The organism is uncultured Clostridium sp. (genome assembly GCF_947072515.1).
In the GTDB taxonomy this organism is placed as follows: domain Bacteria; phylum Bacillota; class Clostridia; order Clostridiales; family Clostridiaceae; genus Clostridium.
Genome location: NZ_CAMTIG010000001.1, coordinates 115343 through 173013, shown reverse-complemented (window position 1 = coordinate 173013; position 57671 = coordinate 115343). Strand labels below are relative to the sequence as shown.

Below are 57671 nucleotides of genomic sequence, written 5' to 3'. Positions count from 1 at the left end.
TAAATTTTAAAGCAGAAGAAATAAGAACTGGTGATGAAATAGAAGAACTTTCTAAAACTATTAATACAATGAGTAAAAGTTTAGAAAAAGCACATATGGAACTAGAGAAGAAGAATGAGGATTTAAAAATACTATTATCTAGTATATCTCATGAAGTAAAAACACCATTATCTTTAATTAAAGCTTATGCAATAGCTATAAATGATGGATTAGATGATGGAAGTTTTAGTGACATAATAATCGAGCAAGTTGATAATACAACAAAATTAGTGGAGAATATATTAGATTTATCTAGAGTACAAAGAAGTGTAAGTAATAAAGAAAATTTTGATTTTGAAAATCTTTTAGAGAAGGTTTTGCTAAAGTTTGAGATACAATTGAAAAATAAAAAGATAAAAATAATAAAAGAACCTAAAGGATATATGGATATATATGCAGATAAAGAAAGTATAGAAATTGTCCTAAATAATTTTATTAGTAATGGAATAAAATACAATACTTCAAATTATATTAAAATCTCTTATGGAAATGGAATTTTTTCAATAGAAAATAAACAAAATGGTTTAGATGAAGAAAAACTTAAAAATATATGGAAGCCTTTTTATGTAGGAGAGAAGTCTAGAAGTAAGGAGCTTTCAGGAACAGGGATTGGACTTTCTATAGTAGAAGAAATATTAAAACGAGAAAAAATTATGTATGGAGTGACATTAAAAGAAGATAAAATTAAATTTTATATGATGTATAAAAGAAAAATGTGATATTAATGTAATAAAACAAAGCTATTATAATCTGGAGATAAAAAAAGGACTAAATTTTAATTATTAAACATAATTATGAAGGAAGTTTAATTGGAGTTGTGAGAAGATGAAAAAGATAATTATAATAGCTTTAAGTATAATATTAGCTATAAGTACAATTAGTTTAGGAAAAAAAGTATGGAGAGAATATAGGTTAAAAACTTATCCATATGAATACAAAAGTTTAGTAAATGAATATGCAAAAGAATATAATTTAAATCCTTTATTTGTATTGTCAGTAATAAAGATTGAAAGTAATTTCAATCCAAATGCATTATCGGATGCTAATGCAAGAGGATTAATGCAAATTACAGTGTCAACTGGAACAGATATAGCAAATTCTTTAGGAATGAATAATTTTAAAGATGAGGATTTATATAACCCAGAAATAAATATAAAAATGGGTTGTTATTACTTAAGAAATTTATATAATGAATTTGGAAATTGGGATTTAGTTATAGCAGCTTATAATGGTGGGAGAGGAAATGTCCAAAAATGGCTTAAAAGTAATGAATATTCAAAAGATGGGCAGTTAATTAATATACCTTTTCCAGAAACAAAAAATTATGTAGTTAAAGTAAATAAGGCATATAAAAATTATGGTGAGATTTACGATAAATAAAATTAAAAGAGAAGCGTTGTTTAAGAATATAAAACTTAAACAACGCTTTTTTTTATAGAATTAAAAGGAATAAAATTTGTGATACTGATGTAACAAAAGAAAGATAGTATATCTTTGAGGTGACGGAAGTGAAAAGAAAATTAATAATAGGAATAGTTGTTGCGCTAATAGTAACAATAGGTGGAGCAACATGCTTTAAGGAATTTAGTGGGAAGGTTAAGCCTGTAATAAATAAAAATCAGATAGAAAAAGTAAATGATTATAATTTTACATATACAGTAAATCCAGAAACTTTTGAAATAACTACAGATTATAATGGAGTTAAAACTATTGCATCAAATCCATTACCAAGTATGAAAGTAACAGATTTTAAGCAAGATGGAAAAAATACGACATGGACTTATCCAGATAAGGGAATAAAGGTTCAATTAGTAAAAGAGGATAATTATTTAAATGTAAATATAACATCAACTAAAACAGGCGAAAATACATTTGAGTTTCCAGTGGTAAAAGCTAATAGCTATACTTTACCTATAGGAGAAGGAAAATATGTTCCAAGTGATAATAAAGAGTGGAAAGAATATCTAAATGATTATACGGATACAACATTAGAAATGTTTTCTATGCCATTTTTTGCATTAAATGAAAAAGACAGTTCAATTCTTTATGTAATGACAAATCCATATAATAATAATATTTCATTTAATACAAAAAATAATATCGAGTTTAACATAAATCATGATTTTACATCTATAAATAAAAATAAGACTTATGGATTTAGAATTTATGTAACAGGAAATAATCCAGTAGATATAGCAAAAACATATAAAAATTATGTTGTGGAAAAAGGTGATTTTAAAACATTAGAAGAGAAACAAAAAGAAAATCCAAATCTAGAGAAACTTATTGGAGCACCGGAAATATATCTTTGGAATGATAGAGTTATCCAGCCTAATAATATAAACTGGGGAGAATTTATAAAGGAAATGACACCAGGAATAAAAAATCAGATAGTACAAATTTTAAATAAAGAAGGCGGAGAAGAGGCTCAGATTGGAGCAATAGAAAGTGTTGGAACAGCTGATTATGTAGATGATTATGATAAGAATTTAATAACATCAGGGATAACTAGTGCATGTATGTCTAAAGATTTTTATAATAAAAATGCTTTTAAAGATACTAATGGAGAGATAAATTCTTTATTAAAAAAAGGTATTGGAAATCTTAATGAAGTGGATACTATAAAATTAAATGAAATGTTATTAAAAGAAAATATGCCTAATGCTTTTGCACCTGTAAATGAATGGGCAAATTCAGCAACTACAGGAATAATCAATGATTTAAAATCATCAGGAATAAATAAAGCTTGGATAGGATTAAATAACTGGACACAAGCATATATGAAACCACAAATGGTACAAGATGCAGTTAAAGATGGATATTTAATGGCACCATATGATTCATATACATCAATTCAGGATCCAGGAAGTGCAGCTTGGGATACAGCAGACTTTAAAGATAAAGCATTATATAATAATGCAACTATAAAAGACAAAGAAGGAAAGTATATAGAAGGATTTAAAAATAAGGGAAGAACTTTAAATCCAACTCTTGCAATGCCAAGTGTAAAAGAAAGAGTAAGTACAATATTAAATAATATACCAGACTTTAATTCATGGTTTGTTGATTGTGATGCAGCAGGACAAGTTTTTACTGATTATAGTAAAAATCATCCAACAACAAAACGAGAAAATATAGATGCAAGATTAAAAAGATTAGGATATATAGCAAATGATAAGCATATGATAGTTGGGTCAGAAGGTGGAGATGACTATGCAAGTGAAGTATTAGATTATGCACAAGGGATAGATTCTAAGCCATTTTCATGGATGGATAAAGATGCAATGCAAAATAAACAAAGTCCATACTATACTGGTGCCTATTATTCAAAAACAGGAGGCGTTCCACCTAAGTTTGGAGAGATTGTACCTGTAAAAGAAGAATATAAAGTAGCATTAATGGATCCAGCATATACAATTCCATTATATAAATTAGTATATAATAACTCTATAGTAAATACGTATCATTGGTTATGGGGAACATTGAAGGCTCAAGGAGAAATACAAAATAATCTTTTGCATAATATTCTGTATAATGTACCAGGCTTATACCATTTAGATTCAACAGCATGGAATAAAGAAAAAAATATTATTGTAGATAATACAAAAATATTCCAACCATTTAGTGATATAGCAAGTTATGAAGAGATGACTAACTTCCAAGTATTATCAAAGGATAGATTGGTTCAAATGACTGAATATGGTAATAATTTAAAGGTTATAAGCAATTTTTCAAATGAGGAAACGACAGCGTTAGGATATAAAATACCGGCAAAATCTCTAATTATATTAGAAGGGGGAGCATCACCAAAAGTTATTAGATATTCACCACAAAACTTAGAAAATTAAGAAATAGGAAGGCATTTATATGTCTTCCTATTTTTAGTTATAGAGAAAATATTAAATATAATTTAATATTACATCAATAAAAAAAATGGAAATATAATGTATAATATATAGAGAAAACAAAGATTGACTATTAAAGTAAAAGGTTAATAGTCAAAAAATTAATAAATTAGGCACGCATATAATTTTCTATAATAAATAAAACTATTAATTATAGAAAGTTATATAGAGATGTAAAAACTAAGGATTAAAGCTTAACTGGAGCAAGAAAGGATGAAGTAAAATGGGAAATGGATTATTTATAACAATGATGGGACATGGACATGTAAATCCTACACTAGGATTAGTAAAGGAACTTATGGCTAGAGGTGAAAAAATAACTTATATAGCAGGCTTTGAGTTTGAGGATAAGATTAAAAAAATTGGAGCTGAATTTGTAGGTTATGAAAATAAGATGAATTTATCTAATTTTCTAAGTGGTGGAAAGAAATTATCTAATTTACAAGCTTCAAATATAAAAAAAGAGCATGTTGAAAAAATTGGAGAAATGATGGGTGCTCAATTTACTGAGATGGTAGAAAAAGTATTTGGATTAAAAGAAAAATTTGATTATTTAGTTTATGATTCATCATTTATTATAGGAGAAGAAGTAGCAAAGACCCTAAAAGTTCCAGCAATTTCATCCACAACAATATTTTTATTAAATAAAGCAATATTAGAAGAGAGACCAGAGGCTAGCTTTATGAAGTTAGGAAGATATGTAAGATCAGGTATAAACTATGATTCGGAGAACTTCACTAATATAAGCAGAAAATATGGAGTGAGTTTTGAAAGTTTAAAAGATAAAAATAGAAAAATGGCAAATGGAGATTTAAAGATAGTATATACATCAAGATACTTACAACCGAGAAGTGAAGATTTTGATGAAAGTCATTTATTTATTGGAGCATCTGTGGGAGATAGAAATGAAGGTTTAGATTTTTCAATTGATAAAAATAAAAAAACAATATATATTTCATTAGGAACATTATTTAATAAATCGGTAGAGTTTTATAAAGAATGTATAGAAGCATTTAAAGATATGGATTTAAATATAATATTATCAGTTGGTAAAAGTATTAATATCCAAGAGACATTTAAAGATATTCCAAAAAACTTTATTATTAAAAATTATGTTTCACAATTAGATGTTTTAAAGGAAACGGATATATTTATAACTCATGGAGGAATGAATAGTACAAATGAAGGATTATATTTTGATATTCCACTTATTTTTATTCCTCAATCTGTAGACCAACCTTTTGTAGCAAACAGAGTAAAAGAATTAGGCGCAGGATTAGTTATAAACAAGGATGAAATCTCAAAAGAAAAGTTAAAAGAAAGTGTAAATATAATTTTAGAAAACAAAGAGTTTAGAGAAAACAGTAAGAAGATAGGGAAATCTCTTAGAGATGCAGGTGGATATAAAAAAGGTGTAGATGAAATCTTAAAATTAAGAGATTCGTATAAATAAAAAATAAAAAAGGCTTTAAGGAAATTTTTCCTTAAAGCTTTTCTTTATATAAGAAAAAGTATAGAATTTTATTAATGTAATGTAGTGAATTTAAAGTCTTGATAACGTGAATTCTACGTGAAAAAAGGATTAATTTAAAAGTTTAATGATAAAATATATACAAGAGAGGATGAATTTTAGATGAAAAAAATTTTAGTTGTAGAAGATGATATAAAGATAAGAGAGCTTATAATAGAGTTTTTAAGTGCAGAAGAATATACAGTAAAAGGGGCAAAAGACGGACTCGAAGGATATTCAATGTTTAGAGAAGAAACATTTGATTTAATTATTACAGATATAATGATGCCTAGAATGGATGGGTATGCATTAACTAATTTAATTAGAGAAGAATCAGAGATTCCAATAATAATGCTTACTGCCTTAAATGATGAGCAGGATCAAATAAAAGCATTCGATGAAAAAGTAGATGATTTTATTTCAAAGCCTTTTTCATTTATATTACTTATAAAAAGAGTTGAGGCAGTATTAAGAAGATGTGGAGAATCACACAAAAAAGAAGAAAAATTAGAATTTGAAAATATAGTTTTAAATAAGGATACATATAAAGCTTTTGTAGATGGTGATGATATAGAGTTAACATTAAAAGAGTTTAATATTTTAAGCCTTTTAATTGCTAATTATCCAACAGTTTTAAAAAGAGAAATATTAATGGATAAAGTATGGGGCTATGATTATTATGGAGACATGAGAATTATAGATGCACATATGAAGAATCTTAGAAAAAAAATAAAATATGATTATATAAAGACTGTTAAAGGTGTAGGATATGTGCTTGAAAAAAAGAATGAATAAAATAAAAAGTGAAAATTGGAATAAGATAGGGATAAAGAAAAAACTGTTTATTATATCTACAGGAATTGTTTGTATAACAGCATTAATAATATATTTCACCTTATTTAGTTTATTTCCACAAATTTATGTAGATTCTAAAATTTCAAATATACAGAGTCAAACGCAGACTCTTGCAAGTAAAATGGAAAAGGATCCTAATTTTAATTTAGAAGAAGGAATAAACAAATATTGCTATGAGAATGGTGCTATGGCAGCATTAATAGATAGAAATGCAAATATTATATATATGCCAATACCAAGTAAATTTGAATTAAATAAAATATCGCCACCTAACAATAGAATGAGTAAAGGTTATGTTGATGATGGAGGAAAAGATTATCAAATATCAATTAATGTGTATGTAAAAAGTTTAAATCAAGAATGTATTTTAAAGGTTAATATGCCTATAAAATTTAAAGCAGAAATTAAAAAAATAATAATAGTTTTATTTCCTTTAGTGCTATTAGTAACTTTAGGATTAGGGATATTATCTGTATTTGTATATGGAAAAATTATAAGTAATCCATTATTAGAAATTAATAGTGTTGCAAGAGATATAGCTAATTTAAACTTCTCTAAAGAATTAGAGATAAAAGGGAAAGATGAGTTTGCAGAGTTATCTAATAGCATTAACCTTATAAGTAAAAATTTAGAGGGAAATATAAATATGCTTGAGGAAGCAAATTCAAAATTAAAAGAGGATATAGAGAAAGAAAAAAGAATTGATAGAAGACGACGAGATTTTATAAATGCAATATCACATGAATTAAAGACACCTATTACTGTAATTAGCGGGCAAGTAGAAGGTATGATTTACAATATAGGTCAATATAAAAATCGAGATAAGTATTTAAAGGAAACATTAGAAAGTGTGCATGAGCTTAACAGTTTAGTACATGAAATAATAAGTTTAGCTAAATATGAAGAAAGTATAGGCGTTCAGTTACATGAAATATCAGTAAATGATTTAGTTAAAGATATATTAGGAAGTTATGAGTATTTTATAGAATCAGAAAATAAAAAAGTATCTTTATTAGAAAAAAATATTATAAATAAAAAAATTGATGTAAATATAGTGAAGAAAATAATATCTAATATAATAGGAAATGGGATTAAATATAGTAAGGATACTATAGAAATAATATTAGAAGAAGATAGCTTAATAGTTAAAAATAATACTTTAGAAGAAATGGATGAAAAAGATTTAGAAGAAATTTTTGCACCTTTTTATAGAGGAGATAAATCAAGAAATAAAAGTAAACCAGGAACGGGACTTGGACTATATATTGTAAAATCATTAATACAAGTTCATGGAAATATTAGCTATGATGTAGAATTTAAAAATAATATGTTTATTTTTAAATTACAATTTAAGAGTGAAGATTAAAAAGAAGAGGTGTTACCTCTTCTTTTTCATTTTAAATTCAGATTATATTCATTTAAAAAATAGGAAATATTCAATTAGAGCACAGAGAAGTTTATTAATATAAATATGTAAATTAAAAGTATGGAAGGGGAATAAGAATGAATTTCTTAGGGAGAGCTTTTTTAAGCACAAAAGAAAATAAAGGGAAAACTATTCTTTTATTTTTAGTAATGACAACAATTTGCGTATTTATATTATCAGGAATATCAATACAACAAGCAACAACACAAGCAAGTAATTTTGCTAGAGAGAAACTAGGAGCGACAGTAACATTGCAAGCGAATATGCAAAAGATGAGAGAAGATATGATGAAAGAGGGAAATGGTTCTAAATTTCAAGTGAAAAGTGTATCAATTCCTATGAGTGATGTAGATAAAATATTAAAATTAAATAATATATCATCATATAACTTAACAACTACAACATCAGGAATAGCGCAAGGGTTTAATCCAATAACCAGTTCAGAAAGTTCAACAAATACACAACAAAATAATTTCCCTTTTAAGGGAAATGAACAGCAACAACAAGGCAATATAAAAATTAATGGAGTTTTAGATCAAGGTTTATTACAAGATGCGAAAAATGGGACAATAAAGCTAGTAGAAGGAGAAGGAATAACTAAAGAAAATGGAAATCAAAATGTAGCAGTTATATCAGAAGCGTTAGCAAATAATAATGATTTAAAAGTTGGAGATACAATAAAAATTCAATCACCAACAACAGACGACGTATACTCAGTAAAAATTCAAGGGATATATGAAACAAGTGGAGAAGTAAATGAAATGGAAGCAAGAAATGAAGCTATGAATCCGTACAATGCTATTTATGTGCCATATACCTTAGCAAACACTATGAAAGGTAGTGACTATAAAGATACAGTTGATCAAGCAACATTTTATTTAAATGATCCATTAAATGTAGATTCATTTGTAAAAGAAGCTGAAAAGCTTGATATTGATTATAATACATTTATGTTAAATGCAAATAATAAAGAATATGAAACAATGATAGGACCAATAAATAATGTAAGTTCATTTGCTAAAATTACAGTTGTTGGAGCAAGTGTAGCTGGAGCAATAATATTAGCATTAATTATAATACTTACCATAAAAAATAGAAGAAATGAGATAGATATCTTATTATCATTAGGAGAGAAAAAAGGAAAAATAATAGCACAATTTACTGCAGAAATGCTTATTGTCTTAGTAATAGCGTTAGGAGTTTCAGCAGGAGTTGGAAGTGTAGTTAGTAATAAACTTGGAAATACATTAGTACAAAAAGAAGTGGCTGTAACTGCACAGAGTCAAGAACAAAGTGGTTTTGGAGGCTTTAATGGTGGAGGCTTCAACAGTGGTGGATTTAGAGGTGGATTAGGGCCTGGAAGCAACCATGAACAGGTTCAAGCTATAAGTTCAATAAATGTTAGTGTAAGTGGAGAGGATTTTGCTGAAATGGCAGGTATAGCAATACTTATAATGATAATTGGAATAGGAATACCAAGTGTTGGTATAATGAGACTTCAACCAAAGGAGATATTGAGTAGACATGATTAATGAGAATAAAATTTTAGAACTGAAAAATTTAAAATATTACTATGAAAAAGATAAAAATATATTAGAAGATATAAATATAAGTTTTGAAAAAGGAAAGTTTTATACTATATTTGGACCATCAGGAAGTGGGAAAACGACATTTTTATCATTAATTTGTGGATTAGATAAAATAAAAGAAGGAGAAATAATTTATGATGGAAAAAGTATTGAAAAAATAGGCATTAGTAAATATAGAAGAGATTATGTATCTATAATATTTCAAGGATATAATTTAATCAATTATATGACAGCACTTCAAAATGTAATATTGGGGATTAGCGTAAAAGGAGTGCAGGTAGATAATAAAAAAGAGTATGCATTGAATATGTTGAAGCGAGTTGGACTTACAGAAGAGCAAGCAAATCAAAAAGTACTAACTTTGAGTGGAGGACAACAGCAAAGAGTAGCTATAGCAAGAGCGTTAGTAAGCAAAACACATATAATAATAGCTGATGAGCCAACAGGTAATTTAGATGAGGATACATCTAAAGATATTATAACTATATTTAAGAAATTAGTAGAAGAGGAAAATAAATGTGTTATTATGGTAACTCATAATAATGAAATTTCAAAAGAAGCTGATAAAATTTATGTGCTAAAAAATAAAAGTTTAAATGAAGTAGTTAGAATTTCAGATTAAATTCACATAGGGTTCAAATTAGATACAGATGAGTAAAGTAATATAATACTTGTAGATACTAATACCACTTAAAAATAATTTTTCTTCAAAATGCTTCTTACTCTATAGATCAAAATTCCGTTAGTAGAAGAATTATTTAAAAATAAGAAGTACAAAAAGAAACAGTAGAGATACTGTTTCTTTTTTGTTGTTTTACAATAAAAAACAGTTGGATTTTTGATGGATTTCTATTATAATAGGGCTTCAAAGAAGTTTTATGTAAAAAATAATAGCATTTATTAAAAAAAACTAAGGAGAAGAATACATACATATATAACTAAAAACCTATTATTAATATAAAATAATAGTATTTTACTTATATAGATAATTATTATATTATAATGGTGTAAGGTAATTAAAACGCAGGAGGAAAAGATGATGGAAGTAAAGAAACAATTAAATAAACTAGAAAATTACCCAATAGGAATATGCGGCACAGTTCTTGCATTTATGACAATCAGTAATGCATGGAAGGGCTTTGGAATAGATTTTTTAAAACCAATATCAGTTATCATAGCAATAGGAGCTTTAACATTAATGTTAGTAAGAGCAATAATGTTTCCTAAAAGGGTAGCTGAAGAAATTAAAAATCCTGTCTTAGGAAGTTTTTATCCTACAATTGATATGGCACTATTTTTAATAGCTTCAACTATAGTAAGTTTTGTACCACACTTAGCAAAAGGAATTTGGCTTTTTGCAGTAGCATTTCACTTTATAATATTTTTAGTATTTTTCTTTATAAGAATTAAAGAACATAATTTTAAAGATATGGTTCCAAGTTGGTTTGTAGTTTGGATAGGAATGGTAGTAGGAACAGTAGCAAGTCCAGGAATGGGATTTGATGGAATAGCAAAATTCCTTTGTTACTTTGGAATATTCTTTTATGTAGTAACTTGGCCAGTAATGGGTTATAGAATGTTTTGGCACAGAGAAAAAGTTGAAGATCATAAAATGCCAACTATAGGAATTATGGCAGCTCCAGCAAGCCTTTGTATCGCTGGATATTTAACAATAACACATACACCAAATATGATACTTTTAAGCTTTTTAGCAGTAACATCACTATTTAACTTAGGATTAGTTTATACATATATTATAGGATTCATTAAAAAAGGTTTTGCACCAACATATGCAGCTTTAACATTCCCACTTGCAATCAGTGTGGTAGCTAGTTTGAAAATGAGCAAATTATTTGTTGGACATATGCTTTTAAGCAATGGATTTAGAATTCTAGGGGATGTAGAAATATTTATAGCAACAGGAGTAATATTTTATGTACTATTTAACTTCTTAAATCTTTTTGTAAAAGCTATAAATCCAAAATTAGAGGAAGAGATATTAGTTGTAGAAGAAGGTATGGGAACTGTAAACAAAGAGTTTTAATATTAGGTTGTTGCAAATTTAAAAGTTAAAATAAATTTGCAACAATTTTTTTTTATTGTATAATAAAGTTTTAATCAAGAAATAAAATTTTAATTTAAAAGTTTTGAATTGACTGAAGGAGGAAATATGGGATATATAGAAGTAATAAGAAATTATGAACCAATTAACGAGCAAGAAGTTAATGATAAGGCATTATTTAAACAATGTATAAATAATTTTGAGGATACTTTAACTAGACAAAATTATGTTTGTCACTTTACTGCTTCAGCCTTTGTTTTTAATAAGGAAAGAACGAAGACACTTATGATTTATCATAATATTTATAATACATGGGCATGGACAGGTGGTCATATGGATGGAGATGAAGACTTCTTTAAAGTTGCTAAAAAAGAACTTATGGAAGAAACAGGTGTTAAAAATCCTAAGGCTATTACAGATGAAATAATGGCATTAGATGTTATTACAGTAAATGGACACATGAAAAATGGTGCATATGTATCATCACATCTTCATTTAAATATAGCTTATATTTTTGAATGTAGTGAAGATGAGAAGCTTATAGCGAAATTAGATGAGAATAGCGGTGTGAAATGGATCAATATAGATGAAATTTCGAAATATGTCATAGGAGAACCACATATTCTTAAAATCTATGAAAAAATAATAAATAAAACAAAAGAATTAGAGTTAAATAAAACTAATATTTTAAAATAAAATTCAGATAAAGTAAAAGGTGCAGATAAGATAGCACCTTTTATTTTGCTTAAATATATTTTATAAAAGATTAAAGGGATATGATAAAATGATTATATTAAGTAAAAGTGGAAAAGCTTTAAAATAAAAAGGAGTGTTTTTTTGGATAATATAAATGAAATTTTAAGTAAGTATTATGGATATAAAGAATTTAGAAAAGGTCAAAAAGAAATAATAGACAATATTATAAGTGGAAAAGATGTTTTAGCTATAATGCCTACAGGTGGAGGAAAATCGATATGTTACCAAGTTCCTGCTATTGCAATGGAAGGACTTTCTATAGTTATCTCACCTTTAATTTCGCTTATGAAAGACCAAGTAGATGCATTAAATTCATTAGGAATAGAAAGTGCATATATCAATTCAAGTCTTTCTAATATAGAGATTCAAGAGGTCTACTTTAGAATAAGAACGGGAGAAATAAAAATTCTTTATGTAGCACCAGAACGACTAGAAGGCAATGAATTTTTAAATATAATAAAAGAAATAAAGGTAAGTCAAATTGCAATAGATGAAGCTCACTGTGTTTCACAATGGGGACATGACTTTAGAAGTAGTTATAAGAGAATAAGTAACTTTATAGATGCATTACCTAAAAGACCAGTAATAACAGCATTCACAGCAACAGCAACAAAGGAAGTTAGAGATGACATCTTAGTTAGTCTTAATTTACAAGAGCCTAAAATATTTATTTCAGGTTTTGATAGAGAAAATTTAAAATTAACTATAGAAAGAGGCGTAAGCAAAAATCTTTATATATTAGATTATATAGAAGCAAATAAAGGTGAAAGTGGAATAATATATTGTTCTACAAGAAAAGATGTTGATAAATTATGTGAGTTATTAAATAAAAATAATATAAAAGCATTAAGCTATCATGCTGGGCTTTCAGATATGGATAGAAAACAAAATCAAGAAGATTTTATATATGATAGAGCAGAGGTAATGATTGCAACAAATGCATTTGGAATGGGAATAGATAAACCTAATATAAGATATGTAATTCATTATAATATGCCTAAAAATATAGAAGGATACTATCAAGAGATAGGTAGAGCAGGAAGAGACGGAGAAAAGTCAGAATGTATTTTATTATTTTCTCCAGGAGATGTACAAACACAAAAATATATTATAGAAGCAGGAACTACGAATCCTTTTAGAAAGAGAAATGAACTTGAAAAACTTCAAAATATGATAGATTTAGTTTATTCAAATGACTGTTATAAAAAATATATATTAAATTATTTTGGAGAAGAAAGAGAAGAAGATTGTGAAAATTGTAGTAACTGTCTTTTTGAAGGAGAACTTTTAGATAAGACTGTAGATGCTCAAAAAGTTATTTCTTGTGTATATAGAATGAAGAGACCTTTTGGAATAGGTGTAATTGTAGAAGTTTTAAGAGGATCAAAAAATAAAAAGCTTGTGGAACAAGGTTTAAATGAATTAACAACATACGGAATAGTAAAAGATTATACAAAAGATGAATTAAAAGATTTTATAAATACATTAATATCTCATGGATATATAAATTATGGGGGAGAATTCCCAGTAGTAACACCAAATAAAAATTCACTAAAAGTAATTAAAGGTGAAGAAAAAGTATTATTTAAAGAGGCTAGAAAGGCTAAGAAACTTAAAGCTGATAATGATTTATTCTCTATTTTAAGAGGATTTAGAGCATACTTAGCAAATGAGGAGGGAGTTCCACCATACTTAGTATTTGGGGATAGCACATTAAAAGAATTTAGTACTAGAATGCCACAAACTAAAGAACAATTCTTAGATATTAGTGGTGTAGGTGAGAAGAAAGCTTTAAAATATGGAGATAAATTTATTGAGAAGATAAAAGAATATATAGAAGAAAAAAATCTTAATGTAGAATTTGCATTTGAATCAAATAAGAGAGCTACGGGAACAAAAGAAAAAAAAGGCACTAAAAGCAAGAGTACAAAAGAAAAATCATATCAAATTTCAATAAATATGCTAAGAGACGGTCAAACTTTAAAAGAAGTCTCTATAGAAAGAGGAAGTACTGTAGGAACGATAGTGGGACATATAGAAACATTTATTTCAGAAGATGAATTAGACTTTGAGATAGATTTTGAAGGATTGTTTACAGAGGAAGAAGAAAAAACTATTCTAGAAGCTTGTGAGAAAGTTGGATATTCTAAGTTAACACCAATAAAAAATGAGGTATCTAATGATATAGGTTATGATAAGATAAGACTAGTTTTACTTAAAAATAGTTTAAAGAATAAATAGAAAAGCTTTTTGTCCACAAGGATTAAAAAGTTTGTTATAATTTAAATAAAAACAAGAAAGAGGAACAAGTTAAAATGATGAACGAAAGCATGTATAAAGACTATTTACAAATATTAAAAGAAGAGTTAGTTCCAGCTATGGGATGTACAGAACCAATTGCAATAGCCTTAGGAAGTGCTAAAGCGAGAGAAATTTTAGGACAAATGCCACATAGAATAGAAGTTTTATGTAGTGGAAATATAATCAAAAATGCAAAATGTGTAACAGTTCCGAATACTGGAAATCTTATAGGGATAAAGGCTAGTGCAGTCATAGGAGCACTTGCAGGAAGAGCAGAAAAGGGATTAGAAGTAATAAATGAAGTTGATAAAGACAGTATAGAAAAAGCAAAAGAACTTGTTAATGGTGATTATTGTATAGTAAATCTTTTAGATACAGATGTACAATTACATTTAATAGTTAAAGCTTTTTTAGATAATGGAGATTCTAGTGAAGTAGAAATAAAATATGCTCATAACAACATAGTTAGAGAAACTAGAAAGGGAGAAGATTTATTTAAGGCTGTTGAGGACAAAGATAAATACTTAGGTGTCTTTATAGATAGAGGAATTTTAAGCGTAGAAAAAATTTATGAGTATGCAAACACAGTTCCACTTGAAGATATTAAAGAACTTCTAGATACTCAAATAGATTATAATATAACAATTGCAGAAGAAGGACTTAAAGGGGCTTATGGAATAGGTATAGGAAAGGTTATTTTAGAAAGTTATCCAAATACTATAGAAACTAAACTTAAAGCATATGCAGCAGCAGCTTCAGAAGCAAGAATGAGTGGAAGTTCTCTTCCTGTTATGACAAACTCAGGTTCAGGAAATCAAGGAATGACATCATCAATTCCAGTTATAGTTTATTGTAAAGAAAATCATTTATCAGAAGAACAATTATATAGAGGATTAGTTTTTGCAAATTTAATGACTATACATCAAAAAACAGGAATAGGAAGATTATCAGCCTTTTGTGGAGCTGTAAGTGCAGGGTGTGCAAGTGGAGCAGCTATAACATATTTAAAGGATGGTACTTTAGAACAAATAAATAAAACGGTAACTAATACTCTTGCAAATATATCAGGAATAGTTTGTGATGGAGCAAAAGCTTCTTGTGCAGCTAAAATAGCGACAAGCCTTGATGCTGCTTTAATGAGTCATCACTTAGCAATGGCAAATCAAGCTTATGATCCATTAACAGGAATCGTTAAAGATACAATAGAAGAAACTATTGGAGCCGTAGGAAGATTGGGAAAAGATGGAATGAAAGAAACTGATAAAGAAATATTAGAAATAATGTTAGAAGAATAATATAAAACATTTTAAAAGAGAGTGATATCACTCTCTTTTTTATAAGAAAATTTAATTTAATATTGAAACAGCAGTTCCATAAGCAACTATTTCAGCACCACCTTGAATGATAGCAGATGATCCAAGTTCAAAACCAATAATTGCATTAGCACCAAGTTTTTCTGCTTCAGCAATCATTCGATCTATAGCAATTTTTCTAGATTCATCAAGCATTTCTTTATAGGCTACCATTTCTCCACCAACAAGGTTTTTAAAGGCAGAACCAATATCACGACCAACATTTTTACATTGAATAGTACTTCCAACAACAAGTCCTTTAACTTCTAAAATTTCTTTTCCAGGATAGTTTGGTGTAGTTAAAATAATCATAAAATTTCCCCTTCTTTCTTAAATGAATTATAATATTTATTATAACATAAAGAGTTTTTAAAAACTACTTATTTTTCAAGAAAAAGGAAAATAATAAGGCTGGTTTTTAAAATGTAAAAAGGATAAAATATAGTAATACTATATAAATATATAGGGGGAGTGAAATGATTAAAGATTTAATTTATGGAGAATTCCAGATAGAAGATGTATTAAGTGATATTATAGATACAAGAGAAGTTCAGAGATTAAAAAGAATACATCAAGGTGGAGCAAGTTACTTAGTAAATTCTAAATGGAATGGGACAAGATATGATCATTCTATTGGAGTAATGCTATTAATAAGAAAGTTAGGCGGTTCTATAGAAGAACAAATAGCAGGACTTTTACATGATGTGTCTCATACAGCTTTTTCACATATGATAGATTATGTTTTGGAAAATAAAGAGGAAGATTATCATGAAAAAATATATGATGGAATTATAGAGAAATCAGAAATTCCAAAGATAATAGAAAGTTACGGATATGATTTTAGAGATATTCTATTTAATGAAGAAAAGTGGACGATATTAGAAAAATCTTTACCTAAACTTTGTGCAGATAGAGTTGATTACACATTAAGAGATATGATTACATATGAGCATATAACTATTGATGAAGCAAAAGGCTTTGTAGATGATTTAATTGTAATAGATGGAGAAATAGTTATAAAAGATATATGTTATGCAGAATGGTTTGTAGAAGTATATTGTAAACTTGTAATGGACTGCTTCGCACACCCATTAAATATTTATGCAAATGATATATTAAAAAAAGCGTTGAAAATTTCTCTAGAACTTAAGGAGATAAAATTAATAGATTTTTTAGAAGATGATGAATTTATATATAATAAGCTTAAAAATTCAAAATCAAAAGAAGTATTAGAGCTAATAAATTCCTTAGAAAATGAAGTTGAATTAGAAAAAAATAATATAGAATATAATATTTATCAGAAACAAAAAATAAGAGTTGTAAATCCAACTGTTATTATAGATAATAAAAAATTTAGCTCATCAGAGAAATCAAATAAGATTGAAAAGTTAAACGAAGATGCCTATAGAATAGGAAATGAAGGAATTTATATAAAAATACTAAAAAAATAAGCAAAAGAGAAAAGAGATATATAAAATTAGCTTAAAAAGTAAAATTTTATATGAAAAATTTGCAAGTTTCCTAATAGAGTATTATTATAGTTATAAAGAGACACTATAAATATGTAGGATTTTGTCCTTATATATGATGTCTCTATTTGTTTGTAAAAAATAAGAGTTAATAAGAATATGCTTATTATGAAGGAGATTAAATGTTATTTAAAGATTTAAATATAATAGAGCCAATTGAAAAGGCTATAAAAGAAGTTGGATATGAAAAACCAACACCAATACAAGGGGAAGCAATACCACATTTATTAAAAGGAAAAGATTTATTAGGATGTGCACAAACAGGAACAGGAAAGACAGCTTCATTTGCAATACCTGTATTACAAAATATGATTAAAGAAGATAAAGAGAAAAAAATCATAAAGGCATTAGTACTGGCACCTACAAGAGAACTTGCAATTCAAATAAATGAAAACTTTGAATTATATAGTAAATACGTAGATATAAAAACTACAGTTATATTTGGTGGAGTATCACAAAAGCCACAAACAAGAAAGTTAAAATCAGGAGTAGATATACTTATTGCAACTCCAGGAAGATTATTAGATTTAATAAATCAAAAATTTGTAGATTTAAGTAATGTAGATTACTTAGTATTAGATGAAGCAGATCGTATGTTTGATATGGGAATGGTTCATGATGTAAAAAAAATAATAAGTAAACTACCAAGGAAGAGACAAAATATTTTATTCTCAGCAACAATGCCAAAATCAGTAATGAAGCTTGTAAATGAAATACTTGTAAAACCTGTAAAAGTAGAAATTACACCAGAATCATCAACTGTAGATACTGTTACTCAAGGATTATATTTTGTAGATAAAAAAGATAAAAAACATCTTTTAGCACATATTATAAAAAATGAAGATATAAGATCACTTTTAGTATTTACTAAAACAAAACATAGAGCAAATACTGTAGTTAAAGATTTAGATAAAATAGGAATAGAATCAGCAGCAATTCATGGTAATAAATCTCAAAATGCTAGACAACTTGCATTAAGTAACTTTAAAGAAGGTAAAATTAAAGTTTTAGTTGCGACAGATATAGCAGCAAGAGGAATAGATGTAGAAGAATTATCACATGTAATAAATTATGATTTACCAGATATTCCAGAAACTTATGTACATAGAATTGGAAGAACAGGAAGAGCAGGAAATAGTGGAGTTTCATTATCTTTTTGTGATGTAGAAGAAAGAAATGAATTAAGAGACATAGAAAAAACTATAGGTAAGAAAATCCCTGTTATAGAAGGAACTGAATTTGACAGACCAGAACCAGTGGTAGAGAAAAAGGTAGAAGAAAAGAAATCTAATAATGGAAGAAGATATCCAAATAGAAATAATCAAGGGAAATCTACTAGAAACTCAAAAGGAAATGGATATAAAAAATCAAATCCTAATGGGGAAAAGAAAACAAAAGTAGCCGTAGAGAAGACAAAAGGAACTACAGAAAAGAAAGCAAAGTCTAATACAGAAAAAAATACAAGAGTAAATGAAAATAAGAAGCCTAAATTTAATGGCGAAAAAAGATTTAAAAAATTTTAATTGAAAAAATTAAAAATAAATAGAGAATAGGAAGTTCATCTTACTAAGTAGACATTATTCAAAAATGAATATAAAATTTACTTAGTAAGGTGAATTTTATTATTTTGTATTAAGTAATTAAAAAGACTTAATATGGGAAGGGTGTTTATGATAAATGAAAATTAATGATGTAAGTAAAATGTATGAAATATCACAAGATACACTTAGATATTATGAAAAAATAGGTTTAATACCTCCAGTAAATAGAAGTAAAAATGGGATTAGAGATTACAATGAAGAAGATTGCAGATGGGTTGAGTACATAAAATGTATGAGAGGTGCAGGGCTTCCTATTGAAACTTTAATTGAATATGTAGATTTATCAAAAAAGGGAGATAAAACTGTAGATCAAAGAAAAGAAATTCTTCAAGGGCAAAGAAAAGATTTGATAAATAAAATAGCGGAGTTACAGGAAACTTTAAAAAGGTTAGATTTTAAAATTGAGCGTTATGAAAAAATGGTAGAAAAAGAGAAAACATTAAAGGGAAATTAAATGAAGAGAAGCCATCCTAAAGAAATTTTAGGATGCTTTTTTTGAAGAATTTTTAAGTTGTAAAAAAATAGGCTATATGAAATAATCTATATGAGAGGTGGAGATTATATGAAATTGGTTTTAAGGGGAATTAGTAAAAGTTTTGGAGGGAAAAGAATATTAAAGGATGTAGATTTTACTTTTGAAAAAGGAAAAATTTATGGGTTACTTGGGCGAAATGGGGCAGGAAAAACTACACTTTTTAATTGTATAGCAGAGGAAGTAAATATTGATACAGGAGAAGTAAGTTTAATAGATGAAAATGAAGTGCTTGAAAAAGCTGACTCAAGTAAGATTGGATATGTTTATTCAGACCCAGTACTTCCAGAATTTTTAACAGGATTTGAGTTTATAAAGTTTTATGTAGATGTAAATAAGAAGAGAATAAAAGGTTTAAAATCTGTTGATGAATATTTAGATTTTATAAAAATTGAAGAAGAGGATAAGCATAAGTTAATAAAGTCCTATTCTTTTGGGATGAAAAATAAAGTGCAAATGTTATGTTACTTAATTACTAAACCAAATGTTATTTTATTAGATGAGCCATTAACATCATTTGATATTATAGTAGCATTGGAAATAAAAAGTTTACTTAAGGAAATAAAGAAAGATCATATTTTAATTTTTTCAACACACATACTTCAACTTGCAACAGATTTATGTGATGAACTAGTTGTTTTAAAAGATGGAAAGTTAGAGCTAATAGATAATAATATTTTAAAAGAGCCTGATTTCCAAGATAGGATAATGGATATTTTAAAGGAGGAAACTAATGTTTAGGACCTTCTTTAAAACTTCAGAAATACAGCTTTATGAAAAAATGAATATGTGGATTTATTATATTTCTAAAATACCTATAATAGGAGATATATCTGAAAACTGGTATAGCAAAATAAGATTTAAAAAGTGGCTAAGCTATTTTGTAAGAATAGTAAGTTTTGCATTTGGAATTATATCGAAATTTTTATATATATTTTTCATAGTTATATTGCCAGCTATTTTTATTCAAGAGAAAACAGGAATAAGTGCAGCACTTATAGAATTTCAGATATTTTTCTTTTTAAGTTTTATAGTGGGGCCTATTATAGATAATAATGTTGGAATGGAATTGCAAAAAGATTTCTATATGATAAATTTAATGAGATTTAATGCAAGTGAATACTATAAAAGCAAAATAATATATGAGTACACAGAGTATTTAATCTATTTTATAATACCAATAACATTTTTAGATGTTTCATTAAAAGGAGCAGTTCTAATAACTATATTGCTTATATTGGTTAGAGCAATAGGACAATATATGCATTTAATAATTATGGAGAAGGTTAACTTTAAATTATTAAATAAATCGCCAAAAGTAATGGTTGGAATACTTGGAATTTGGATAATTACATTTGGAACACCATTTATAGGAGTAGTATTCAATTTTAGGGAGATATTATTATCTAAAAAAGTTATATTAATAATTACAGTATTAGGAGTAATTTCATTAATACAAATTTTTAGATATAAAAAATATAATATTTTAGCTAAAGTTATTTTAAGTAAAAGTGATATGGAAAAGATAAATGATGGTGTAAAAGATGCTGCATTTATGGATGTTAAAATAAATGAAAAGAAAATAAACACTAAAGATTTGATAAATGATAAATATAGAGATAAAGAAGGTATTGATTATTTAAACTTTAAATTTATGGAACGACATAAAAGAATAATATTTAATCCAATAAAAAGAAGAGCTATCCTTTTTATTGGGATTTTTCTTATAGGTTTAATAGGAACAATATTTTTCGTAGAGAATAAGGAATCAGTCCAGAAAATAATATTAAGTTCTTCAGGATTTTTAGTTTTTGTAGTATATGCAAGTTCTATTGGAGAAAAGATTACAAAAGCTTTTTTCTTTAACTGTGACAACAGTTTACTTAGACATAAGTTTTATACTGAACCGAAAGTTATATTAGATAATTTTAAAAGTAGATTAAAAATATGTATAGTACTAGAGCTTATTCCAGTATCTATATTAGGAATAGGGCTAGGAACAATTTTTATAGCATCAGGTGGAAGTATAATAGAATACACTCCAATATTTATAAGTATTATAACTCTTGGGATTTTCTTTGCAGTTCATTATTTATTTTTATATTATATAGCTCAACCATATACAGCACAATTAAAAGTGAAAAGTCCTATTTATACTTTTGGAACTATGGTAATTAGTATATTTGCATATATATGTCTTCAAGTTAGAGAAACAACAATAATTTTTACTATAATAATTATTGTACTAACAGTAATATATATTTTAACAGCTATAACTTTAGTTTATAAATATTCTTATAAAACATTTAAATTAAAGTAGTATAATAAAAGGTATAAATTTAAATGTTGAGGTGAAAAAATGATAAAAACGAATAAAGAAAAAGTTGTTAAATGGTCTGTAATGGGAAAAGTTCATCATCCGATAGGTGGTGGGTATAGAATAACTCATGAAGGAGTTCCTATGATTTTACCAGCAACAGGCGGAATTTCTTATAATGTTAAAGTTGGAGACTCTGCTTTTGGATGGGCAGGAGATCATGTTGAACCAGGAGTATCAGTTAGAAATGAAATTAAGGAAGAGAATGCAGCATTAATGACATTTGCATGTGTTGGAAATGAGGCTAAGATTATTACAGGTGATGCTAAAGGAGAAAAAGGATATGTTACAGGAATGCATGGTGGAATAAATCATGTTTTAATATATTTTAATGAAGAAATTTTAGAAAAATTATCTATTGATGACAAAATAATGATTAAAGCTTACGGACAAGGATTGAAAATAGAAAATCATGAAGATGTTCATGTGATGAGTATAGATCCAGAATTATTTGAAAAATTAGGAATTGAAGAAGTAGCAGGAAAAATTAAAGTTCCAGTTGTTGCAAAAGTTCCACCATATTTAATGGGTTCAGGAATGGGTTCAGGAAATGGATATAGTGGAGACTATGATATTATGACTGGTGATATGGAAGAAATAAAGAGATTAGGTTTAGATAAATTAAAGTTTGGAGACATAGTTTTATTAGAGGACTGTGATAATAGCTTTGGAAGAGGATACTTGAAAGGAGCTATTAGCATTGGTGTAATAGTTCATAGTGACTGTGTAAAGGCAGGACATGGACCTGGAGTTACAACAATTTTAACTTGTAAAAAGGGTGAAATTGAAGGATGTATTAATGAAAAAGCAAATATAAGTGAATATATGAAAAAATAAGATATGGCAGTAAAGTAAATAGCTTTACTGCCATATTTATTAGTTTAAATAAACAGTTAAATTTAATAAAAGGAGAAAAGTCCATAAAAAAAGGTTTATAATTAAAGTAAGAATCATTATGCGTAAAGAAAGAGTAAATTTTATAATTAGAAAAAGTTTATGTTAAAGAAGGTGTTAGTTTGAGACAAAGAGCTGTAATGATAGGAATATGCATAATAGGAGTAATTATAGTACTTAGTATTAGTATAGTGATGATCTTTAATAAACCAGATTTGAAAATACAGAAAAACAATAATAAATTAACAGTACAGTTAGGAAATGAAAAGCAGATTAACATTAACATGAAAGATGTAGAGAATGTTGAATATTTAAAAAAATATAACTTAAGTAATGAAGATAATATAGATAAAAGCAAAGAAAAAAATGAGATTTTTAAATTATATAATAAAAATATTAAAGTAATATCCATGAGTAATGAAGGAAGTGGAATATATATAGAAACTCCAAATGAAAATTATTTAATTTCAACAAATGATTCAAATGAAACTCATGAATTATATAGAAAAATAGAAGATGGAGAAAACATAGATATAAAATATATAGGGGATTTGTAGATGAGGACTAATAAGTCCTTATTTTTTTTGTGGAAAATCCTTATAAAATCCTTATAAAGTTTTTTTATACTATCAATATAAAAAAGAAAGGATGATTTAAATGGAATATATTATAAAAACAAAAGGGTTAACTAAAAGATATGGGAAAGAGAAAGTGAATGATGGGATAGAAATTAATATTCCAGAGAGTTGTATTTATGGATTACTTGGACCAAATGGAGCAGGCAAATCAACATTACTTAAAATATTAACAGGAATGATTAATAAGACAGAAGGAAAAGTCTTTTATAAAGGTAGAGAGTGGATACGCAAAGATTTATTAGAAATTGGAGCATTAATAGAGGAAGCACCTATTTATGAAAAATTAACTGCAAGGGAGAATTTGAAAGTAAGAACTCTATTATATGATTTATCAGAAGAAAGAATAGATGAAGTTTTGAAAATAGTAGGGCTTCAAGAAACTGGAAAAAAGAAAGCGGGAAAATTCTCTATGGGAATGAAGCAGAGGCTTGGAATTGCATTAGCTTTATTAAATAATCCTAAATTACTTATTTTAGATGAGCCTACAAATGGATTAGATCCAATAGGCATAAATGAACTTAGAGAATTGATTTTATCATTTCCGGAAAAGGGGATTACTGTAATAGTTTCTAGTCATATATTATCTGAAATTGAACATATAGCAGATTATATAGGAATTATCGCAAAAGGAAAATTAGGATATGAGGGGAAAATAGATAAAAGTAAAGATTTAGAAAGTTTATTTATGGAAGTTGTAAGAAAGGCGGGGGCATAAAATGAAGGGGTTAATTAGATCAGAATGGCTAAAGGAAAAAAGAAGTTTTCAAAAAAAGCTTATATTAATAGCACCAATAATAAATATTTTATTAGCATTTGCACTTATGGCAGGAAAATATTTTCAAAACTTTACTTATAATAATTGGTATATCTTATTACTACCAGCAAGCTTAACTATTATATCTACAGCAATAGTTTCAAAGGATAAAAAAAGAAATTTTCATGGCTTGTTTGGTGTAATAGAAAATAAAGAAAAGCTTTGGATAAGTAAAGTTATTTTAGGTGTTATTTACTTAGGAATTATGAATATAATTCTTTTTTTAGGATGTGGGTTAGTAGGAGCTTTATATGGACAAACAATATCTATTTTAAATGAATTTCTAGCAAGTTTAGTATTATTTATAACATTTGCATGGCAAATTCCATTATGGATGTTTATAGGAAGTAAAATGAACAGTGGATTAGTTTTAATTCTGAGTTTAATTTGTAATTTTGGATGTAGTATATTTGTAGCAATAAAATGGTTTTGGTGGATTCCTTTTTCTATTCCAGCAAGGTTAATGTGTGCAACAATTAGTGTATTACCAAATGGATTATCAGTAGAAGAAGGAAGCAAACTTTTAAATAGGAATGTTATAGGAATTGGTGTTTTAATAACAATAATATTATTTATTATAGTTACATATGTAACGGCTAAACTTTTTAAAAATCAGGAGGTATAATATGTTTTTTAAATATTTGAAAATGGATTTTTATAAAATGATTCATAGTAAAAATTTTATGCTTCATATTTTGACTCCAATAATTACTATAGTAGTGTTTATAGTCTATTTTAGAGTATATTCTAGTAACGAGTTATTATCAGAGAATATAAATAAGCTTTCAATATGTGCAGAAGTTATAGGAATGGGATTACCAATAATTATTGCATTAGTAATGCAATTTATGTGTGAACAGGAAGAAGGGGGGAACTTCCAAAATTTTTTAACAAGTCCAGGAAATAAGTGTATTCCGTATATAAGTAAATTAGTAGTTATTTTTTTATTTGGAATTGTAGCAATTATTATTACTTTTTTAGGATTAAGTATTTTTTTCTCTAATGGAGTTCCCTTAGAACTTTACTTTAAATTAATAATTATAATGATTTTGAGTAGTATAATTTTATATATAGTACAATTTTTGGTAGTTTTATTTTGGGGAAAAGGAGTTAATATAGGAGTAGGGATAATTGGAATTTTAATTTATGGATTAATGCAAACTGGGCTTGGTGATAATATATGGACATATATACCTTGGGCATATGCGGGAAGAATATCTAACTATATTATATTAGGAGCAAATAGGGAGATGTTTTCAGAGAAGCTATGGCTAACTGTAATAACATATATATCTGTTTTGATATTATTTGGAGCTATCTTTATAAAAAAATGGGAAGGAAGAAAATGGGATGATTAAAGGGAGAATTTTAGTTGTTGATGATGAAGAAGAAATATGTAATTTGATAAAAAGAGCATTAACAAAAGAAGGCTATGAAATTCATATAAGAACTAATCCGAAAAATATAGAAAAAGAAAAATTGAAAGATTTTAACTTAATTCTTTTAGATGTTATGATGCCAGAAATAGATGGCTTTTCCCTATGTAAAGAAATTCGGAATTTAGTAGACTGCCCAATAATTTTTATTACAGCAAAAGGAATGGAGAAAGATATTGTAGAAGGTTTTTCTATTGGTGGAGATGATTATATAAAAAAGCCTTTTAGTATCATAGAGCTTCGTGCAAGAGTTAAGGCTCATATTCGTAGAGAACAGAGAGAACATAGTAATGGGTTGTGTATAGATGAATTTTTATTTGATTTAAAAGCCAAGGAATTGTATTTAAATGATGAAAAAATAAAATTAACTAAAGGTGAATATAGTATTTGTGAGTATTTAGCTAAAAATAAAGGACAAGTATTTTCTTTAGAGCAGATTTTTGTACAAGTTTATGGTTATGATAAAGAAAGTGATAATAGTGCTATAAGAGAGCACATAAAAAATATAAGAGCAAAATTAAAAAAGAAAGAAAAAAATCCAATAGAGACAGTATGGGGGATTGGCTATAAGTGGGAGTAAGAAAAAGAGAAAATACACTATATTTAATATTTTTAAAGTATTTAATTAAGTTAGTTTTATTATTACTAATATTGTTTGGAATTCTAGGAACTATACTTTGGAGAAGCTTTGAAACAGGATTTATCTTGCCTGCAAATTATGCACAAAATGAAGTTTTAAAATTACAAAATAAATCATTTGAAAATATTGAATTTAATGAAGATATTATACCTTATCCTTGTGGATTTTTATTTTTTTATAATGATGGAAAAGTAAATGGAAGTGTACAAGGTAAAATTAAAGATAATGCAATACTATATAAAGAGGGAAAATATATTCAAAAACAAAGACTATTTGGAGGAGAGCAGTATGCTAAGTTAAATTTTAAAAATGGAGAATGTGTAGTTGCTTATGGAATAGAAGTAAAGTTTGGTAATCCTAAATTAAATAAATTTATTAATCCTAATATTATAGGAAATATTTTAATTATAGCAATAATAATAGGATCAACATTATTTATAGCTATTAGATTTGGTAAGATGTTAAAAAGAGAAATGTATCCTTTATTAGATGCAACTGAAAAAATTAAAAATAAAGATTTAGAATTTGAAATATTAAAAGGTAAAGTAAAAGAATTTAATAATATTTTAGATTCTGTTGATGATATGAAAATTGCATTGAAGAAATCACTTAAAGAGCAATGGATACTAGAGAAGGAAAAAGAAGATGGAATAAATGCATTAGCACATGATATAAAAACACCTTTAACAATTATAAAAGGAAATTCAGAGTTATTGTTAGAATCTGATTTAAACACAGAAGATATAGAAACTATAGAACATATTTTAAAAAATTCTAATAAGATAGAGCGATATATGGAAAGACTTATGGAAATATCTAAGTCAGAAAAAGAAATAGATTTTAAAAAGGAATTCATAAGTAAAGAAGAATTTTTAAAAGAGATAGAAAATGAAATAAAGATGATTTGCATAAGAAAAAATATTGAATATAAAATAGATGATAATATTAAAGAAAAAGAAATTTATGGAAATAAAGATTGTTTAATTAGAGCAATTTTAAATGTTGTAGCTAATGGGGTAGATTATTCTAAAGAAAATTCAGAGATAAGTTTAAATATAGAAGAAGAAGATGAAAATATTATATTCACTATAAGAGATAGCGGAAAAGGATTTATGGTAGAAGAAATAAAAAATGCTACTAATAAATTTTTTATGGGAAGAAAAGAAAGAGAAGTAGGAAAACATCATGGACTAGGGTTATATATAGTAGATTCTATAGCTAAAAAGCATGATGGATATGTAATTATAAAAAATAGAGAAGATAAAAAAGGTGGAGAAATAAAAATAGTAATAAAGAAATTTAAAATTTAGAAAGTAGGGGACATGATGGAAGAAAAATGGTTAACATGGGTAAAAGAACTTCAGAGTATAGCACAAGCAGGAATAACTTATTCTAAGGATAAATTTGATATAGAAAGATTTAATAGAATAAGAGAATTGTCAGCAGAGATAATGTGTAGTTATACGGAAGTAGAAAATAAAGTTATAAAAGATTTATTTTGTAATGAGGAAGGATATCAAACACCGAAAGTAGATGTTAGAGGAGTCGTATTTAAAGAAGGTAAAATCTTGTTAGTGAAAGAAAAAATTGATGGAAAGTGGGCTCTTCCAGGAGGATGGGCGGAGTTTAATTTATCAATTAAAGAAAATGTAGAAAAAGAAATATTAGAAGAAGCCGGAATAGTAGCTAAAGCTAAAAGGATATTAGCAGTACATGATAGAAAAAAACATATAGATAGACCGTGTCCTTATGGAATATATAAGTTTTTTGTACTATGTGATGAAATAGAAGGTGGTTTTGTAGAAAATATAGAGACAGAAGAAATGAATTATTTTTTATTAGAAAAATTACCAGAATTATCAGAAGGAAGAAATACTTATGAGCAGATAAAAAGGTGCTTTGAGATAGCTAAAGAAAATATATTAGAAGCAGAATTTGATTGATTTAATTTAGAAAAGAAAGAGAAAATTTTTAATTTTCTCTTTTTTTTTTGCATAATGGACAAAAGTTTCGGGGAAGTTATTAGGGAATTAAACTTGCATGGCAATATATTCAAAAAAACAAGCCAAAAAATGTATTTTGGGTTAAAAAGTTAGGAGGAATAGACTTTGAGAATTACAATGCGTGAACAAGAAAAACTAATGATTGTTGTTGCAGCAGAGGTAGCAAGAAAGAGAATGAAAAAAGGTTTAAAACTTAACTATCCTGAATCTGTAGCATTAATAACTGATGACATTATGGAGGGTGCTAGAGAGGGGAAATCTGTTACTGACTTAATGGATGAAGGAAGAACAATATTAAAAAGGGATCAAGTAATGGAAGGAATTCCAGAAATGTTACATACAGTGCAAGTTGAAGTAACATTTCCAGATGGAACTAAATTAGTTACAGTACATGATCCAATTCAATAATAAAAGGAGGGTTTAGATATGATACCAGGTGAAATCAAATTAGCCGAAGGCACTATAGAATATAACAAAGGAAAAGAAGCTATAAAGATAACAGTTAAAAATGAAGCTGATAGACCAGTTCAAGTAGGATCACACTTTCATTTTTTTGAAGTAAACTGTGGATTAAAGTTTGATAGAGAAAAATCATATGGAAAAAGATTGGATATTCCAGCTGGTACAGCAGTAAGATTTGAGCCAGGAGATGAGAAAGAAGTGGCATTAATAGATATTGCTGGTGTAAGAAGGGTATTTGGATTAAATAATAAAGTTGATGGATATTTAGATGAGGGGGTTTGTAAATAATGAGCTTGGAATTAGATAGAAAACGTTATTCTGATCTTTTTGGACCAACTAAAGGTGACAAAATAAGATTAGGAGATACGGATTTATTTTTAGAAATTGAAGATGATAAAACAGTTTATGGAGATGAATGTAAGTTTGGTGGAGGAAAATCTCTTAGAGATGGTATGGGTCAGAACTCTATTGAAACTAGAAAAAATCCTAAAGTTGTTGATTTAATTATAACAGGAGTAACTATTCTTGATTATAACGGAATTTATAAAGCTGATATTGGAATCAAAGATGGAAAGATCCATACAATAGGAAAAGGTGGAAATCCATTAGGAATGGATGATATAGATTTTATTGTTGGAGTTAGTACTGAAGCATTAGCTGGAGAAGGATTAATTTTAACTGCTGGAGGAATAGATACTCACGTACATTATATTAATCCAGATTTAGTAAGAGTTGCTATAGAAGGTGGAATCACTACTATCATTGGTGGAGGAACTGGACCAAATGATGGAACTAATGCAACTACATGTACACCAGGAGCTTGGAATATTGAAAAAATGATTGAAGCTGCTGAAGGACTTCCAATAAACATGGGATTCTTAGGAAAAGGAAGCGGAGCTAATTTAGAAGTTAATGGAGAGCAAATAGAAGCGGGAGCTTGTGGATTAAAAATTCATGAAGACTGGGGAGCTACAAAATCAGCTATAGAATATTCTCTTCAAGCTGCAGATCAATATGATGTTCAGGTATCAATTCATACAGATACATTAAATGAAGGTGGATTCGTTGAGCATACTATTGATGCTATAAAGGGAAGATGTATTCATACATTCCATACAGAAGGAGCAGGTGGAGGACACGCGCCAGATATATTAAAAATGGCAGCTTATCCAAATGTATTACCTGCATCTACAAACCCAACAAAACCATATACAAAAAATACAATAGCAGAACATTTAGATATGTTAATGGTATGTCACCATTTAGATTCTAAAGTTGCTGAGGATATAGCTTTTGCTGATTCAAGAATCAGAAAACAAACTATAGCTGCTGAGGATATACTTCATGATATGGGAGTTTTCAGTATGATGAGTTCAGATACAATGGCTATGGGAAGAATCGGAGAAGTTATTACAAGAACTTGGCAAACAGCTAGTAAAATGAAAGTTCAAAGAGGAGTTATGGAAGGGGATAAAGAGGATTCAGATAACAACAGAATTAAAAGATATGTTGCTAAATATACTATAAATCCAGCTATAGCTCAAGGAATAGATGAATATGTAGGTTCAGTTGAAGAAGGAAAAGTTGCTGATTTAGTTCTTTATGAACCAGCATTCTTTGGAGTAAAACCTAAGATAATAATCAAAGGTGGAATGGTTAGCAATGCTATAAATGGAGAAGGAAATGCATCTATACCAACTTGTCAACCAGAAATTCCAAGAAATATGTTTGGATACTATGGAAAAGCAATGTCTAGAACTTGTATAACTTTCGTTTCTCAATATGCATATGAACATGGAATTAAAGAAAAATTAGGTTTAGAAAAATGTGTTCTTCCAGTTAAAGGAATTAGAAATTTAACTAAAAAAGATATGAAACTTAATGGAGAAATGCCTAAATTAGAAGTGGATCCACAAACTTATGATGTAAAGATTAATGGAGAACTTGCTACTTGTGAACCAGCTGAAACATTACCATTAACTCAAAGATATTTCTTATTCTAAATTAATTAACTTTTAAGGAGAGGCGATAAAATGATATTAGAGAAAGTGTTAGGGAATTTAGAAAACACTAACTTAGAAGGGTGTCACGTAGAAAAAATTTACTTAGACAATGAAGATATGTTAAAGCGAATAATAAGAGTTCAATCTGATCATGGAAAAGACTATGGAATTTCACTTACAGATGGAAGCAAGTTAAAAGACGGAGATATATTATTTAATGATGGACATAATGCAGTAGTTGTAAAAATTAATAGTGAAGATGTTCTAGTTATAAAACCAAAAGATATGACAGAGATGGGAAAAATAGCACATGAAATTGGAAATAAGCATTTACCAGCACAATTTATAAATGGAGAAATGATAATTCAATATGACTCTGTTGTAGAAACGGGATTAAAACATGATGGAATAAAATATGTTAGGGAAAATTTACACTTAAAAGAGGCATTTAGACATGTTGATTTCATGCATAGACATTAAAGAAAATCTTAAAATACTAGAAATTATGCAAATTTGTGATTCAAACTTTCCAATAGGTTCATTTAATCACTCTTATGGAATGGAAACATATTTAAGAGATGATAGGATAAAAAATACAGATACTTGCAGAGAGTGGATACAGGCGTTTTTTAAGAATCAATTTATATATAGTGAAGGTTATTCTATAAAACTTTTATATGGATATTTAGAAGAAGAAAATTATGAGAAAGTTTTAGAACTTGATAGAAGAATAACTGTACAGTGTATGGCGGCTGAAACTAGAAATGGAAATAAGTTGGTAGCTAGAAGAATGGCTGAATTATTTTTAGATCTTTATGAATCAAAAAGACTTGAAAAATATTTAGCTGATATGAAGACCAAAAAGGCCTTTGGAAATCCAGCGATAGTATTTGGAATATTATTATTTGAACTTGGAATTAATTATAAAAATGCAATTCAGTATTACATGTATAGTACTGCATCTACATTAATCCAAAATGCTGTTAGAACAATTCCGTTAGGACAAAAGGATGGGCAGATTCTTTTAAAAGAATGTGCAGAGAGTTTTTGTGAGCTAAGTGAAATTATAGAAGGATTTGATGAAGATATGTTTGGAGCTAATGTTCCAGGGATAGAACTTGCACAAATTCAACATGAAACTTTAATATTTAGATTATTTATGTCATAAGAAATTTTAATAATGAGGTGATTTATATGAGACCAGTAGTTATAGGTGTTGGTGGCCCAGTTGGAAGTGGTAAAACACTTTTAATTGAAAGAGTTACAAGACAAATAAATAAAGATTATAAATGTGCGGTTATAACAAATGATATTTATACAAAAGAAGATGCTAAGTTTATGGTTAAAAATTCTGTATTACCAGAAGATAGGGTAATTGGAGTAGAAACTGGAGGATGTCCACATACAGCAATAAGAGAAGACGCATCAATGAATTTTTCAGCAATTGAAGAATTGAAAAATAGATTTGATGATTTAGATATTATTTTCTTAGAAAGTGGAGGAGATAATTTAGCAGCTACATTTAGTCCGGATTTAGTGGATTTCTCAATTTATATAATTGATGTTGCCCAAGGTGAAAAAATTCCAAGAAAAGCAGGGCAAGGAATGATAAAGAGTGATCTTTTTATCATAAATAAAATAGATTTAGCACCATATGTTGGTGCTGATTTAGACATAATGAAAAAAGATACTCTAAACTTTAGAAAAGAAAACACGTTTATTTTCACTAATTTAAAAACTGATGAAGGAATAAATACAGTTATTGATTGGATAAAGAAACATTGTCTATTAGAGGGTATATAGATGTTAAATGCAGCTGATAGAAAGAATGAATTTGATGGATATATTCATTTGGTTTTAGAGAAAAGTGGAGATAAAACTATTACAACTAAGAGAGCTTTTGATGGAGTAATGAGAGTTTCTCCAACTATCCATCTAGACAGAGAAGAAATTTCTACATATTTTTTAGTGCAAATAGGTGGTGGATATGTAGAAGGAGAAAAATTTTTAAATACTATTGAATTAAAAGAAAATGCTAGAGCTATAATAACATCTCAAGCATCTACTAAGATATATAAATGTGAAAATGATTTAGAAACATATCAAGAAACACATATTAAATTAGAAGATAATAGTATTTTAGAATTTATTACCGATCCTGTGATATTGTTTAAAGATGCAAAATATAAGCAAGTAAATAATGTATATATGACTGAAGAAAGTAGTTTGATTTATACAGACGGTATAACAGCAGGATGGTCTCCAGATGGAGAAAACTTTAAATATAAAAGTGGAAAACTAAAAACTAATGTATACCTTAATGATAAGCTAGTAGCATTAGATAATTTAGTTTTAGAGCCAAGTAAGTATGATATAAATAGAATCGGTTATTTAGAAGGATATTTAAATTTTGGAACGCTCTTAGTTATAGATAAAAGAATAACGAAAGAATTTATAGAAAACATAAGAAAAGAATTAGAAGATATAGATTTAAATTTAAGCTTTGGAATAAGTAGCTTAGAGATAAATGGATTTATACTTAGAGTTATAGGAAATATGACGGGAGAAATTGAAAGTGTCATAACAAAATGTCATAACTATGTAAGAAGAGAATTATTTAATTCTCTTCCTATAACTATACGTAAGTATTAAGCGGAGGTGAAATTATGCTAGAAGGTGTAGTACACGGAAACGTGGCCTTTATGATACTATCAACAGTATTAGTTTTTGTAATGACTCCAGGGCTTGCATTTTTTTATGGTGGATTAGTTGAAAAGAAAAATTCACTAACAATTATGTTACAAGTATTTATTTCTATAGGGGTAGTAACATTAATGTGGGTATTTGGAGGATTTAGCCTTGTATTTGGGAAAGATTTAGGTGGTATTATAGGTGATCCATCACAGTTTTTTGCCTTTAGAAATATAGATTTTGTTGTTAATCCAAGTTATGGATTAACAATACCATTTATAATGTTCTTTATGTATCAATTAATGTTCGCAATTATAACATTGCCATTAATGACAGGAGCTATAGCAAATCGAATGAGAATAAGAGGGTGGATAACACTTCTTATAATATGGATGATAGTTGTATATTTTCCAGTAGCACATTGGATTTGGGGTGGTGGATTTTTAGCTAAGATGGGATTTGTAGACTTTGCAGGAGGAACTGTAATTCATGTAAGTTCAGGATTCTCAGGGCTCGCAGCAATTTATGTCTTAGGAAGAAGAGCGGTACCAAATGAAAAAGGACCTTTCAATTTAGGGTTAGTATCAATAGGAGCAGCATTACTTTTATTTGGTTGGTTTGGATTTAATGCAGGTGGAACTTTAGCAGCTGCAGATACAGCTGCCATTGTATTTACAAATACAGGAATGGCAGGAGCGGCAGGAATGATTGTTTGGACTATAATGCATTATATAGAAGAAAAAAAGTTCTCGTTTTTAGAGCCTTTAATTGGAGCGGTAGCAGGTCTTGCAACAGTTACACCGGCTTCAGGGTATGTAACACCGCTATCAGCAACATTAATTGGAGCAGTAGCAGGAATATTTTGTTTTCTATGTGTTAAATTTGCTAAAAAAAGAGGTTGGGATGATGCGCTAGATGTTTGGGGAGTTCACGGAATGGGTGGATTTTTAGGGACAGTTTTAATTGGCGTTTTGGCAAATAAACTTGTAAATGGTGTAAGCGCAGGAGGAAGGCAATTTTTAGTTCAATTATTTGGAGCGGTATTGGTGGCTATTTATTCAGTAATAGTAACATTTATAATAATGAAAATAATTGATAGAAAAGGCTTTATTAGAGTAACAAAAGAAGAACAAGAAAAGGGATTAGACGAAGTATTATTAGAAGAAAGATACGATACAGATTAAAAAAGGAGGAACTAAATTTATGTTAGGAGCAGTTCTTTTATATGTAGGATTTGTACTTATGATAAATGGAATAGGAAATCTTACTAAGATACCACCTAAGTCAACAGCAATAATGAATCTTTTTACAGGAACTTTATCTATAGTTGTTAACTTTGGAACACTTTTAGTTGAGCAAGTTCAAACACCAGCAAACTCAACAGCATTCTATGCAGCTGGAACAGGTCTTTTATTTGGATTTACATATTTGTTTATTGGTATAAATTCAATATTTAATTTAGATACAAGAACTTTTGCATGGTATTCATTATTTGTTGCTATAACAACAATACCAGCAGGTATTCTTCAATGGCAAGAAGGTGGTATTTGGAATTATTTAATGGCACTTATATGGTGGGCATGGGGTGTTCTATGGGTAACAGCACCAATTGAAACGCTTTGGAAAAAACCCCTTGGGAATTTTACTCCATGGCTTAGTATATTTGAGGGAGTATTTACAGCATGGATTCCAGGATTTTTAATATTAATGGGATTATGGACTTAATAGAATATAAGAAAAAATAAGAATGAGAATAAAAAATTCTCATTCTTATTTTTTTCCTAAGCTTGTATAGTAGGATCTACAAAAACTCTTTTTGCAAGTTCATCATCTAGCATATACATACCAGTTGGGTTTCCTTCAAGTCTTCTAACTTTCTTTAAAATAGTTTGGAAGTTATTTTCTTCTTCAACTTGTTCATCGATAAACCATTTTAAAAGACTGATAGTAGCATGCTCTCTTTCAGCCGTTGCAATATCAGTTAAGTGATAAATTTTACTTGTAACTAATTGTTCATGTTCAAAGCCAGTTTCAAAAACTTCAATTATATTATTATAACCTGCCTTTGGCGCTTCAATAGCATCTAAGGTTACAGTACCACCTTTTTGGAAAATATAATCATAAAATTTCATGGCATGAGCTAGTTCTTCTTTAGCTTGAACTCTAAAGAAATTAGCAACCCCACTTAGGTCAACTGATTCAGCATAGCTAGCCATAGCTAAATAAGTATATGAAGAATAAAACTCAAAATTAACTTGTTCATTTAAAGCATCTAGTAAAGTTTGACTTAACATAAAAATTCCTCCTTTGTATTTTCTTAATACTTAAATTTTAATACGTATTACAAAAAAATTCAAATAGCGACAAAAAAATAAAGAGAAATAATGAGTAAATATATATTTTTTATGTGGAAAGTGATAGAATTAAATTTCAATACAAAAAGAGGAGGATTGAAAATGAGTTTCATTTCGATAATATTAATAGGTATAGCGTTAGCAATGGATGCCTTTGCAGTTACATTATCAAGAAGTATATGTTATAGAAAATTTAAGATAAGTAGAACTGTTTATTTAGGGCTTACATTTGGAGTTTTTCAAGGTGTAATGATATTGATAGGAAGATTTATAGGTGGATATTTTTCTACGTTAATTGATAAATATAATTCAATTATTGTATTTATAATATTTGTGGGACTTGGGGTCAAACTTTTGATAGATGCCATAAAAAATGAAAAAGAAGAAGAAGTCATGAATGAGATTAAGTTTAAAACATTAATGGTGTTAGGATTTGCAACAAGTATTGATGCATTAGCTGTAGGTGTAACTTTTGTAGGAAATAAAGGGAATATAATATGGGCACCTTTAATTATTGGTGTAGTAACATTTATTCTTACAGCTATTGCATCAGTTTTAGGGTGTTCAATTGGAAATAAAGTTGAGAAAAGAATTGGTGAATTTATTGGGGCAGTAATTTTAATTGGACTAGGATTAAAAGTATTATTTTAAAATAAACATAATAATAAATATCTTTATAGTAATATGGACCACAAATAAATTTTTTGCATATTTTATTAATGAAAGGAATATTTGAGGAGGTATTAATATGAAGATAGCAATACGTGCAGGTCATACCTTTAGTGTATTAGGAGCAAGAGGAATATTAGATGAGACTACTGAAAATAGAAAAGTTAAAGATGCAGTAGTTAAATATTTAAAATTAACTAATCATTCAGTATTAGATGTAACACCTAATGATAGTTATAACACTGTGAGTAAGGAGATAAGTTACGGGGTTAGTAAAGCAAATGAGTGGGGAGCAGATATATTTTTAAGTATTCATTTTAATAAAGCATATACAAGTTATAATGGAGTATTAGGAACAGAGGTTTTAGTTTATAATGGGAATGCTACTAATAAGGAAGCAAAAGAAGTTTTAAAAAGTATAACTGATTTAGGATTTAAAAATCGAGGAATAAAGGAACGAAAAGATTTAGGTGAACTTAGGTTAACTGATATGAAATCTATGATAGTTGAAATATGTTTTATAGAAGCTGTAAAAGATGTGGAGCTATATAAGAACATTGGATTTGATAAAATTGGACGTCAAATCGCAGAAGCATTGGTTGGAAAAATAGAAGCTGAAAAACCAGTGAAACCGGTAATACCAGAAACAATAAAGCCAAAAGAAAATTGGATAATAGATTTACAAAAAGAATTAAATAAAAATTATAATGGAAATCTTATTGTAGATGGAATAGCAGGAGTAAAAACTTTAAAGGTATGTCCTGTGATGAAAAGTGGAAACAAAGGAAATCTTGTGAAAATTTTACAAAACAGATTAATAAAATTAGGATTTTCTTGTGGAAGTAGTGGCACAGATGGAGCTTTTGGTCAAGGGACAAAGAAAGCTGTTATAGAATATCAAAAAGCTAATAAGCTTGAAGCAGATGGGGTTATAGGAAATTTAACTTGGAAAAAGCTTTTAAATTTATAGAATAAAAAGTGGTGTTGCCTTTTTGACAACACCATTTTTATTAATCAACAGATTTTCCTAAAGCTGCTTGAAGAATTAAATACCAATCTTCATGAGATAAATTTATATCTAATGCAGAAATTGCAGTTTTAACTCTTAGAATCTTACTACTTCCTACAATAGGCATTATTTTAGCTGGATGCTTTAAAATCCATGCATATGCTAATTGATCAATTGATTTTGCACTATATTTTTCTTTTAAATCATTAAGACATGCACGAACTCTCATAGCTTGTTCGCAATCATCTTTGAATAATTTTCCACCAGCTAATGGAGACCAAGCCATTATAGGCATGTCCTTTAATAGTGATTGATCTAAAGAACCATCACTTAGTGGAGTGGTATGAAGAGTTGAGAACTCTATTTGATTTGTAACTAATTTCCCATCATAAAAAGAATCTAATAGATTGACTTGTGAAGGAGTAAAGTTTGAAACACCAAATTCTCTAACTTTTCCTTGCTTTTTGATAGTATTAAAAGCATCGGCAACTTCAACTGGATCCATTAAAAAATCAGGTCTATGAATTAAAGCTACATCTATATAATCTACACCTAATCGAATTAAGGAATTATCTATAGAATTTACGATATGCTCTTTTGTAGAATTATAATGTGGAGTTGTAACATCTTTAAAAAGTGATTCTATAGGTGGCTTTATACCACATTTAGTTACAATTTCTATTTGGTTACGAATAGTTTTATCTAAATTCATAGCTTCTCTTTGATATGTTTCTGAAAGATAAATATCAGCAGTATCAAAAGTAGTTATACCCATATCTATACAACTTTTCATAAAGTTTAAAGTCTCTTCAGGAGTTTGATTCCAATGGCCAAGTCTCCAAAATCCTTGAATTATTTTAGAGAAAGAAAGCTCATCAGTTAGTTTTACTCTTTCCATATTATACACCTCTTTAAATTATACTTACCTATATTTTACACTTTAATGTATACATTTTCAAATAATAACTTTTAAAACTTTGTACAGATTAGCAGATTAATATATAATAAAAGTTAATGTTAAAAGAAAAGGAAGTAAGAAAACACATGAGTAATAGAAATGAAAAATATTTATATATAGTAAATTATCCTAAGTTTGAAGAAGAATTATGTATGATGGAAATGCGGGAAGTATTTAATAAAAAACCGGAAAATAAAGTTTTTACTTCAAATATAGAATTTAATCAATCTAGCAGTCCATTTATAAAAAATAGATTAGATATTATTTATGAGGAAGATAGTTTAGAAAGTATCTTAGAGAATATAAAAAGGGAAAAATTATCCTTCGAAAAGTTTAAGGTTGAATATTTAAAATTAGAAGAAGGAAATGTACCTTATAATGAAAGACTTCATGCAGTAAGAGAAATTGGATTTGTTATAACAGGATTTCCAGATATACATAACCCAGAGATAAGTATTGGGGTAACTAGATATAATGGAAAATGGTTACTTGGAATAAATAAAAGAAATGATTATGAATGGCATATGCATGATAAAAAACCTTGTTCATATTCAAATTCATTAAGTACTAGAGTTGCAAAATCTATAGTTAATATTGCAAATAAAGGAGATTTAGATGTAAAAATTATAGATCCATGTTGTGGAGTTGGGACTACTTTAATAGAAGGATTAAGTATTGGAGCAGATATATGTGGATGTGAAATAAATCCACAAATTGCATGTAATGCAAAGAGAAATTTAGAGTTCTTTGGATTAGAACAAAGAGTAACTAAGGGAAGCATGCATGACTTAAAAGAAAAGTTTCAAGTTTCAATTATTGATATTCCGTATGGATTATTTACTAAAACTACTGAACAAGAGCAAAGTGATATTATAAAAACAGCAAGAAGAATAAGTGATAAAATGATAATAATAACATTTGAAGATATGAGCAAAATGATAGATGAGGCTGGATTTAAAATTATAGATACATGTAAAGTTTGCAAGGGACAATTCATTAGATATGTATCTATATGTATATAGAAATAGAAAATAATAAAAAGTAGTTAGCTTAATTAAGCTAACTACTTTTATTATTCTTTATTTAAGCTTAGAAACGCTCTTTTAAGAGGTTTTAATAAGAAAAGTACTCCTAAAAATGTACAAAGGGTAGATCCAATATCAGTTTCAAATCCAAGTATTAATCTTACCATTAAAGCATGACCGCCTAAACCGCTAGAGATTATAAATGGTAAATCAATAAGTGTTCCACAGATAAATGTTAAAAATGCGCCTACAAAGGCTAATACATATTCAGATTTACACCTTTTATATAAAGAATTATAAATTAATATATATTGAGGGAATAGAATAAAGTACATTATTACCCACATTCCAAAACCGTACATTAATATAACCACAAAGCACCAGATAATAACTGCAAAATAAGCTGTTTTTTTAGGAACATATACTCCATAGAGTAGTAAAACAAAGTTTGTGATACTAACATACATTAAAGTCGAACCAAAATAATAAACAACTATTAAAATAGCAGCTAATATGGCCGTGCGAGTTATTTCCTTAGCTGACACTTCTCTTACCCTGCATTATTAGTGAAAACAAATTGGACACTATCACCATTTGCTAAATTTATTTTATCAGCAGCAGGAGCAGCACCTACACCAAGGTTTAATTTTTGTGATGGTGAGTCATAAGAATACATCCACCATGGACCTTTATCCATATTAGTTGAATTAACACCCATTAATCCAGTAATAAAAGGGCCCCATTTAGTTTGTTCAAACTTAACATTAAGTTCTGATTGATTATCTTTTAAGAAATCAGCTAGAGTTTTAGCATTAGTTTCGAACTTTTTATCTTTTAATAGATATTTGTGATCAAGAGAGTTTTCTATTGTTATAGTAATAGTTTTTTCTCCTTTTTGACCTGCAATTAAATTTTTCCCCGCAAAAACTACACCAATAACTACTAGTACAGCAACTATAGCTATAATTATTTTTGGTAAAATTGATTTTTTCATTATGTATAACTCCTTTAATATGATTTAGATATAAAAATTTTTTCTTCTATATTATGAAGTCTATTTACTTCTAAAGAAAAAAGAAAAAGCAAATTAGTCATTAGATTAGAAAAATCTAATAATAGGTCTGGAAAGTCGATTCCAGAATTTCTAAGAACATAAAGCTGACGGCAAACTTGTTTAGAAACACCTCGTGCAACATGGTATTCGCAAGCAATAGGATGTCCTACTGGATATACAAAACCAGAAATTCTGTCTTTATTTAAATCTTTAAGTTTGGATATTAATTTTAGTCCATAAGTTAAATCATCTTCAAAAATAGCAACTTTACCGCGGATGGATCCGTTTAGATGAAGAACTTTATCCATAAGCCAAAAAGTTTCTTCTTTTAATGGAGTGTCTAATGATAGTATTCTTCCCAATATAGAAGAAAGATAATCAGTTAGAACTTCATGATCAACAGAACCAAAAGGTTCATTTAAAAATGGATAAGAAATTAAATCAATATTTTTCATAAATATACTCCTAAAATCTAATTGAGGTAACTTGTTAAGTATTACCTACAATATCATAGTATAATGGTAAGGATTAAAAAAGTAAAACAAAAAAATATTAATATTATAATAATAAAGTGGAAAATATAATATAATTAAGGAAAAAATGATTAGGAGGTAAGACATGAAAAATTTTCATTATTCTATAAAGACAGATATTCATTTTGGGAGAGGGGCTATAGAAGAACTTCCAGAAGAAATAAAAAAATATGGACAAAAGGTATTATTAGTATATGGTGGTGGAAGTATTAGAAAAATAGGGCTTTACGATAGAGTATTAGACTTATTAAATGAAAATAATATAAAATGCATTGAAATATCTGGAGTTGAACCAAATCCAAGAATTGATACAGTAAGAAGAGGTGTAAGATTTGTAAAAGGGGATAGAATCGATGTTATCTTGCCAATAGGAGGAGGAAGTACAATAGACTGTGCTAAAGCAATTGCGGCAGGAGGATTATATGATGGAGATCCGTGGGATTTGATAGTTGATCCATCAAAAATAGAGAAAACAATACCTATAATATCAGTTTTAACATTAGCCGCAACAGGTTCAGAAATGGATGCAGGGGCAGTTATAAGTAATTTAGAAACTAAAGAGAAATTAGGCTTTGGGCATTGGAGTTTAAGACCAAAATCATCTATATTAGATCCAGAATATACGTATACTGTTCCTAAAAATCAAACAGCAGCAGGAACAGCAGATATAATGAGTCACATATTTGAAGTATATTTTAGTAATGATAAAGGAGCTTTTTTACAAGATAGAATGTGTGAAGCTCTTTTAAAGACATGTATTCATTATGGACCTATAGCGTATAATGATGGTGAAAATTATGAAGCAAGAGCAAATTTAATGTGGGCATCTAGTTTAGGCATAAATGGATTATTATCTAGTGGAAAAGGAGATCCGTGGACAGTTCATCCAATTGAACATGAATTAAGTGCATATTATGATATAACACATGGGGTAGGCTTAGCTATTTTAACACCACACTGGATGGAATATGTATTAAATGAGAAGACTTTAGACAAATTTGTAGAGTTTGGAATAAATGTTTGGGATATAGATAGAACTTTAGAAAAAGAAGAAATAGCGAAAGAGGCTATTAAAATGACAAAAAAATTCTTTAATGAAATATTAGAAATTCCATCAAATCTTAGAAGATTAAATATAACAGAAGAACATTTTGAAGAAATGGCAGGACATTGTACTAGGAATGGAAATATTAAAGGATATAAAGAATTAAATAAGAAAGATATTATAGAGATTTATAAAAAATCATTATAAAACATGGCTACACTTTAGAAATTATAAAAAAATTTCTAAAGTGTATATTCATATTCATAATTAAAGAAAGTAAACGTTGCATAGTTTAGCAATAAAATAAAAGTGATAATTAATAAAATTATCAAAAAAAAAAGCTGATTTAGACTATTACAGGTTATAAAAAGTGAATAAAGTTACTAAATAAAGAGCAAATAGTTAACTAAATATACTTTAAAAGGATAAAAATATTTATAAAAAGTAAATAAAATGAATAATATATGAAGGGAAAAAAATGAGAAATTAATTTGAAAAGAATGGAGTTTGACAAAAAAAATAAAAGGTCTATCATAAAATATGTAAAGCGGTTCGAAAGACAGCTGAAACAAAAACCGAATTAGTTAATTATTATCTACGGGCTATAGATAGTAATAAGGTAATTACGAGTTAAAAGTGAAAATTATTGAGAAGTTAAAGACCTTTTATAAATTTAGTACATATTACTAAGTTTAAATGAGTAGGAGTTTAATTGAAAAATTAAACAGATTTATTAGGTATTATTCAAAAATTTTTCATGTTCTTATATTATTAAGAACTAGATAACATTTAGTGAGTATTAATACAAGCTATGTTGGAGAACTAGTTTGTATTAATACAGAATGTTATTAAACTAGGTATTATTTAAATTAATATTGATAAAACTTAATTTGAATTTGGACAAGGTTCATTTAAATTAATTTTATATACACAAAAAAGAAAAAATGGATATATGGTAATTTAAAATGAAGTTTTATAGTTGTTGTAGGCGTAAAAAAGCATTTTAAATGGTCATATGATTCGTAAATTTAAGGAGATGTTAAAATGAGTGAGAAAGATTTAAACTTAAAAGCCTTATTTTTAGGACCAAAATCAGAAAATAAAGATGTTTATACTAAACACCTTAACAGATTATTTGATGATCATAGTGAATGGAGAAAAAACTACCATCCAGAAGATCAACCAATAATAAAGAGAGAAGACTTAAATGCTGCTGATTTCGCTATAACAGCTGAAAAAGTAGAAGACGTTTTAACTCAATTATCAATAAAATTAAGATCACAATCATTACCATGGCATTCACCAAGATTCTTAGGACATATGAACTCAGAAACTTTAATGCCAGCAATATTAGGATATTTTGCAGCTATGTTATACAACGGAAATAACGTTGCTTACGAATCATCACCAGGAACTTCAGAAATGGAAGAAGAAGTTGGAGCTGATTTTGCTAAATTAATGAGCTACGAAAAAGGATGGGGACATATTTCAGCAGATGGATCAATAGCTAACTTAGAAGCTATTTGGTATGCTAGAAACATAAAATCATTACCACTTGCAATGAAACAAGTTGCACCTGAATTAGTTGAAGGTAAAACTGAGTGGGAATTATTAAACATGTCAACTGAAGATATCTTAGATCTAGCTGATAAAGCTAAAGATTTTGATTCAATAAAAAATAACTCAGCTAGAGGCGATGGAACTAAGATTGATAAATTAGGAAAATGGTTTGTTCCAAGAACAAAACATTACTCATGGCTTAAAGCTGCTGACATAATCGGTTTAGGAACTGAAAATGTACAAGAAATAGATGTTAATGAAAAATTCAGAATGAAAGTTGATGAATTAGAAGTTGCTATCAGAGAAAATGCTGCAAAAGGAATTCCTACTTTAGGAGTTGTTGGAGTAGTTGGTTCAACTGAAGAAGGTGCTGTAGATGATATACATAAAATTATAGCATTAAGAAATAAGTTAGCTAAAGAAGGAATCTACTTCTATGTACACATTGATGCTGCATACGGCGGATATGCTAGATCAATCTTCTTAGATGAAAACTATGATTTTATTCCAGAAGATCAGTTACATGCTAAATATATGGAACATGGAGTATTCTTAAATGAACAAACTCAATGGCCATCAAATGACACTTATGAAGCATTCAAAGCTATAAGTGAAGCTGAAACTGTAACTATCGATCCACATAAAATGGGATATATTCCTTATTCAGCTGGTGGGATAGTTATAAAAGACAAAAGAATGAGAGAAGTTATTTCATACTTCGCAACTTACGTATTTGAAAAAGGAATGGATATTCCTGCATTACTTGGAGCATTTATGCTTGAAGGTTCAAAAGCTGGAGCAACTGCTGCATCAGTATGGACTGCACACAGAGTTATGCCATTAAACATTACTGGATACGGTAAATTAATGGGAGCTGGTATTGAAGGAGCTTGGAACTTACACAACCATTTTGAAAATAGAGAATTTATGGTTAATGGTAAGAAAATCATACTTCATACATTAGTTCAACCAGATTTCAATATGTTAGACTTCTCATTCAATGAAGCTGGAAACACTGATTTAGCTAAAATGAATGCATTAAACCATGACTTCTATGAAGAAGCTTCATATGTAAATGGTGGATTATACGATAATGATTTCATAACTTCACATACTGATTTCGCAGTAGAAGAATATGGAAATAGTCCATTCCCATATGTTGAAAGACTTGGATTCTCAAGACCTGAGTGGGATAATGTACAAAAAGTTACTGTATTAAGAGCATGTGTACTTTCACCATTCATAAATGACTTATCTACTTTTGAAGAATATATGGAAAAAGTTGATATAGCTATTCAAAAGAAATTAGAAAGAATATACAACAGAATGAAATAATTTTTGTTAAGATAAAAACTGCTAGTAAATTTACTAGCAGTTTTTTTTATGCAAAAATACTTAAAGAGAATGAGAAAAAATATAGATTATATGGAAGAATAAGGCTTGTATAATAAATATTACTTTAACACATACTGAAATAGAGTAATAATACTCAATTCATTTTAAGAAAGGAAGTATTTTTATGGGAGCTGAAAAGAAATTATCTTTAGTTCAATTAGTTGGTATCACTATGGCTTTCTTTGGGACTGTAAGAAGTGTTCCAACACTTGCTGCAACAGGATGGACACAAATTTCATATTTAATTGCAGCAGTAGTATTATTTGCAATTCCGATAGCATTAATTGCAGCGGAACTTGCAACAGCATATCCAAAGGAAGGAGGTCCACAAGTATGGGTGAAAGAAGCTTTTGGTGAAAGATTTGGTTTTGTTACTTCATGGCTTTTGTGGGTTCAAATGTTTTTTGGAATGGTTATGATAGCATCAACTATTGGTGTTATGATTGGTTATGGATTAGGAAATCCAAAACTTGCACAGAATAATACATTTATCTTTATTTGTATTATTGTTGGATATTGGCTTGTAACTTTACTTAACTTAAGAGTTGATATGGTTAAAATAGTTGGTAACTGGGGAGCGGTAATTGGAGTATATATTCCCTTTGCATTATTAATTATCTTAGGATTAATTTATTGGGCAAAATTTGGCTTAAATCCTCAAGGATATTTAGCTGGAGGATTTTCTGCGAGTAAGGCGTTCCCTAATTTTAGTAATAGTGGAACATTAACTTTATTCTCTGCAATTATATTTATTTTTGCAGGAATTGAAATATCATCTGTTCATGCAAATAATATTGATAATCCTAAAAAGAATTATCCAGTAGCAATAATATTTACTTTAATAGTTATTATTATATTAAATTTAATTACTGGATTAACTATGGCAAATGTAGTTCCAAATGGAACTATGGAATTTTCAAATATATTACAACCTTTTTCACTATATTTTAAAGCTTTAGGAATTCCTATGATATTTACAAATATTATTGGCTGGATGATAGCTGTAGGAATTTTAGCACAATTATCAGCTTGGGTTTTAGGACCATCAAAAGCTATGATCAAAGTAGCTGAAGAAGGATTATTACCTCGAGCATTTCAAAAAAGAAATGATAAAGGTGTTCCTGTTACATTTGTTATAATTCAAGCAATAGTAATTTCACTATTGGCATTTGTATATGTTGTAGTGCCAAATGTAAATACAGCATTTGTAATGATTACTATAACAACTACAATTATATATTGTTTAGCATACGTTTTAATGATTCTTGCAATCATTAAATTAAGATATTCAAAACCAGAGCTTGAAAGACCATTTAGATTAGGTGGTATGGGAACTATGTGGTTTGTTGCAATATTAGCATTAATTGGAGTTGTATTAACTATTATTGCAAGTTTAATTCCATTATCAGGAATAAGTGCAGTAGCATATGTATCATTCCAAGTAATTGCATCAGTTGCAATGTTCATAATACCACTAATCATTTATGCAGCTAAAAAACCTAGTTGGAAAAAAACGGGTGGACCAGAACAGGAAAAAATGGAAGAATACATACCAAAATAAGTTTGAGATAAAGGAGTTTTATGTATGAAAAAAGATAAAATAAATGAAGATTTAGATTTAAAAGCAGTCTTTTTAGGACCAAAATCAGAAAATAAAGATACCTTTGAAAAATATCTTCATATGATGTTTGAAGATCATAGTGAATGGAGAAAAAACTATCATCCAGAAGATGATGAAATAATAAATAGTAGAGAACAAAGAACAGAAGAATTCCAAGAGTCAGTAGATAAAATGGAAGATGTTTTAAAAGAATTATCTAGAAGACTTAGATCACAATCACTTCCATGGCATTCACCAAGATTTTTAGGACATATGAATTCAGAAACTCTTATGCCAGCAATTTTAGGATATTTTGGAGCAATGCTATATAATGGAAATAATGTAGCCTATGAATCATCTCCAGGAACATCACAAATGGAAGAAGAAGTTGGAGAAGACTTTGCAAAACTTATGGGATATAAAGAAGATATAGGTTGGGGACATATTTGTGCCGATGGATCTATAGCAAACTTAGAAGGAATATGGTATGCAAGAAACATTAAATCTTTACCACTAGCAATGAAAGAAGTTACACCAGAGTTAGTAGAAGGAAAAGATGAATGGCAACTATTAAATATGTCAGTAAGTGAAATATTAGATTTAGTAGAAAAAGTTCCAGATAAATTAGATGAATTAAAAGATCATTCTGCAAGACAAGGAACTGAAAAAATAGAGAAGCTAGGAAAATGGATTATTCCTCAAACAAAACATTATTCATGGCTTAAAGCAGGAGATATAATTGGAATTGGACTTGAAAATGTAGAAGCTGTTGAGGTAAATGAAAAATTTAGAATGGATATACCTCTTTTAGAAAAGAAAATTAGAGAACTAGCAGAAAAGAAAATCCCTATAATGGGAGTAGTTGGAGTTGTTGGATCTACAGAAGAAGGAGCAGTTGATGATATTCATAAAATTATAGAGCTTAGAGATAAGTTTGCTAAAGAAGGAATTCATTTCTATGTTCACGTAGATGCAGCTTACGGAGGATATGCAAGATCTATTTTCCTTGATGAAGATTTTGGATTTATACCGAAAGAAGACTTAAAGAAAAAATATTTAGAACATAATGTTATTTTAGATGAAAATACAAGATGGCCTGAAGATGATACATATGAAGCATTTAAAGCTATAAGTGAAGCTGATACAGTTACTATTGACCCACATAAAATGGGATATATTCCTTATTCAGCTGGTGGAATAGTAATTAAAGATAAGAGAATGAGAGATTCAATTTCTTATTTTGCAACTTATGTATTTGAGAAAGGAATGGATATTCCAGCTCTTCTTGGGGCATTTATGCTTGAAGGTTCTAAAGCAGGAGCAACAGCAGCTGGTGTTTGGGCAGCGCATAAAACACTTCCGCTAAATATTACTGGATATGGAAAACTTATTGGAGCATCTATTGAAGGCGCAATGAATCTGTATGAATATTTTAGTGATAAGAAATTTATAATTAATGGGAAAGAAGTTATTCTACATACATTAATAAGACCAGATTTTAATATGGTAGATTTTGCGTTTAATGAAGTAGGTAATACTGATTTAGAAAAAATGAATGAATTAAATCATGATTTCTATGAAGAAGCATCTTATGTTAAAGGTGGATTATATAGTAATGATTTCATAACTTCTCATACAGACTTTGCGGTACCTGATTATGGAAATAGCCCATTTGGATTTGTAAATAGAATTGGAATGAATAGAGATGAGTGGGATAAAGTTCAAAAAGTTACAGTATTGAGAGCTTGTGTACTTTCACCATTTTTAAATGATAAAGAAGTCTTTAATGAGTATATGGAAAAAGTAGAAAAAGCAATTGGAGAAAAATTAGAAAAAATAATAAGTAAATAGAAGATAAGAGGTGTAAAGAGATTTACACCTTTTTAATATATAGGAAAGTATAAAAGAAAAAAGATTAAAAATAAAGTTTTTTTATAGCTTATATTTCTAATATTAAAGTGTATAAATTTATAATAATATGTATAAAAAGTACATTTTATATATCTATATAAGAGGGAAGAAAAACTATAAAAGTGGTATAAAGCTTGTAGTTAACTAGTTTTTGTGAAAAATGGAGAGGGAAAAAAGTTAATATTTGAATGAGGTTAACTGTAAATTAAATTTTTAACAGCTTTTTCCTTAATAACGATTAACAATTGAACTAGATATGGTTAAACAATTAACAAAGAGTAACTTTTTGTAAAATAAAATGTGTAAAATTGGTATTAAATGTGAATAATAAGAAAAAATATCCTTTAAGTGGAACAATATGTTAAAAAGTGTAACAAATTGAGATTTATGAGAAAAAAAGTGCTATTATGAATTTAAGGAAACCGGTTACTTAAAATGATTAAAAATTAGACTTAAACTTAAAAGAATGTTAATAAAAACATCTTAAAAGAAGTTTAAATACACAATATATTACTAATATTTCAATGAAGAAAGGTGAAGAACTTATGAATATTTTTGTATGTATCAAACAAGTACCAGGAAATTCAAATGTTGAAGTTGATCCAGTTACAGGAGTTTTAAAAAGAGATGGAATAGACACAAAAATGAATCCATATGATTTATATGCGTTAGAGTCAGGATTGAAAATTGTTGAAGAAAAAGGTGGACAAGTTGATGTAATAAGTATGGGACCACCACAAGCAATGGAAGTAATAAGAGAAGCATTTTCCATGGGAGTAAATAAGGGATTTTTAGTATCTGATAGAAAGTTTGCAGGAGCAGATGTTTTAGCAACAAGTTATACTTTATCTCAAGGAATAAGAAAAATGGGAGAATTTGATGTGATTCTTTGTGGTAAACAAACTACTGATGGAGATACAGCACAAGTTGGACCAGAAATGGCAGAATATTTAAATATACCTCATATAGCAAATGTAAGAAAAATAATTGAAGTTAAGGATAAATCAATGATAGTTGAAATGGATATGCCAGATACTATTGAAATAGCAGAAGTTAAATTTCCTTGCCTTTTAACAGTTGAAAAGGATATATGCCAACCAAGATTACCATCTTATAAGAAGAAAATGGCAACTAAGGATAGAGAAATAAAGATTATAAGCTTAAAAGATTTTGAAGATAAAAATGAAATGAAATATGGCTTAAATGGTTCTCCAACACAAGTTGAAAGAATATTTCCACCAAAAGTAAATGATGATAGAGAGATGTGGAAAGGTAATGGAGCAGAATTAAGTAATAAAATGAATTCAAAATTAAAAGAATTAAAGTTTATTTAGGAGGCTAAGATTATGGCTAAACTAGTTGTAAATCAAGATAAAATAACTAATGTAGAAGAACTTATGAAGATTTGTTCATTTGGAGCAATGGAAGTGGTAGATGGAAAACTTGAAATTGGTGCTGGATGTAAAATGTGTAGACTTTGCGTAAAAAAAGGTCCACAAGGAGCAGTAGAATATATTGAAGAAAAAGTAGAAGAAATAGATAAATCTTTATGGAATGGTGTAACTGTATATGTTGACCATGTAGAAGGAGATATTCATCCTGTAACTTTAGAGCTTATTGGAAAAGCTAGAGAGCTTGCAGATAAAGTAAATCAAAAAGTATATTGCTTATTTATGGGAGAAAACATAAAAGAAAAAGCAGAAGAATTACTTCATTATGGAGTTGATGAAGTGTTTGTATATGATAGAAAAGAACTAAAGAATTTTAGAATTGAACCATATACAGCAGTTTTTGAAGACTTTATCAATAAAGTAAAGCCAGCAGTATTATTAGTTGGGGCAACAACAGTTGGAAGATCATTAGCACCAAGAGTTGCGGCTAGATTTAGAACAGGACTTACTGCTGATTGTACTATATTGGATATAAAAGAGAATACCGACTTAGTTCAAATAAGACCAGCCTTTGGAGGAAATATAATGGCTCAAATTATAACTCCAAACTCAAGACCACAAATGGCTACAGTTAGATATAAAGTTATGTCAGCTCCAGAAAGAATGAAAGAAATATCAGGGAAGATAGTAGAATGTAAAATAGATGATGCAAAATTAATTTCTAATATGGAAGTTAAGGATGTTATAAAGAAAGAAATCGAAACTGGTATCGCTGATGCAGAAGTTTTGGTAGTAGCAGGTAGAGGTATTAAAAGCGAAAAAGATATGGAAATGGTGAAGGAACTTGCAGATTTATTACATGCTCAAGTTGGTGTAACTAGACCTTTAATAGAAGCTGGATGGGCAGATGCTAAACATCAAGTAGGATTAAGTGGAAGAACAGTTAGACCAAAACTTATAGTAACACTTGGAGTATCAGGAGCAGTTCAATTTACAGCAGGAATGGATAATTCAGATTATATTTTTGCAGTTGATACTAATGAAAATGCACCAATATTTAAAGTTGCTAACTATGGAATAGTTGGAGATATATATGAAATAATACCTAAATTAATAAGTGAAATAAAAGAATCTAGGGAGGCATAATTATGAACTATAAAGTTATTGATGAAAAAGATATAAAAAATATAAGTGAAATAATTAATGATAAAAATAGAGTTTTGATTGGAGATAATATTATAGAAGAATATAGCCATGATGAACTAGCAGGAATTAATAAAGCCCCAGATTTAGTTGTAAAGGTAACTTCAACAGAAGAAGTATCAGAACTTATGAAATATGCTAATGAGCACAAAATTGTTATAACAGGCAGAGGTGCAGGAACAGGATTAGTTGGAGCAGCGGTACCAGTCTTTGGAGGAATAGTTTTAGATTTAACATTAATGAATAATATACTAGAACTAGATGAAGAAAATTTAACTTTAACAGTAGAACCAGGTGTTTTACTTATGGAAATAGCTAAATATGTGGAAGAACATGATTTATTTTATCCACCAGATCCAGGTGAAAAAACTGCAACAATTGGTGGAAATATAAGTACAAATGCAGGTGGAATGAGAGCAGTGAAATATGGAGTTACAAGAGACTATGTAAGAGGTCTTGAAGTAGTATTACCTAATGGAGATATAGTTCACTTAGGTGGGAAAGTAGTTAAAAATAGTACTGGATATTCACTAAAACATTTAATGATAGGTTCAGAAGGAACACTTGGAATAATAACAAAAGCAATATTGAAACTTATTCCACTACCAAAAAAAGCTATAAGTCTTTTAGTTCCATTCCCAGATTTAGATAAGGCTATAGGTACAGTTCCTAAAATTATTAAGTCTAAATCAGTTCCAACAGCAATTGAATTTATGCAAAGAGCAGCAATCGTATCAGCAGAAGAGTTTTTAGGAAAGCAATTCCCTGATAACCAATCAGATGCATATCTTTTATTAACTTTTGATGGAGACAGTAAAGAAGAAATAGAAAGAACTTATGATAGAGTTGCTAAAATTTGTTTAGAAGAAGGAGCACTTGATGTATTAATTTCAGATACAGATGAAAGACAAGAATCTATTTGGAGTGCAAGAGGCGCTTTCTTAGAAGCAATAAAAGCATCAACTACAGAAATGGATGAAGTTGATGTTGTAGTACCAAGAGATAAAGTAGCTCAATTTGTTAAATTTACAGATAAGCTACAAGAAAAAGTAGAAATTAGAATTAGATCTTTCGGACATGCTGGTGATGGAAATCTACATGTATATATTTTAAGAGATGATTTAGAAGAAAAAGAATGGCATAAAAAATTAGAAGAAGCTATGGGATATATGTATGAAAAAGCAAAAGAACTAAAGGGACAAGTTTCAGGTGAACATGGAATTGGTTTTGCAAAAGTACCATATATGAAGAAAGCTTTAGAAAAAGACTGTGTGGATATTATGAGAGGGGTAAAAAACGTATTTGACCCTAATAATATCTTAAATCCAGGAAAAGTATGTGAATAAAATTAATTTTTAAAAAAAAGCAGTAGTTTTTACTGCTTTTTTTATTATGAGCGTTTATAAAACACTCATAATAATGGGAATAGTTATTAGTGAAAATATAGTTGTCATAAATACTACTTGAGCAGCTAATTCTGGTTTTACATTGAAATTTTTAGCAAAAACAGAACAAACTACAGCTACAGGCAATGCTTCTAAAAGAACACAAATATTTCTTAAAAAAGGAGTAGCCCCCATTAATGTAGCTAAAATGAATATTAAAATTGGAATAATGATAAGTTTAAGAAAACTTATATAATATAGAAGTTTTTCTTTAAGCATATCTTTAATACTAATATTACTAATCATAGCACCTACAATTATCATTGAAAGTGGAGTAGTCATATTACCTACATAAGATACAGTAGTCTCTATAGTGGTAGGCAATTTTAAATTAAATAATATGAGAATAATACCAATCAATGTAGCTATAATTCCAGGACTTAATATTATAGTTTTTAATGTTTCTAATTTACTTTTTTTCTCTTTATTGAAAAGTAATATTCCAACACTAAAAAGAAAAATACAGTAAGGAATACCATAGATTGCTGTATAAAAGACTCCTAATTTACCATAAAGTCCAGCCATAATAGGATATCCCATAAAGCCGGAATTAGAAAAAAGATTGGAGAATACAGCGATTATTTTATTTTCTTTAGTAAGTTTTAATGCGAAAACATTACTAATAATGTAAAGAAAAATATGTATTACTGTAGAATATATAAATATAAGAATAGCATTATGTACTACACTGGGAGTTATTTTATAACTAAAAGATGAAAGAATAAGAGCTGGAAGTGAAACTTTTATAAGAAAAGATGATAAGGAACCAACACTACTTTCTGATATAATATTTTTCTTTCTAACAAATATCCCTACAATCATTAAAAGAAATAAAATAAAAACTTGATTTACTATTGTAAAATTCATTGCAAAACCTCCTATACAGCTATTATAGTAGGAAAATATGGATAAAGTTTGAAGAAAAAAGGAGCTACTCAAAAATGAGTAGCTCCTTATATAAAAAGAATTATTTAATTATTACTTTGAAGAATCCTTTTTTACCTTTTTTAACCATTGCGAAACCTTCAGCAAAGTGAGCTTGTTCTATAGTAAATCCGATTTCAGTAACTTTTTCATCGTTTAATGATAAACCGTTTTGAGTTACAAGTCTTCTAGCTTCAGATTTTGAAGGGATAATTTTTTCAGTAACTAAGATATCGATTAAGCTAGTTCCTAATTTATCTTCAGTTATTTCGATAGTTGGAACATGTTCTAAATCAACTCCACCTTTAAATAGTGCTTCAGCAGCTTGCATTGCTTTAGTAGCTTCTTCTTCACCGTGAACTAATTTAGTTACTTCAAAAGCTAATCTTTCTTTTGCTTTATTTATTTCAGCACCTTCAACATCACATAATGTTCTGATTTCATCTATTTCAACGAATGTTAATAATTTTAAGCATTTTTCAACATCAGCATCATCGATGTTTCTCCAGTATTGGAAGAACTCGAATGGAGAAACTCTTTCAGGATCAAGCCATAAAGCTCCACCTACAGTTTTACCCATTTTTTCACCTTCACTATTAGTTAAAAGGCTACAAGTCATAGCGTATACGCTTTTAGATTTTTTCTTTCTAACTAAGTCAACACCAGCAATCATGTTTGACCATTGGTCATCTCCACCTAATTCCATTTTACAATCAAATTTTTCATTTAATACTAAGAAATCGTAAGCTTGCATTAACATGTAGTTAAATTCTAAGAATGAAAGACCTCTATCAGCTTCAAATCTTCTTTTGAAACAATCAGCAGCTAACATTTTGTTTACTGTGAAATGTCCACCAACTTCTCTTAAGAAATCAATGTAGTTTAATCCTCTAAGCCAATCAGCGTTATTAACTAAAATTGCTTTGTCATCTGAGAAATCTATGAATCTTGACATTTGAGATTTTATTGAATCAACATTGTGTTGAATTTGTTCGTCAGTAAGCATTTTTCTCATATCAGTTTTTCCACTTGGATCACCTATAGTAACAGTACCACCACCGATTAATACGATAGGTCTATGTCCAGCTTTTTGCATGTGTGACATAAACATAAGAGCTATGAAATGTCCTACATGTAAACTATCGGCAGTTGGGTCAAATCCGATGTAGAATGTTATTTTTTCCTTACCTAATAAGTCATGTGTTTCATCTTCATGTGTAAATTGTTTAATGTATCCACGTTCTTTTAATGTATCTAATACGTTTTTCATTATAATTCCCTCCGATATATATTTATTTGAAATTTATTAATAATTTTATTTCAATTTTATTGACCTAGTTTAAATAAAGAAATATAATAAAATTGAATGTATAAATTAAATTTCTTTATTTATGTAACACTATATAAAGATGAGTGCGATTTTATATACACAATATTTTAAGGATTAATTTGCGCTTAGAAAAGAAATTAATTATAAAAGTAACTAAGTGAGTGAGAAAATTTATAAGGAATAATTTCCGAGGTTATTCTTTATAAAATTAGTTACGTTCAAAATAAAGTCTTCAAAAAGCAATTTTTGTAGGCTTTTTTTGGCACATCATCTTTATATAGCCTAAGTTAAATGAGTATAATATGTGATAAAACATACTTTAGTTTAACCGGTGTTTAAGAAGAGTATTCTTAAAAAATGGTATAAAAAAAACTCATCCTTGGAAAAGGACGAGAGTATTCACGTGGTACCACCTTAATTTGTTACATGTAGTGAGAACATATAACCTTAAAAGCTTTAACGAAGCTTAACCGATAACACCTACTGACTTCTAAAAAGTGTTCAATGCATAACTCCAAGACGTATTCAAAGTAAATTTCAATGCGCCTCTCATCATCCGGCAACTTTCTGTAAGGTTTAGATACTTCTACTCTTTCTTATCACAGTTTTCTTAATATGTTTTATGTGCAGTAACTGTACTGCATGTGCTTATTATATATCCCCAAAAAATAATAGTCAACACCTAAAACAAAAAATAGTTATAAATAAAAAGTAAACAAAAAGATGGGCAAAATATATCAAGATATGATAAATACTGTATTTTCTGAGAAAAGTGAACAAAAAAATATCTCTAAAAAAACATACATAAAAGAATCTGATTAGTATAAAAATAAGTATTAAATAATTAATTTATCAGAAAAAGGACATATGGATAATGAAAATAGTACTCTATATAATAAAAGAGTAAATAGAGAATACTAATAGGTCTGTTCATTATTTGTTAACTTTTTTGAGAAAAATAGAAAGAGGTAAGATAATGAAAATATTAAAAATATTACTTATTTTTATTCCTATAAGTATAGTGCTTCATTTTATGAAAGCTAATGAAACTATTTTATTTATATGTTCAGCATTAGGAATAGTTCCATTAGCAGGACTTATGGGAGAAGCTACAGAGGGAATATCTTTTTATACAGGATCAAAGATTGGAGGATTTTTAAATGCAACCTTTGGAAATGCAACAGAACTTATAATTTCTTTTTTTGCTCTTAAAAATGGATTGTTTGAAGTTGTGAAATCATCTATTGCTGGATCTGTAATAGGGAACATATTATTAGTTTTAGGAGCTAGTATGTTATTTGGTGGAATAAAGTATAAAAATCAAAAATTCAATAAAAAAGTTATAGAAGTGAGTTCTAGTATGCTATTATTTGCAGTAATTGGGCTTGCAATTCCAGCAATATTTACAAACACAATAGAAAAAAGTCTTATAAATACTAGATATGAAGGCCTTAGTATTTTTGTGGCAATAGTAATGTTTGTAATATACATATTAAGTTTAGTTTTTTCATTTGGAACACATAAAGATATATATGCTGTAGAAGCAGTTGAGAAAGAAGAGAAAAAGGAGTGCCAAAAGGAAGAGTGCGCTCATTGGAGTATGAAAAAATCTATTTTAGTGTTGGTCGTTGTAACAGTGTTACTAGCAATACAGGCAGAATTTTTAGCTTCATCAGTAGGACCAATGAGTGAGAAAATAGGGCTAAGCGAATTTTTTGTAGGAATAATAATAATTCCCATTATAGGAAATGCAGCAGAAAATACTACGGCAGTATCGATGGCTATGAAGAATAAAATGGATGTGGCTGTAGAGATAGCATTAGGAGCTAGTTTACAGATAATATTATTTGTTGCACCTATTTTGATTTTTTTAAGTTTATTGTTTTCACCTATGAGTATAGTATTCAATGGATTTGAATTAGTAGCACTTATAGTATCTGTACTTATAGCAAATAGAGTGGCAAGTGATGGTGAATCTAACTGGCTAGAAGGAGTACAACTGTTAGCAGTATATTTAGTTATAGCTGCATCATTTTTTATGATGTAATTTAAATATTGAAATCTGCTATACTTAGAAGAATAAAGTATTAAAGATAAGGAAGTGTACAGATTTGAAAAAGTTATATTATGAAGATAACTACATAAAAGAATTTATAGCGGAAGTAGTTTCTATAGAAGAAAAGAATGGGAAATATTATATAGTATTAGATGAAACAGCATTTTTCCCAGGAGGTGGTGGGCAACCTTCAGATGTAGGAACAATAGAAGACAGTAAAGTAGAAGAGGTTTATGAAGAAGAAGGGATTATCTATCATATAGTAGATAAAAATGTAATAAAAAAACATAGAGTTAAGTGTAAGATAAATTGGGAACATAGATTTGATTATATGCAGCAACATCTAGCACAACATTTATTATCAGGATGTTTCTTTAAGTTATTTAATAAAAATACTGCAGGAATACATTTAGGAAAGGAAATTAGTACTATAGATATAGTAGGAAAACTTACAGAAGAAGAGATAAGAAAAGCAGAAGAATGGGCAAATATTAATATAAGCAAAAATCTTAAAGTGGAATTTTTATATCCAGATAAAAAAGATTTGAAGAAAATGGGGTTAAGAAGAGATTTACCTAAAACGAATGAAAAAATAAGAGTAGTTAAAATTGAAGATTTAGATATTAATGCATGTTGTGGAGTACATCCATCAAATACGATAGAACTACAATGCATAAAATTAAAAAGATTTGAAGGTCATAAAGGAAATACAAGAATAGAATATTTAGCTGGAAATAGGGCGATAAAAGATTATTTGAATAAAGATATATTTGCAAAAAAAGTGTGTAGTTACT

At 28.2% G+C, this 57671-nt stretch carries 53 protein-coding genes, 1 pseudogene and 1 other annotated feature (2 of these 55 running past the window's edge); of the genes and pseudogenes, 46 read left to right on the top strand and 8 right to left on the bottom strand.

The genetic code is table 11. From position 1 onward, the window contains the following. The 12 genes from Q0W06_RS00825 to Q0W06_RS00770 all read left to right on the top strand — a co-directional run. Positions 1-758: the 3' portion of a HAMP domain-containing sensor histidine kinase gene (locus tag Q0W06_RS00825; RefSeq protein WP_297630011.1), read on the top strand. The gene continues 622 nt to the left of window position 1, outside the view; the window shows 758 of its 1380 coding nt (coding positions 623-1380); the start codon falls outside the window, past its left edge; its stop codon occupies positions 756-758. A 106-nt stretch (positions 759-864) separates the two neighbouring features. Then, entirely contained in the window at positions 865-1419 is a 555-nt protein-coding gene (locus Q0W06_RS00820; protein WP_297630008.1) for a lytic transglycosylase domain-containing protein, read from the top strand. A 128-nt stretch (positions 1420-1547) separates the two neighbouring features. Beyond that, a complete protein-coding gene (locus Q0W06_RS00815; RefSeq protein ID WP_297630006.1) occupies positions 1548-3887 on the top strand; it encodes a glycoside hydrolase in 2340 nt (779 codons plus the stop codon). Positions 3888-4167: 280 nt separating this feature from the next. Beyond that, a complete protein-coding gene (locus Q0W06_RS00810) occupies positions 4168-5397 on the top strand; it encodes a macrolide family glycosyltransferase (protein WP_297630003.1) in 1230 nt (409 codons plus the stop codon). A 180-nt stretch (positions 5398-5577) separates the two neighbouring features. Then, positions 5578-6249: a response regulator transcription factor gene (locus Q0W06_RS00805; protein ID WP_297630000.1), complete on the top strand. Its 672-nt coding sequence runs from the start codon at positions 5578-5580 to the stop codon at positions 6247-6249. Further along, entirely contained in the window at positions 6224-7675 is a 1452-nt protein-coding gene (locus tag Q0W06_RS00800) for a HAMP domain-containing sensor histidine kinase (RefSeq protein ID WP_297629997.1), read from the top strand. Before Q0W06_RS00805 ends, Q0W06_RS00800 begins: the two co-directional genes overlap by 26 nt. 137 nt (positions 7676-7812) lie before the next feature. Next, the gene (locus Q0W06_RS00795) at positions 7813-9267 is read left to right on the top strand and encodes an ABC transporter permease (RefSeq protein ID WP_297629995.1); all 1455 of its coding nucleotides are present in this window, start codon (positions 7813-7815) and stop codon (positions 9265-9267) included. Then, positions 9260-9946, top strand: coding sequence for an ABC transporter ATP-binding protein (locus Q0W06_RS00790; RefSeq protein WP_297629992.1), 687 nt, complete (start codon positions 9260-9262; stop codon positions 9944-9946). The genes Q0W06_RS00795 and Q0W06_RS00790 overlap by 8 nt, the downstream gene beginning before the upstream one ends. A 414-nt stretch (positions 9947-10360) precedes the next feature. Next, entirely contained in the window at positions 10361-11368 is a 1008-nt protein-coding gene (locus Q0W06_RS00785) for a TDT family transporter (protein WP_297629989.1), read from the top strand. A 126-nt stretch (positions 11369-11494) separates the two neighbouring features. Next, on the top strand, positions 11495-12082 hold the full coding sequence (locus Q0W06_RS00780; protein WP_297629986.1) for an NUDIX hydrolase: 588 nt from the start codon (positions 11495-11497) through the stop codon (positions 12080-12082). A 141-nt stretch (positions 12083-12223) separates the two neighbouring features. Beyond that, on the top strand, positions 12224-14383 hold the full coding sequence (gene recQ, locus Q0W06_RS00775) for a DNA helicase RecQ (RefSeq protein WP_297629983.1): 2160 nt from the start codon (positions 12224-12226) through the stop codon (positions 14381-14383). A gap of 74 nt (positions 14384-14457) precedes the next feature. Further along, positions 14458-15738 (top strand): L-serine ammonia-lyase, iron-sulfur-dependent, subunit alpha, encoded by a 1281-nt coding sequence (locus Q0W06_RS00770; protein WP_297629980.1) that lies wholly within the window; start codon positions 14458-14460, stop codon positions 15736-15738. A gap of 51 nt (positions 15739-15789) precedes the next feature. On the opposite strand, the gene Q0W06_RS00765 is transcribed toward Q0W06_RS00770, so the two are convergent. Next, positions 15790-16107, bottom strand: a complete 318-nt coding sequence (locus Q0W06_RS00765; RefSeq protein ID WP_297629977.1) for a heavy metal-binding domain-containing protein — start codon at positions 16105-16107, stop codon at positions 15790-15792. Between the two features lie 164 nt (positions 16108-16271). Here Q0W06_RS00765 and Q0W06_RS00760 point away from each other — a divergent pair, with 164 nt between their 5' ends. The 22 genes and pseudogenes from Q0W06_RS00760 (at position 16272) to Q0W06_RS00655 (ending at position 35140) form a co-directional block, all read left to right on the top strand. Next, entirely contained in the window at positions 16272-17246 is a 975-nt protein-coding gene (locus Q0W06_RS00760; protein WP_297629975.1) for an HD domain-containing protein, read from the top strand. Positions 17247-17446: 200 nt separating this feature from the next. Then, positions 17447-18553: pseudogene (locus Q0W06_RS00755) on the top strand (DEAD/DEAH box helicase); the annotation flags it as partial. 448 nt (positions 18554-19001) lie between these two features. Then, positions 19002-19379: a MerR family transcriptional regulator gene (locus Q0W06_RS00750; protein ID WP_297629971.1), complete on the top strand. Its 378-nt coding sequence runs from the start codon at positions 19002-19004 to the stop codon at positions 19377-19379. Between the two features lie 108 nt (positions 19380-19487). Next, positions 19488-20198 (top strand): ABC transporter ATP-binding protein, encoded by a 711-nt coding sequence (locus tag Q0W06_RS00745; RefSeq protein ID WP_297629970.1) that lies wholly within the window; start codon positions 19488-19490, stop codon positions 20196-20198. Then, positions 20191-21777 carry a hypothetical protein gene (locus Q0W06_RS00740; protein WP_297629967.1) on the top strand — a complete coding sequence of 529 codons (1587 nt, stop codon included), beginning with the start codon at positions 20191-20193 and terminating at the stop codon, positions 21775-21777. Before Q0W06_RS00745 ends, Q0W06_RS00740 begins: the two co-directional genes overlap by 8 nt. Before the next feature lie 39 nt (positions 21778-21816). Next, the gene (locus Q0W06_RS00735) at positions 21817-22671 is read left to right on the top strand and encodes a DUF4438 domain-containing protein (RefSeq protein WP_297629965.1); all 855 of its coding nucleotides are present in this window, start codon (positions 21817-21819) and stop codon (positions 22669-22671) included. A 179-nt stretch (positions 22672-22850) separates the two neighbouring features. Continuing rightward, a complete protein-coding gene (locus Q0W06_RS00730) occupies positions 22851-23285 on the top strand; it encodes a hypothetical protein (RefSeq protein WP_297629962.1) in 435 nt (144 codons plus the stop codon). A 100-nt stretch (positions 23286-23385) separates the two neighbouring features. Then, entirely contained in the window at positions 23386-24081 is a 696-nt protein-coding gene (locus tag Q0W06_RS00725) for a lantibiotic protection ABC transporter ATP-binding protein (RefSeq protein ID WP_297629959.1), read from the top strand. Position 24082: 1 nt separating this feature from the next. Beyond that, on the top strand, positions 24083-24805 hold the full coding sequence (locus Q0W06_RS00720) for a lantibiotic immunity ABC transporter MutE/EpiE family permease subunit (RefSeq protein WP_297629956.1): 723 nt from the start codon (positions 24083-24085) through the stop codon (positions 24803-24805). A gap of 1 nt (position 24806) precedes the next feature. Further along, positions 24807-25538, top strand: a complete 732-nt coding sequence (locus Q0W06_RS00715) for a lantibiotic immunity ABC transporter MutG family permease subunit (RefSeq protein ID WP_297629953.1) — start codon at positions 24807-24809, stop codon at positions 25536-25538. After that, positions 25531-26196 carry a response regulator transcription factor gene (locus Q0W06_RS00710; protein WP_297629951.1) on the top strand — a complete coding sequence of 222 codons (666 nt, stop codon included), beginning with the start codon at positions 25531-25533 and terminating at the stop codon, positions 26194-26196. Before Q0W06_RS00715 ends, Q0W06_RS00710 begins: the two co-directional genes overlap by 8 nt. Further along, complete coding sequence (locus Q0W06_RS00705; RefSeq protein WP_297629949.1) at positions 26187-27566, top strand: HAMP domain-containing sensor histidine kinase; 1380 nt, start codon at positions 26187-26189, stop codon at positions 27564-27566. The genes Q0W06_RS00710 and Q0W06_RS00705 overlap by 10 nt, the downstream gene beginning before the upstream one ends. Before the next feature lie 15 nt (positions 27567-27581). Beyond that, on the top strand, positions 27582-28199 hold the full coding sequence (locus Q0W06_RS00700) for an NUDIX hydrolase (RefSeq protein ID WP_297629946.1): 618 nt from the start codon (positions 27582-27584) through the stop codon (positions 28197-28199). 165 nt (positions 28200-28364) lie between these two features. Further along, positions 28365-28667: an urease subunit gamma gene (locus Q0W06_RS00695; protein WP_297629944.1), complete on the top strand. Its 303-nt coding sequence runs from the start codon at positions 28365-28367 to the stop codon at positions 28665-28667. An 18-nt stretch (positions 28668-28685) separates the two neighbouring features. Next, on the top strand, positions 28686-29009 hold the full coding sequence (locus Q0W06_RS00690; protein ID WP_297629941.1) for an urease subunit beta: 324 nt from the start codon (positions 28686-28688) through the stop codon (positions 29007-29009). After that, on the top strand, positions 29009-30724 hold the full coding sequence (gene ureC, locus Q0W06_RS00685) for an urease subunit alpha (protein ID WP_297629939.1): 1716 nt from the start codon (positions 29009-29011) through the stop codon (positions 30722-30724). The genes Q0W06_RS00690 and ureC overlap by 1 nt, the downstream gene beginning before the upstream one ends. Before the next feature lie 30 nt (positions 30725-30754). Next, the gene (locus Q0W06_RS00680; RefSeq protein ID WP_297629937.1) at positions 30755-31204 is read left to right on the top strand and encodes an urease accessory protein UreE; all 450 of its coding nucleotides are present in this window, start codon (positions 30755-30757) and stop codon (positions 31202-31204) included. Next, complete coding sequence (locus tag Q0W06_RS00675; protein ID WP_297629935.1) at positions 31179-31892, top strand: urease accessory protein UreF; 714 nt, start codon at positions 31179-31181, stop codon at positions 31890-31892. The genes Q0W06_RS00680 and Q0W06_RS00675 overlap by 26 nt, the downstream gene beginning before the upstream one ends. A gap of 26 nt (positions 31893-31918) precedes the next feature. Continuing rightward, entirely contained in the window at positions 31919-32527 is a 609-nt protein-coding gene (ureG, locus tag Q0W06_RS00670) for an urease accessory protein UreG (protein ID WP_297629932.1), read from the top strand. Next, entirely contained in the window at positions 32528-33376 is an 849-nt protein-coding gene (locus tag Q0W06_RS00665) for an urease accessory protein UreD (protein WP_297629929.1), read from the top strand. Positions 33377-33390: 14 nt separating this feature from the next. Then, on the top strand, positions 33391-34599 hold the full coding sequence (locus tag Q0W06_RS00660; protein ID WP_297629926.1) for an ammonium transporter: 1209 nt from the start codon (positions 33391-33393) through the stop codon (positions 34597-34599). 19 nt (positions 34600-34618) lie between these two features. Next, positions 34619-35140 carry an AmiS/UreI family transporter gene (locus Q0W06_RS00655; protein ID WP_297629923.1) on the top strand — a complete coding sequence of 174 codons (522 nt, stop codon included), beginning with the start codon at positions 34619-34621 and terminating at the stop codon, positions 35138-35140. A gap of 56 nt (positions 35141-35196) precedes the next feature. Here Q0W06_RS00655 and Q0W06_RS00650 read toward each other — a convergent pair whose 3' ends face one another. Next, positions 35197-35709: a ferritin gene (locus Q0W06_RS00650; RefSeq protein WP_297629920.1), complete on the bottom strand. Its 513-nt coding sequence runs from the start codon at positions 35707-35709 to the stop codon at positions 35197-35199. A gap of 162 nt (positions 35710-35871) precedes the next feature. Here Q0W06_RS00650 and Q0W06_RS00645 point away from each other — a divergent pair, with 162 nt between their 5' ends. Together Q0W06_RS00645 and Q0W06_RS00640 are read left to right on the top strand one after the other, a co-directional pair. Further along, on the top strand, positions 35872-36420 hold the full coding sequence (locus tag Q0W06_RS00645) for a manganese efflux pump MntP family protein (RefSeq protein ID WP_297629918.1): 549 nt from the start codon (positions 35872-35874) through the stop codon (positions 36418-36420). Positions 36421-36517: 97 nt separating this feature from the next. Continuing rightward, on the top strand, positions 36518-37408 hold the full coding sequence (locus tag Q0W06_RS00640; RefSeq protein ID WP_297629915.1) for an N-acetylmuramoyl-L-alanine amidase: 891 nt from the start codon (positions 36518-36520) through the stop codon (positions 37406-37408). 40 nt (positions 37409-37448) lie between these two features. Here Q0W06_RS00640 and Q0W06_RS00635 read toward each other — a convergent pair whose 3' ends face one another. Then, the gene (locus Q0W06_RS00635) at positions 37449-38345 is read right to left on the bottom strand and encodes an aldo/keto reductase (RefSeq protein ID WP_297629912.1); all 897 of its coding nucleotides are present in this window, start codon (positions 38343-38345) and stop codon (positions 37449-37451) included. Positions 38346-38491: 146 nt separating this feature from the next. On the opposite strand from Q0W06_RS00635, the gene Q0W06_RS00630 reads away from it, so the two are divergent. Beyond that, a complete protein-coding gene (locus tag Q0W06_RS00630) occupies positions 38492-39427 on the top strand; it encodes an SAM-dependent methyltransferase (RefSeq protein WP_297629909.1) in 936 nt (311 codons plus the stop codon). Positions 39428-39477: 50 nt separating this feature from the next. Here Q0W06_RS00630 and Q0W06_RS00625 read toward each other — a convergent pair whose 3' ends face one another. Genes Q0W06_RS00625 through Q0W06_RS00615 form a run of 3 tightly spaced genes read right to left on the bottom strand, consistent with a single transcriptional unit; the run spans position 39478 to position 40939 of the window. After that, on the bottom strand, positions 39478-39975 hold the full coding sequence (locus Q0W06_RS00625; RefSeq protein WP_297629906.1) for a hypothetical protein: 498 nt from the start codon (positions 39973-39975) through the stop codon (positions 39478-39480). Between the two features lie 5 nt (positions 39976-39980). Then, positions 39981-40424: a DUF4430 domain-containing protein gene (locus Q0W06_RS00620; protein ID WP_297629903.1), complete on the bottom strand. Its 444-nt coding sequence runs from the start codon at positions 40422-40424 to the stop codon at positions 39981-39983. A gap of 14 nt (positions 40425-40438) precedes the next feature. Next, positions 40439-40939 carry a hypothetical protein gene (locus Q0W06_RS00615; RefSeq protein ID WP_297629901.1) on the bottom strand — a complete coding sequence of 167 codons (501 nt, stop codon included), beginning with the start codon at positions 40937-40939 and terminating at the stop codon, positions 40439-40441. A 163-nt stretch (positions 40940-41102) separates the two neighbouring features. On the opposite strand from Q0W06_RS00615, the gene Q0W06_RS00610 reads away from it, so the two are divergent. The 7 genes from Q0W06_RS00610 (at position 41103) to Q0W06_RS00580 (ending at position 52468) form a co-directional block, all read left to right on the top strand. After that, complete coding sequence (locus tag Q0W06_RS00610) at positions 41103-42269, top strand: iron-containing alcohol dehydrogenase (protein ID WP_297629898.1); 1167 nt, start codon at positions 41103-41105, stop codon at positions 42267-42269. 837 nt (positions 42270-43106) lie between these two features. After that, positions 43107-44957 carry a tyrosine decarboxylase gene (gene tdc / locus Q0W06_RS00605; RefSeq protein WP_297629895.1) on the top strand — a complete coding sequence of 617 codons (1851 nt, stop codon included), beginning with the start codon at positions 43107-43109 and terminating at the stop codon, positions 44955-44957. Between the two features lie 184 nt (positions 44958-45141). Next, a complete protein-coding gene (gene tyrP / locus Q0W06_RS00600; RefSeq protein WP_297629892.1) occupies positions 45142-46578 on the top strand; it encodes a tyrosine-tyramine antiporter in 1437 nt (478 codons plus the stop codon). A 24-nt stretch (positions 46579-46602) separates the two neighbouring features. After that, positions 46603-48468, top strand: a complete 1866-nt coding sequence (tdc, locus tag Q0W06_RS00595; RefSeq protein ID WP_297629889.1) for a tyrosine decarboxylase — start codon at positions 46603-46605, stop codon at positions 48466-48468. A 605-nt stretch (positions 48469-49073) separates the two neighbouring features. Further along, positions 49074-49862, top strand: coding sequence for an electron transfer flavoprotein subunit beta/FixA family protein (locus tag Q0W06_RS00590; protein WP_297629886.1), 789 nt, complete (start codon positions 49074-49076; stop codon positions 49860-49862). Positions 49863-49874: 12 nt separating this feature from the next. Further along, complete coding sequence (locus Q0W06_RS00585; protein WP_297629883.1) at positions 49875-51065, top strand: FAD-binding protein; 1191 nt, start codon at positions 49875-49877, stop codon at positions 51063-51065. 2 nt (positions 51066-51067) lie between these two features. Further along, positions 51068-52468: an FAD-binding oxidoreductase gene (locus Q0W06_RS00580; RefSeq protein ID WP_297629880.1), complete on the top strand. Its 1401-nt coding sequence runs from the start codon at positions 51068-51070 to the stop codon at positions 52466-52468. Between the two features lie 54 nt (positions 52469-52522). On the opposite strand, the gene Q0W06_RS00575 is transcribed toward Q0W06_RS00580, so the two are convergent. Next, on the bottom strand, positions 52523-53434 hold the full coding sequence (locus Q0W06_RS00575) for an AEC family transporter (RefSeq protein ID WP_297629878.1): 912 nt from the start codon (positions 53432-53434) through the stop codon (positions 52523-52525). A gap of 100 nt (positions 53435-53534) precedes the next feature. After that, entirely contained in the window at positions 53535-54761 is a 1227-nt protein-coding gene (tyrS, locus tag Q0W06_RS00570) for a tyrosine--tRNA ligase (RefSeq protein WP_297629875.1), read from the bottom strand. Between the two features lie 442 nt (positions 54762-55203). Then, positions 55204-55433, bottom strand: a binding site (T-box leader). A 364-nt stretch (positions 55434-55797) separates the two neighbouring features. Here tyrS and cax point away from each other — a divergent pair. Beyond that, a complete protein-coding gene (cax, locus tag Q0W06_RS00565) occupies positions 55798-56868 on the top strand; it encodes a calcium/proton exchanger (RefSeq protein WP_297629872.1) in 1071 nt (356 codons plus the stop codon). Between the two features lie 64 nt (positions 56869-56932). Continuing rightward, positions 56933-57671: the 5' portion of a DHHA1 domain-containing protein gene (locus tag Q0W06_RS00560; protein ID WP_297629869.1), read on the top strand. It continues 458 nt past the right edge of the window; 739 of the gene's 1197 nt are visible here — the first part of the coding sequence; the start codon lies at positions 56933-56935; its stop codon lies off the right edge, out of view.

Excerpts from the sequence above, each read along its gene's own strand:
- tdc (WP_297629895.1), top strand. The coding sequence starts at position 43,107 with ATGAGTGAGAAAGATTTAAACTTAAAAGCCTTATTTTTAGGACCAAAA.
- Q0W06_RS00800 (WP_297629997.1), top strand. The coding sequence starts at position 6,224 with ATGTGCTTGAAAAAAAGAATGAATAAAATAAAAAGTGAAAATTGGAAT.
- Q0W06_RS00580 (WP_297629880.1), top strand. The coding sequence starts at position 51,068 with ATGAACTATAAAGTTATTGATGAAAAAGATATAAAAAATATAAGTGAA.
- Q0W06_RS00750 (WP_297629971.1), top strand. The coding sequence starts at position 19,002 with ATGAAAATTAATGATGTAAGTAAAATGTATGAAATATCACAAGATACA.
- Q0W06_RS00810 (WP_297630003.1), top strand. The coding sequence starts at position 4,168 with ATGGGAAATGGATTATTTATAACAATGATGGGACATGGACATGTAAAT.
- Q0W06_RS00795 (WP_297629995.1), top strand. The coding sequence starts at position 7,813 with ATGAATTTCTTAGGGAGAGCTTTTTTAAGCACAAAAGAAAATAAAGGG.
- Q0W06_RS00590 (WP_297629886.1), top strand. The coding sequence starts at position 49,074 with ATGAATATTTTTGTATGTATCAAACAAGTACCAGGAAATTCAAATGTT.
- Q0W06_RS00690 (WP_297629941.1), top strand. The coding sequence starts at position 28,686 with ATGATACCAGGTGAAATCAAATTAGCCGAAGGCACTATAGAATATAAC.
- Q0W06_RS00650 (WP_297629920.1), bottom strand. The coding sequence starts at position 35,709 with ATGTTAAGTCAAACTTTACTAGATGCTTTAAATGAACAAGTTAATTTT.
- tyrS (WP_297629875.1), bottom strand. The coding sequence starts at position 54,761 with ATGAAAAACGTATTAGATACATTAAAAGAACGTGGATACATTAAACAA.
- Q0W06_RS00620 (WP_297629903.1), bottom strand. The coding sequence starts at position 40,424 with ATGAAAAAATCAATTTTACCAAAAATAATTATAGCTATAGTTGCTGTA.
- ureC (WP_297629939.1), top strand. The coding sequence starts at position 29,009 with ATGAGCTTGGAATTAGATAGAAAACGTTATTCTGATCTTTTTGGACCA.
- Q0W06_RS00790 (WP_297629992.1), top strand. The coding sequence starts at position 9,260 with ATGATTAATGAGAATAAAATTTTAGAACTGAAAAATTTAAAATATTAC.
- Q0W06_RS00785 (WP_297629989.1), top strand. The coding sequence starts at position 10,361 with ATGATGGAAGTAAAGAAACAATTAAATAAACTAGAAAATTACCCAATA.
- Q0W06_RS00745 (WP_297629970.1), top strand. The coding sequence starts at position 19,488 with ATGAAATTGGTTTTAAGGGGAATTAGTAAAAGTTTTGGAGGGAAAAGA.
- Q0W06_RS00680 (WP_297629937.1), top strand. The coding sequence starts at position 30,755 with ATGATATTAGAGAAAGTGTTAGGGAATTTAGAAAACACTAACTTAGAA.
- Q0W06_RS00630 (WP_297629909.1), top strand. The coding sequence starts at position 38,492 with ATGAGTAATAGAAATGAAAAATATTTATATATAGTAAATTATCCTAAG.
- tdc (WP_297629889.1), top strand. The coding sequence starts at position 46,603 with ATGAAAAAAGATAAAATAAATGAAGATTTAGATTTAAAAGCAGTCTTT.
- Q0W06_RS00575 (WP_297629878.1), bottom strand. The coding sequence starts at position 53,434 with ATGAATTTTACAATAGTAAATCAAGTTTTTATTTTATTTCTTTTAATG.
- Q0W06_RS00665 (WP_297629929.1), top strand. The coding sequence starts at position 32,528 with ATGTTAAATGCAGCTGATAGAAAGAATGAATTTGATGGATATATTCAT.
- Q0W06_RS00645 (WP_297629918.1), top strand. The coding sequence starts at position 35,872 with ATGAGTTTCATTTCGATAATATTAATAGGTATAGCGTTAGCAATGGAT.
- cax (WP_297629872.1), top strand. The coding sequence starts at position 55,798 with ATGAAAATATTAAAAATATTACTTATTTTTATTCCTATAAGTATAGTG.
- Q0W06_RS00585 (WP_297629883.1), top strand. The coding sequence starts at position 49,875 with ATGGCTAAACTAGTTGTAAATCAAGATAAAATAACTAATGTAGAAGAA.
- Q0W06_RS00760 (WP_297629975.1), top strand. The coding sequence starts at position 16,272 with ATGATTAAAGATTTAATTTATGGAGAATTCCAGATAGAAGATGTATTA.
- Q0W06_RS00725 (WP_297629959.1), top strand. The coding sequence starts at position 23,386 with ATGGAATATATTATAAAAACAAAAGGGTTAACTAAAAGATATGGGAAA.
- Q0W06_RS00805 (WP_297630000.1), top strand. The coding sequence starts at position 5,578 with ATGAAAAAAATTTTAGTTGTAGAAGATGATATAAAGATAAGAGAGCTT.
- Q0W06_RS00765 (WP_297629977.1), bottom strand. The coding sequence starts at position 16,107 with ATGATTATTTTAACTACACCAAACTATCCTGGAAAAGAAATTTTAGAA.
- Q0W06_RS00735 (WP_297629965.1), top strand. The coding sequence starts at position 21,817 with ATGATAAAAACGAATAAAGAAAAAGTTGTTAAATGGTCTGTAATGGGA.
- Q0W06_RS00635 (WP_297629912.1), bottom strand. The coding sequence starts at position 38,345 with ATGGAAAGAGTAAAACTAACTGATGAGCTTTCTTTCTCTAAAATAATT.
- Q0W06_RS00700 (WP_297629946.1), top strand. The coding sequence starts at position 27,582 with ATGGAAGAAAAATGGTTAACATGGGTAAAAGAACTTCAGAGTATAGCA.
- ureG (WP_297629932.1), top strand. The coding sequence starts at position 31,919 with ATGAGACCAGTAGTTATAGGTGTTGGTGGCCCAGTTGGAAGTGGTAAA.
- Q0W06_RS00710 (WP_297629951.1), top strand. The coding sequence starts at position 25,531 with ATGATTAAAGGGAGAATTTTAGTTGTTGATGATGAAGAAGAAATATGT.
- Q0W06_RS00780 (WP_297629986.1), top strand. The coding sequence starts at position 11,495 with ATGGGATATATAGAAGTAATAAGAAATTATGAACCAATTAACGAGCAA.
- tyrP (WP_297629892.1), top strand. The coding sequence starts at position 45,142 with ATGGGAGCTGAAAAGAAATTATCTTTAGTTCAATTAGTTGGTATCACT.
- Q0W06_RS00715 (WP_297629953.1), top strand. The coding sequence starts at position 24,807 with ATGTTTTTTAAATATTTGAAAATGGATTTTTATAAAATGATTCATAGT.
- Q0W06_RS00770 (WP_297629980.1), top strand. The coding sequence starts at position 14,458 with ATGATGAACGAAAGCATGTATAAAGACTATTTACAAATATTAAAAGAA.
- Q0W06_RS00610 (WP_297629898.1), top strand. The coding sequence starts at position 41,103 with ATGAAAAATTTTCATTATTCTATAAAGACAGATATTCATTTTGGGAGA.
- Q0W06_RS00720 (WP_297629956.1), top strand. The coding sequence starts at position 24,083 with ATGAAGGGGTTAATTAGATCAGAATGGCTAAAGGAAAAAAGAAGTTTT.
- Q0W06_RS00655 (WP_297629923.1), top strand. The coding sequence starts at position 34,619 with ATGTTAGGAGCAGTTCTTTTATATGTAGGATTTGTACTTATGATAAAT.
- Q0W06_RS00820 (WP_297630008.1), top strand. The coding sequence starts at position 865 with ATGAAAAAGATAATTATAATAGCTTTAAGTATAATATTAGCTATAAGT.
- Q0W06_RS00660 (WP_297629926.1), top strand. The coding sequence starts at position 33,391 with ATGCTAGAAGGTGTAGTACACGGAAACGTGGCCTTTATGATACTATCA.
- Q0W06_RS00740 (WP_297629967.1), top strand. The coding sequence starts at position 20,191 with ATGTTTAGGACCTTCTTTAAAACTTCAGAAATACAGCTTTATGAAAAA.
- Q0W06_RS00675 (WP_297629935.1), top strand. The coding sequence starts at position 31,179 with ATGTTGATTTCATGCATAGACATTAAAGAAAATCTTAAAATACTAGAA.
- Q0W06_RS00615 (WP_297629901.1), bottom strand. The coding sequence starts at position 40,939 with ATGAAAAATATTGATTTAATTTCTTATCCATTTTTAAATGAACCTTTT.
- Q0W06_RS00640 (WP_297629915.1), top strand. The coding sequence starts at position 36,518 with ATGAAGATAGCAATACGTGCAGGTCATACCTTTAGTGTATTAGGAGCA.